Source organism: Bacillus sp. JJ1127, assembly GCF_036965845.1.
Taxonomy (GTDB): domain Bacteria; phylum Bacillota; class Bacilli; order Bacillales; family Bacillaceae_G; genus Bacillus_A.
In genome coordinates this window covers 1-51,589 of record NZ_JBALQK010000048.1, presented here as the reverse complement: position 1 = coordinate 51,589, position 51,589 = coordinate 1, and the positions used below count along the sequence as shown (strand labels likewise).

Here is a 51,589-nt window from a genome sequence, read left to right as displayed (position 1 = left end):
TCTGTGAACGCCTGCTTTATTTTGAAATAAATCTACTTCAAATACAAAGATTACCGCCAAATATAAGTCTACACTAAGATGTACTCATAGAAAAGTGAAACTTGTACCAATCCTAGTACGAATCGAAGAAATCTAAATATTTTTCATCAAATCAATCCCTACCCAAGAGAACGTACGTACTGTTTTTATATAAAAAAAGAAACAAAACTACTATTCTTCTATTTCTTTTCTTCACCATCTAAATACTTGACATATGTCCCAACTTCTAAATCAATTAGAACTTTCTTACCTGGTTCTATTTGTTTCAAAATTAATGGATAAGCTTCCATACGCTTTGCGAAATCCTGAATAGTTGTACTAACTTCATAGCCTTCATTCATATATAAAGTAAGATGGTCTTCATTTGAATTCGTTGGAGTATAACGAATTTCAGAAATAGATCTTAGAATAGTCGGTGTTAATTTTTTTAGTTCTGCAATTAACTCTTTCATTTTTTCTTCTTTAAATGGTTCGAAAATCGGAGCTGCAACAGGCAATTTTCCATTTGGAAGCACATCAAGTGTTTTGCCGTTTTCTAAAAGTGGTTGTAATTTCCCACCCTTATTTATATACCCTATCGTTACATATTCTTCGATATGGATATCGATTTTGTTTGGAAAACGTTTCTTGACATTTACTGCTTTAATTTCTTTTTGTTTCGTTAAATTTTCTTCCGCCTTATGCGCTGTTACCCGAAAATAACTTGTTTCATATGTAACTCCAGATTCTTTCAGGACTTGTTCATCTGTCATGTAATGATTTCCAAAAACACTTATCTTTTTTATATTACTAAGTGGAGACCGAAAATAAATTAAAAAAAGTACTAATAAAAATAAAATCGATATGTATAAAATTAATCGGTGATTGACAGTTTTTTTATTCCTTTTCTTTTGATCTTTTAATTTAGGTACACGATCTTGTAGTCTAATAACTTTACTATTTTTCATGTACGATCCCCCTATGTAACATAAAGAACGGCATGTTCTTCATGCCGTTCTTATCTTCTTATTATACCATAAATGATAATGAGCGGAACATATAACAGTTATCTTCCAATGATTTCTACTTCTGTATGCATATCTATATCAAATTGTTCTTTGATTGTTTTTTTGACAAATGCGATTAAATCTAAAACATCTTGTGCTGATGCAGATCCTGTATTGACAATAAAATTTCCATGCATTTCAGAAATTTTCGCACCGCCAATTTGATACCCACGAAGACCAGCCTTTTCTACTAAATCTCCAGCAAAATGCGGTAGCGGATTTCTAAATATACTACCCGCACAAGGGTGATTCCATGGCTGTGTTTCACGGCGATAGTCTTTATTTTTTTGCATGATACGAACAATTTCTTCACGCTCTCCTGTTTTCAGCTGAAATTCAGCTTCTAATACAATACCAGGGCGCTTTGTTTGTAAAACAGAAGTACGATAAGAGAATTCCATCTCTTCTTTTGTTAACCACTTAACTGTCCCATCTTCAAACATAATGCAAGCTCTCATTAAAATTTTCGAGATATCAGATTTATGAGCACCAGCATTCATATATACTGCACCGCCAACACTTCCTGGAATACCACTTGCAAACTCTAATCCAGCTAGCCCTTGGCGACTAAGTAATGTCGACAACTTAATAAGAGGATATCCTCCACCAACTCTTACAATAGCTTCTTCTACTTCTAAGTGATCTAATCCTTCTCCTAAACGAATTACAACACCCTCGATACCTTTATCAGAAACAAGAAGATTCGAACCACGCCCAATTGCCGTCCATTTTGTTTTGTGTTTTGTTACCAAATCCAAAATTTTCTCAACACCGGCAGCATTGCTTGGCACAATTAAAATATCAGCTGGTCCCCCTATTTTCATAGTTGTATAACGAGCTAATGATTCATTTACGAATACCTTCCCAACTTTTGCTTCTATAAGTTCATTTGCTAATTGTTCCATGATGATCTCCCCCCATATTAAGTCTCCTTACTACAGTAGTATGCAGGGCCTTCACCTAACGTTATTTTCAACAAGCTTGTTCATTACTTCAAATAACTTGTTGGCTGCATCTGGAATTCCTAGCTGCTTAGCAGCTAGTTTCATATTTTGTAATGTTTGTGTGTCTAATAAAATCTCATCAATATCACGAAGAAGCGTTTCAGCTGTTAAATCCTTTTCAAGAAGCATTTTTGCCGCTCCTTTATCAACAACTGATTGTGCATTTTTCTCTTGATGATTATTTGTCACATAAGGACTTGGAATCAAAATACTTGGTTTCCCTAACGCTGTCAACTCAGCAAGCGTTGTTGCACCAGCTCGTGAAACAACAAGATCTACACCAGTAAGTACCTCCGGCATATTATGAATGAACGGTTTAATAATCACATTACCTGGATTCCCTTTTTGTTTCACAGCTTCCATTACTTTATCATAATGCACTTCACCAGTAATATACAATACTTCATAATTTTTGTTACCAAATTGTTCAATTGCTTCTACAAAAGCATCATTAATTGGTCTTGCTCCGCGACTCCCACCAAAAATAAGAACAGACTTTTTAGAAAGCGATAATCCAACAGAGCGCTTTCCTTTCATTCCATTTTGGTTCATTACTTCTGATGCACGTGGATTTCCTGTCATAACAACTTTAGATTGTGGGAAATGCTCAGACGCTGCTTCAAAACAAACAGCAACTTTATCCACATAGCGACTCAAAAATTTATTCGTTACACCAGGTACACTATTTTGTTCATGTACAATAGTTGGAATCCCTAATTTCGCTGCCGCATATACGACCGGACCACATACATAGCCACCTGTACCAATCACAACATCAGGATTAAACCGACGAATATATCTTTTACTATCCTGGACACCTTTTAGAAAACGCATTACTGTTTTCACATTATCAAGGGAGATTTTTCGCTTAAATCCACTAATAACAATAGATTGAAACGGTATACCTGCTTTTGGAACAATTGTGCTTTCCAATCCATTTTCCGTACCAATGTATAAAAATCGTGCTTCAGGATGTAGTTTTTTTATTTCCCTAATTAAAGCAAGGGCTGGATATATATGACCACCTGTGCCACCACCACTAACTAATACTCGCACTACAAATTCCTCCGCTTCTCTGTTCTAATTTCAATTGTAATTATTCCTACATTCATACTATATTTTCCGTTTTCTACACACAAACGAAAAACCCTGTCTTATAAACAGGGTTTAGTAGCGAGAGTGACGACTTATATTCAATAATACGCCAACTGCCATTAGCATCAAAGTCAAACTTGATCCACCATAACTTAGAAATGGCAAAGTAATTCCTGTAACAGGCATCAATCCCGTTACAACACCAATATTAATCATCACTTGAATCGCAATCATCGCCACAATACCTACTGCTAAAAACGTACCATATAAATCAGGCGCTCCTAATGCTATACGAATCCCGCGCCATAATAACAGACTAAATAATAATAACACAAACGAACCACCAATAAAACCTAATTCTTCGGATAAAATCGCAAATATAAAATCTGTTTGGGGTTCCGGTAAATAAAGAAATTTTTGTCTACTTTGTCCAAGTCCAAGCCCAAATAAACCACCCGGACCAATCGCAAGTAACGATTGAATAATCTGAAATCCACTTCCAAGCGGATCCGACCATGGATCTAAATAGGATGTAATCCGTTTCATTCGATATGGTGCCGATGCAATTAATCCAACAAATCCCGCTGCTCCAACTAATCCTAACATTGCAAAATGAAAAACACGTGCTCCCGAAATGAAAATCATTATGATACATGTCCCAACCATTACTGTTCCTGTTCCAAGATCCGGTTGAAGCATAATCATTCCAAAGGCAACAAATACAAAACCAAGTGCTGGGAGTAAACCATGTTTAAACGATGTAATCAACTTTTGTCTTTCTGATAAAAATTTCGCCAAAAAAATAATCATCGCGAATTTCATAAATTCTGATGGTTGAATCGAAAATGCTCCGATTCCAATCCAGCTTCGCGCTCCCCCTCGAACAAGTCCCACTCCAGGAATTAAAACAAGAATGAGGAGAATAAAACAAACGAGCAAAATTACTTTTGAATAGGTACGCCACACCCAATAGTCGATTTTCATAATAAAAAACATCGCTGCTACTCCAATTCCCGCAAATAATAGTTGTCGTTTTGCAAAAAAGAATGAATCACCCATCTTATAGGAGGCCCAGACAGCACTTGCACTGTAAACCATAATCATCCCGATTGTTAGCAACAAGAGCGTAACGATAATGAGAATGAAATCAGGCGTTTTTTTCATTGGCAATGAACACCACCTCTTTGGACGAAGCATTTTGTCCTATGTAACAAAACATCAGTAGGTGTTAGCCTACTGATGTTTTGATTTACTTTATATAAGTTTATGCACGGCTTGTATAAAAATGTCTCCTCTTTCTTCAAATGTTTTAAATTGATCCCAGCTTGCACATGCTGGTGAAAGAAGGATAACATCTCCATCTGTAGAATGAACGTAAGCTCTTTCTACCGCCTCTTCCAAATTATCGACACTTTCAATGATATCTATCCCTGCTTTTTCTGCTGCCTTCACTAACTTTGGTGCAGTTTGTCCAAATGTTACAATCGCTTTTACATGTTCAAAATATGGAATTAAATTATCAAATTCATTACCGCGATCAAGTCCACCTGCTAGTAAAATAACAGGCCCTGTAAATGCTGATAACGCCTTTTCCGTCGCTAACATATTCGTTGCTTTTGAATCATTATAAAACTTACGATTCTTAATTGTTGTTACGTACTCTAGACGATGTTTTACACCCGTAAAACGTTTTAATACTGTAACAATAGCCTCATTTGCTACACCTAATAATTTAGCAATGCTCATTGCTGCTAAAATATTTTCTAAGTTATGTTTACCAGGTAAAACGATATCCTGAATTCCAACAACTTTCTCGCCTTTAAAATAAAGAGCGTTATCTTTTACACACGCACCATCTTCAATTTCTTTCGTAGCTGAAAATAGTACTTTTTGCCCTTTACTATTTGCTGCTAAAGACATCACATCTGCATCATCTGCATTAATTACACTATAATCCGTTTCAGTTTGGCTTTTAAAAATATTTGCTTTCGCTAAACCATACTCTTTCTTCGTACCATGATAATCTAAATGCGCTTCAAATAAATTTAAAAATGCTGCGATTTTAGGTCGGAATGTTTCTACTCCCATCAATTGGAAAGATGAAAGTTCTGTAACAACTACTTCACTTTCTTTTGCCCCTTGCGCCACTTCACATGCTACCGTACCTATATTTCCAGCGATAACAGGGTGCTTTTGTCCTTCTTTCAACATTTCAAATGTTAGCATTGTCGTTGTTGTTTTACCATTAGAACCCGTAATTCCAACAAACGGTGCCTCTGAGATACAATACGCTAACTCTACTTCTGTTACAATCGGAATTTGTTTTTCTTTCGCTGCAACAAGTAATGGATTAGAATATGGAATCCCAGGATTTTTCACGACAAGTGAGATATTTCTTTCTAATAACTCTAATGGATGACCTCCACATACAACATCCATTCCTTTTGCTTGCAATTCTGCAGCTAGCGCATTATCAGCTAATGGCTTTCCGTCATTTACAATCACATTTGCACCTAAATTTTTTAATAAAGTTGCAGCTGCATAACCGCTTTTTGCGATACCTAATACAAGAATATTTTTATTTTGATAGTCAGTCACAGTTTTCAATTACATCCACACTCCGATATAAATTCCTAATACCGCTAATAAAAATCCTACAGACCAGAACGTTACAACAACACGCCATTCTGACCAACCACATAATTCATAATGATGATGCAGTGGACTCATTTTAAAAACACGCTTTCCAGTCGTTTTAAATGAAATAACTTGAATGATAACAGATAAAGTTTCCATTACAAATACGCCGCCAATAACAACAAGTAATAATTCTTGTTTTAATAAAATCGCTACTGCAGCTATCGCGCCACCTAAAGCAAGGGAACCTGTATCTCCCATAAATACTTTAGCTGGATTCGCATTAAACACTAAAAATCCAAGTACAGCCCCTACAACTGCCATACAGAAAATCGCTACTGCATATTGCCCTTGAGCAACAGCAATGATACTAAATGCCCCAAATGCAATTGCAGCTGTCCCTGATAACAGTCCATCTAAACCGTCTGTCAAATTGACTGCATTGGATCCACCAATAAGCATAAATAGCACAAGAATAAAATACGCCCAGTGTAAATCAAATTTAACATCCGTTCCTGGAATCATTAAATGTGTATCGAATCCCTGTCCTTTTGCGATGACAAAAAACGCAATTGCAATGACAAGTTGACCGATTAATTTTTGTTTTGATGTTAAACCAAGATTTCTTTTCTTAACGACTTTTATGTAGTCATCCAAAAAGCCAATCAATCCATAACCAAAAGTAACTAATAATAGTAATGATACTTCTGCACCTAAATATTCAAATTTAATTGCCATGATTAGTGTCGTCACCATCATAGACACATAAATAACAATACCACCCATCGTTGGTGTTCCTGATTTCTTTTGATGCGATTTTGGACCTTCGTCACGAATGCTCTGTCCAAACTTTAATTTTCGTAAAAATGGAATAAACAATGGCGAAAGGGCAACAGAAATTAAGAATGCCACCCCTGCCGTTACTAATAAACCTTGTTCAAGCACATGTAGTCCCCCTCTCATGTTGTTATTCTTTGTTGTTTAAACAATTCGAAATTGCTTCTTTAGCAATTTCACGATCGTCAAAATGATGTACTTCTTTTCCAATAATTTGATACGTTTCATGCCCTTTCCCAGCAATAATAATGATATCTTCCGCTTTCGCTTCAGAAATCGCATGGAAAATCGCTTCTTTTCGATCCACAATTACTTCATAATTATTCCCTTTTGCACCAGTTATCATATCATCCAAAATAGCTTGTGGATCTTCACTCCTTGGGTTATCTGAAGTCAAGATGGCATGCGTTGCATATGCTGTAGCAACCCCCGCCATAATTGGTCTTTTCGTCCGGTCACGATCACCACCACATCCAACAATACAGTACACATTCCCTTTCGCAAATTGCTTCGCTGTTGTTAGTACATTTTCCAAACTATCTGGTGTATGAGCATAATCGACAATAACTGTATAATCCTGTCCGCCATCCACAACTTCAAAACGTCCTGGAACACCAGTTAAACTTTTCACAACATCAATAATTATTTGTAAAGCCACACCAGAAACAAGAGACGCTGCTGTTGCCGCTAAAACATTGTATACATTAAACTTTCCTATTAATTTCATCGTAATATTTTTACTCTCATAAGGTGTAACGAGAGTAAATGTTGTACCACCGCTCGTCATGACAATATCCTTTGCCATAACATCGCTACGTGTATCAATTCCATAAGTAATAACCGTAGCCGCTGTACTTCTTATATATTCTTCCGATGCTGGATCATCATTGTTTAACACAGCATACTTTTCACGATTATGATGATAGCTATTACCAAGCTGTGCAAAAAGCAAACCTTTTGCATGTTTATATTCTTCCATCGTCTTATGATAATCTAAATGATCTTGTGTTAAATTTGTAAATACTGCCACATCATAATCGCAGCCATGTACACGGCCAAGATCTAATGCATGTGAAGAAACTTCCATTACTGCGCTATTTACGTTTTGCTCAACCATACGGTGAAACGTTTGTTGAAGTGTCAGTGCATCTGGCGTTGTATTTTTCACCTCGAATGTTTCATCACCGATTTTCATATTAATTGTTCCAATTAGCCCTGTTTTATGACCGTGCGCTCGCATAATCTCATCCATAATGTGCGATGTTGTTGTCTTTCCATTTGTACCTGTAATCCCAATTAAGTGCAACTTGTGTGTTGGCTGCTCATAAAAATAATCAGCTAGCACTGCCAATGAACGATAAGTATTTTTCACAAGTACAACTGGAACGTCAACATCAATCGGTCTTTCCGCAACAATAGCAGCCGCACCTTGCGCGGCTGCTTGCTTAGCAAAATCATGGCTATCAACCGTATACCCTTTCATACATACAAATAAGCTTCCATTTGTCACTCTACGTGAATCAGCTTCAATAGATGTAATTTCTGGATTTTCTTTTGGAACAACTGGAAAATCATGCAAACATGATACAAGTGTGTGCAACTTCATTTCACTAAACCCTCTCTACATTGTTTATTTATCTCTTACTTAATAGGCAATACATATCTCCCGCCTTCAAAATTAAGACGGAAGATTGTTGCCTAACGATCTGAAAATAGACCTGTTTATCAATGAGACGTACAATCATCTCAACTGACCAACTTCATCTTAGCCCTTATTTTCAGAAGAAATATATCGCATTTTCATAGAAATTAAATTTCTATGAAAACAAGTCTTCTATATTGAACTAACTTCCACCAATTGTATCATAAAACACAATCTCTTACCTTTAATTACCGAAGTAAATTCTAATTTTTGAGCCCTCTTTTACTTTAGCACCCGCTTCTGGTGATTGTTTAATTACCTTTTCTCCTTCACCACTTACATCGAGTTGTAAATCTACAAGCTGTGTTTGTAAATCCTTCTTATTCATTCCAATTAAATCTGGAACTTCTACAGTAGGCGTATCGCCCCATTTATATTCTTTTTCAACTTGCTCTTTTCTCGGCTCTACTCCCATAGCAGGAAGCGCATCACGAAGTATATTTCCAACAATTGGTGCAGCAACCACCCCACCAAATTGAGTTACTCCTTTCGGATTATCAACTGCAACATATACTACAATTTGCGGATCATCTGCTGGAGCAAATCCAATAAAAGATACAATATAGTTATTGTCTAAGTATTTTCCGTCTTTTACCTTTTGGGCAGTCCCCGTCTTTCCACCAACACGATAACCATCAATATATGCACCTTTACCAGAACCTTTCGCTACAACATTCTCTAACGCATAGCGAACCTTCTCTGATGTTTCCTTGGAAATAACTTTTCTTTTTGCAACTGGCGTTTTCTTGCTTACAACCTGATTATTCGATGGATCAACAAATTCCTTTGCAATATATGGTTGATATAACGTTCCACCATTTACAGCTGCAGCTACCGCAGCAACTTGCTGAATTGGTGTAACAGAAACACCTTGACCAAAAGAAGTCGTCGCTTGTTCAACTGGACCAACCTTATCTAAGTTAAATAAAATCCCTTTTCCTTCTCCTTGCAGGTCAATCCCTGTCTTCTGTCCGAAACCAAAATCCCGAATGTATTGGAATAACTTCTCTTTTCCAAGCCGATCACCAAGCTCAATAAAACCTGGGTTACAAGAGTTTTGGACAACTTCTAAAAACGTTTGACTACCATGCCCACCAGCTTTCCAACAACGTAGCCTAGCACCACCAACTTCAGCTGCTCCATCATCATAAAACGTATCTTTCTCTAAGTCTACTAATTTTTCATTTAAAGCAGCTGCCAATGTAATGATTTTAAAAGTCGATCCTGGCTCATATGTACTCCATACAGGCAAGTTTCGATTAAACACCTCTGGTGAAACACTCTGAAAATCTGCCGGATCAAAACTTGGACGACTCGACATCCCTAAAATTTCACCATTCTTCGGATTCATAGCAATTGCAATCATACCGTCTGGATTATAAGTGGATTCTGCTATATTAAGCTCTCTTTCCATAATTGTTTCGATACGAGAATCGATTGTTAATTTCAAATCCAGACCAGCCTCTGGTTTTTTAAAATCATCACCAACATTTGGCATACGTTGCCCTTTTGCATCTGCAAAAAAGCGGACATGACCTTTATCACCATTTAATTCTTTATCATAATACGCCTCAAGTCCCATAAGCCCCTGATTATCACTACCAGCAAACCCTAATACGTGCGATAAGTATTTTCCGAATGGATAATACCGAATAGAATCTTCAGCAATATAAACACCTTTTAAGCTTAAACCACGTACTTCTTTCGCCTTATCATGCGAAATTTTCCTTCCACCTTTATCCAATCTTACAATAGATTCTTTTTTTGTAACCCTCTTGTAGATTTCCTCTTTGTCCACACCTAAAACTGCAGCTAACTTCTCTGCAGTCTCTGCTGGTTTTTCAATTTGCCTCGGTACAACAAAGACAGTTGGCGCACTTTTATTTGTTGCAAGCTCTACACCGTTTCGATCTAAGATCTTCCCGCGCTCAGGTTCAAAAGTAATATTACGACTCCACGAATCCTTCGCACGATCTGTCAACATATTTCCAAGAAAAAACTGCACATATCCAAGACGAATATCAATAATTGTAAAAATAAGTATCCCAGATACCAGTATAAAAATAAGTCGTTTCCTAACAGTTACATTTGATACACGCATATTGGAACAAGCCTCCCTTACGCCTAGCTTGTTCCAATATATGCTTGTACCTATTTGATTAGAACTTTCTACTTTCGTTTATATCCACTCTTTATTTTCATGTTAAGGTTTATCCGCCTCTTGCTGCGGTTCAAGTGGTGGTACAAGTGTTACAGCTAATTCTGTACCAGGTTGCAGCAATGTTCCTTCCGCTACACTTTGTTCTGTTACATACCCTGTACCAGATGGTTTCAAGTTAAGATTTAACGTTTTTGCTAAATTCATAACATCACGCAGTGCCCAGCCCTGTATATTTGGCATTGTCGGTTTATCCCCTACTAAGAAAATTCGATCACCCTTCAATGTTTTTTCAGTTGCTTTTGGCACTTGCTGTTTCACTTTACCTTCACCTAGTATAATGGGACGGAATTTTTCTTTCTCTAACGCTGTTTTCGCCTCTTCCATCGCTTTTCCAGTAACATCTGGAACAACAGCTTGCTGTTCTTTCACATATTTCTTCGGATCTTTTACTTCTTGTGGTTTAATCTTTAAATACTCTAAACTATCTTTTGTTACTGATTTAAATATTTCAGCAAGTGGTTGTGCCCCGTATTCATTATCTTTTAATTTCGGTTTCTTAATTGCCAAATAGACAATCAATTGAGGGTCGTCTATCGGTGCCATACCTAGGAATGAGAAAATATAATTCTCTCTTCCAGTCATATAACCACCTTTTCCATCAGGAATTTGTGCTGTTCCTGTTTTACCACCAACCGAATATCCATCTATCTTGTAGGCATTCCCTGTTCCTTTCGGTGATGTAACAACACGTTCTAGTAACTGTCTTACTTGTGCTGCTGTTTCTTTTGAAACTGGCTTCCCTACCTCTTCTGGCTTATGCTGTAATTCTGCCTTCTCTGTTATTGGATCTACAATTCGATCGATTACGTAAGGTTTCATCATTTCCCCATCATTTGCAATCGCTGTTGCAGCTTGTACAAGTTGGATTGGAGTGACAGTAGAACCTTGCCCAAACGCTGTTGTTACTTGCTGAATTTGCGAATCAAATACAATTTTATTCGCAACTTCTCCTTGCAAATCAATCCCCGTCTTTTCATCCAGTCCAAATTTATGAATATATTGACGGAAAAGGTCTGGTCCAAGTTTTTGATCTCCTAAAATAGCAAATGCAACGTTCGAAGAACGCTCAACCCCTTCATCGAACGTAATAGATCCCCAACCAGCACCATCATTATGATCTTTTATTTTACGATTTCCAACTGAATATGTACCAGACTGATAATATTCCTGACCGTTATATTTACCTTCATTAATCGCTGCTGCCAATGTGAAAATCTTCATCGTCGACCCTGGCTCAAACGCATTTGCGACTGGCACATTTAAATAATTTTTAACATCAGGTTTATTGGGATCAAAACTAGGACTACTAGACATCGCTAATATTTTCCCAGTTTTCGGATCTGCTACAACTGCAGTTAACATTTCAGGTTCATAATGCTTCTCCGCCGCTTTCATCGCATTTTCCAAAAAGCTTTGAATGCGCTGGTCAATTGTCAAATACACATTATCTCCATTTTTAGGCGGTTTTATATTTTGTTTTCCGCCTTCAAGAGGAACTCCATTACGTCCCCCTGTATATCCCACACTTCCATTAGAAGCACGTAAAAATTTGTCTAAACTCTGTTCTAACCCATATTCTCCTTTTGTAATACCATCTTTATCATCTGGTCTTGCATAACCTAATACATAAGACGCAAAGTCTCCATTCGGATACACTCTTGCTTTTTCGGTAACAAATGAAATCCCTTGTATGTTAAGAGCTTCTATTTGTTCTTTCTTCTCTTTCGTCAAGTTCTTTCCTATCGTTCCAAACTCTACTTGGTTCTTATCTTTTTTTAAAGTGGCTAAAATTTCACCTTCGCTCGCTCCGAGTACACCTGCAATCTTTTTAGCAGCATCCTCTTTATCTTTTACAGGCTTTTCGCCTTTCAACGTTGCGACAAGCTTATAGGAGTTCGCATCTTGTGCTAACACATGTCCATTTTGGTCATAAATCGTTCCACGGTTCGCTTCAAGTATACCTGTTTTACTATGTTTATCTTGGGCAAGTTTCTCTAAGTCCTGATTATGCACTGTTCCTGTTGCTTGAATATAAAAGAATCGGGCTAGCAACAGCAAAAAGAGCAGGAGGAAAAATATCATAAAGTAACCTGCTCCCTTATTCGTATGAAGTTTGTTCATATTCATCTTCATATTTGTTTCACACCTATTTATTGTAGGCCTTTTACATTATTCGCGTTAATTTCTAGCCCGTGTTTTTTTGCAATTTCAGCGATACGCTCATAGCGACTTAATTTTTCTACTTCAGCTTGTAATTCTTGATTTTCTTTTTGTTGTTTCACAATTGTATCCTCTATATTTGCTGCTTCTGCATCAACTTGGTATAATCCAGCCTTATTACCAATAAAAGCTACACAGGCATATAATAAAAAGCCAATAAAAGCTACATACAACAGTTTCTCAATTCTTGTAATCTTCGCTTTAGCTTTTGGTTGTACCATCTGCTGTGGAACTTGAGATTGTAACTGTACCTGTTCTTGCGCTTGTTGTTTGTACTTTACAGCTAAATTTGTCATACCTCTCTCTCCTTTTATCGTTTTTCGGCGATCCGTAACTTCGCAGAACGCGCACGATTATTTTCTTCTAACTCTACATCAGAAGGTAAAAGCGGCTTTCTTGTGATAAGCTTTAGTTTCGGCTTAAACTCATCAGGAATAATTGGTAATCCAGGAGGAAGCTGTGGTGTTGTACTATTTCGTTTAAATGTTGTTTTACAAATACGATCTTCTAACGAATGGAATGTAATCACACTAATTCTTCCGCCAGGCTTGACCATTTCAATTGCAGATTCCAATGCTTCCTCAAATACTTTCAATTCATCATTTACAGCAATACGAATCGCTTGAAATACTCGTTTTGCAGGATGTCCACCTGTTCTACGAGCTGGAGCAGGAATTCCTTCTTTAATTAACTCCACTAACTCCCCTGTCGTTTCAATTGCCTTACTCTCACGATACGCTTCAATTTTTCTTGCAATTTGTTTTGAAAATTTCTCTTCACCATATTGGAAGAAAATTCTTACGAGTTGTTCATATGACCAGCTGTTCACAACATCATATGCTGTTAACGGGGCATCTTGATCCATCCGCATATCTAACGGCGCATCATGATGGTAACTAAAACCACGCTCTGGTGTATCTAATTGAGGGGAAGAAACGCCTAAATCAAATAAAATCCCATCTACTTCTGTAATACCTAATTCATGTAGCTTTTCTGATAAATAACGAAAGTTACTCTTCACTGTTACAAATTGATCACCATAAGAAGAAAATTTTTCTTTTGCATTTTGAATCGCAATCTCATCTTGATCAAATGCAATTAACTTTCCCCCTTCCGTTAGCTGGGATAATAGATAAGAACTATGACCGCCGCCACCTAACGTACAATCTACATATGTACCATCTGGCTTTATATCTAAGCCATCTACTGTTTCTTTTAAAAGCACTGTTACGTGTTTAAACATCGTTGCACCTACTCTTTTTCCAAATAATTATGCTGAACGCACTTCTTTCTCCTAGCTAATATATATAAGCTGGAAAAATAAACAATGTTAAAGTGCGACTCATTCAACTCACCATTAGTGAAAAGGATTATCCACTGATCGCAGCTTTAATTTATTATATACTAAATTTTATCATTTTTTGCGGGAATTTAAATAAAAACATGTCGAAAAACATAATAATACGTTTACATTTTGTGCTATTTTGTCATATATGTTTATTTTATTTATTATGAGCACTATTCAGTCATCTAATCATATAATTCAGAAAATTATTATTTTACAGGTAATTCCACAGAACAAAAATAAAATCCTGCTCCGAAGAGCAAGATTTTATAGTTTTATAACGTGATGCTTTCCATCCCAAGAATAAGACTGCTCCATCACTCTTTGAACAAAATCAAGACCGAACTGATTTAAATAATAACATATATTCCATACTCGTTCTTGCGGCGCTCCTAGTGGACGAAGCGCAAATTGTAGACGGCGAAATTTATTCAACTCAACTTCATGTTTTTTCTCAACATTTCGTTTTAACATTCTTTCTAACAATTCAATTTGTTCTTTAATTTTCCGCTCATTTTCTCCAGCAAAATCATTTAAACCAGGATCTATCCTTTTTACAAACTGTTGTAAGGATGTGTGAATTTCCATCATTCCCTTTTTCGCTTCAAGGAATTGCTCTTCTATTGGCTCTTCTATTTGATTAGACAGCCAGTTTTCACGTATTTCACCTATATCTTTTACAAACGGATCACTTTCTTGTAAATGTAGATCATATAAATCTGTTATAATATTCCGTTCCATATAGCTAATTGTAAGACGCGGAACAACCGGAGGCATTTGGAAACCAAACACATGAAATACTTGCTGTAATTCACTCCAGTACGCAATCTCACCTGGCCCTCCAATAAACGCTAATGTTGGGAAAATATATTCCTGCATAAGCGGCCTAGTTACAACATTATTGCTAAATCGCTCTGGATTTCTTTCCATTTCCCCTATCAATTCTTCATACGAAAATGAATACGTACCATCTTGCCCAACAAATTTCCCATTCTCTTCTTCTAACAATACACGCTCTTCGTCAATTTGCATAAATACATGTATTGCATTTGATTTGGTTTCAATAATTGGCTTATACCCTTGTTCTCTAATGATCTGCTGTTGACTATGAAGAGCTTCCTGAACTGCTTTATATTGGCTTATAATTTGTTTAAAAAAGGAAACTTCTAATTTCCTAAGTGCTGGATGATGTGAATCGACAAGAATCAAGCCTGTATCTGTAAACAGCTTCATAATGAGGTGTGCGAAGAAATCTACATATGTCCGAGACTTCTGCAAGGCATCCTCAACGAATTGTAATACATCTTTTGTAAAATTTGTTTCTGGATACGTTTTAAAAATCTCATCGATCCACTTTCTGCAGTCTTCAATTGAAAGATCCGATTCAGAAGCACTTACCTTTTTAGGATGACGATCATGAAAAATCATCTTTTTTATTTTTTTATTTTTTGTTACAAATGTATGATTAATTTCATCAATGTCATGATCTTCACCAGCAATCCAAAAAACAGGAACAACTCGAACCCCTAGACTTGCTTCTTTCTCTTTCGCAAGCTGTAATATCGAAATAATTTTATGCACTGTATAGAGTGGTCCTGTTAATAGTCCAGCTTGTTGTCCTCCGATAACAACATATGTATTTTCATCTGCAAGCGCTTCTATATTACGAAGCGTATATTCTCCAGCATGTAACTGTGTATTATATTTTAATAAATGCTCCACCAAATCTTGACGGAAAAACTTTTTATCACGTAAATCATGCAGACGTTGTTTAAATCCATCTTCTGTTAACTGATAGTCAAAACATGCCTGTATCTCTTTTTCGCCCTTCCTATAGTCCGCCGCAACACCTTGTAGCGGAACAGAGATTTCTTTTATCTCCATATAATTCTTCCTTTCGTATCCTGTTCTCTCACCAATCCACATTGTAGTCAATGTTTGATGCAAAAGCAAAGAATATACCTTACCGCTCTAATCCTCTTATTGCGTTATACAAAAACTGAAGTGTAGGTACTTGTTTTTGCTGTTTCTTCGCTTCCCCCAACACATAACCAACAATAGCGTCAATTTCTGTTTTTCGCTTTCCCTTCACATCAGCTAACATGGAAGATGTATTACTAGACGTTTTTTCACACACACGACAAACCATTCGCCACAGCTCTTCTTTTTTTTCCTCTCTAATAAGAAATATAACTTCATTAAATACTTGCTTCATTGCTTGATAAAAAAATGGATTTGATAATAATTCTCCGTTTTGCACTCCAAACAGCGCTGTTAAAGGATTAATACATACATTCACTACCAATTTATTGTACATTGTCTGTTTCCAATCATTCTCTACTTGTAACGAAAACAATTGAGAAGAAAAACAATTGAATACCGCTTCAAATGGAACATGATTACCACGTACCAGACCAAACTTTGTAACACCTATCCCGGTATGATGTACTGTATGTTCATTCACCTTTTTTGCTCCATGTTCTACAATACCTACAGCTATATTGTCACACTGTAATTTTTGCATGACTTGAAGATGAGACATCCCATTTTGCAAAAAGATTAGTTGTTGTTGTTCAGTTATAAAAGGCAGTATATCAGTTAAATGATACTGTTTTACAGCAATGAATGTATAATCCAATCTCTCACCTAACACATTTTCTAATGGCAAAACATTCGGAAATACAGTTTCTCGTTTTCCATTTCGAATGCACGTTATCCCCGTCTGCATTATTCTTTCTGCTTGCTCGAATGTTCTTGTAAACAATGTAACATCTTGCCCATTTTTTTTAAAATAAAATGCATAAAGTAGACCAATGGCTCCCGGACCAACAATTCCAATCTTCATTTCTCTTCACGCAAGAGCCTCTCCTAAATCACTAGATATAAAAATATCTTGTAGTCCATTCAGAGCCCTTGACTCCCCCCATCTAATATGTATTGCTATAACATTGATTATATCCTATTTATCATTCACCAAACATAGCTTCTTCTCTTACATGTATATATTGATTACCAATACATTTCATATTCCAGTGTAGCAAATTTTCAAAAAATACCGAAAGAAATTTTCTATGTTCTTCATAAAAATGAAAAAATAAGTTATAATATTATTGAAAATATTTATACTTTTCTTTATTTATAAGACAAGAAAAGGACGTGGTGAAATGACATTCCCAAAAGTTGAGCGCTTGCTCATCAACTATAAAACATTAGATGAATTCAAAAAATTCAAAGGCTGTGGTGCTCAAGAACTCTCTATGTTTGAAGAATTACAAGCAAATATTATTGAAAACGATAGCGAATCCCCATTTTACGGCATTTATTACGGTGGATCTCTTATCGCACGTATGAGTTTGTACATGAGAAGACGTGGTGAGGCAAACCTTGAAATTACAGGATCTTACGTAGAGCTTTCCAAACTTGAAGTATTACCAAACTTCCAAAATCAAGGTTTCGGTCAAATGCTTGTTAATTATGTGAAACAACTGCAATTTCCTATTAAAACAACAGCACGCATTCAATCTGCCGCATTTTGGGATAAACTAAATTTCCAAAAAACAACAACGACTGATGGCGAATTTTATATTTGGTACCCAAAAACTAATTTGAATGCGGTTACAAACGAAGAATCTGCGTAAGGGGACACTTTAATCAGTGTTCATCGTCTACTGATTATTAACGAGCAGCAAGCTTACTGCTTGTTAATAGCAGGATAAAAATAAAAACAGCTGTTACTCAGCTGTTTTTATTTTTTTAACTTTTCTAATATTTCATGCTCATGAACAGCATCTTTTTCTTTTACCTCTAGTACCATTACACTTCTTTTTTGATCAATATAGTCAAGCAAAGTTCGATACTCTTCCTCATATACCGCTAAACGCTGAAGAAGCCATTCTTTCTCCTTTTGCAGTAATTCAATTTTCTGTTGCAATACTTTTGATTCTTTTTCATCTTTATATTTTTGTAAGAAATCAATAACATCATTCAATGTAATAGATATAGATGAATTTTCTACCACTTTCGGTTGCTTCACTTCATAATTCTCTACCTTGCGAATTTGTTTCGCTTCTTCAATACGTTCTTTATACTGCTTTCTAACGTAAGAATTCCATCTGAAGCCACAGGCTGCAGGTGTACGAGATAAATTCCTACCTACCTCTTTAAAGGCGGAAAGTTGCGTTCCTCCTTCTCGAATATGCCGGAGTACTACTTCTGCCAGAAGCAAATCTTCATCATCATTCCATGCATCTTGTCGTGTTGTCGCCATCTTTCTAGTCCTCCTTATGCATTTTTTATTAAACATATGCAGTTACTAGAAAAGATAGAATGCCAACATGCAAAGAATATCTTTTTCTATTTCTTTAAAGTTGTAACAATCGCTCGCCTATGCTCTTCCAATTCCCATAACCGTGCACATTCTGCACAAAATGACTACACACTTCAGCCCATCTTCTTATCTAATGTCTTGTATCACTTTTTCTAATGCATCCATCATTTCACCAGTAATTGCATCGTGATGTTTCGGCCGATTTAATGTAACCCATATTACCGCTTCTTTATGTTCTACTAAAAGGTTCACAATCCTCATCTCTCCCTTTCCTTCACAAAGTTATGTTTGAGAAAAATGGCAAAAAACTTTTCATTCTTCTTAATAGAAAAAGACAAAAAAAATAAACGTAGAAGATACTCTTCTACGTTTATTTTTTGCAATTACTTGCTGATTACTTCTTTACCTTTGTAAGTACCGCATGCTTTACATACACGGTGAGCTAATTTCGCTTCACCACAGCTTGGGCACTCTACCATACCAGGTACTGATAATTTGAAATGCGTGCGACGCTTTCTTTTTACTGTTTTAGAAGTTCTTCTAAAAGGTACAGCCATTCTTCCCACCTCCTTAAAAGAAATAGTTATTTTCATATGAAGGCCTGAACCAGTCTTCCGATTATTTGTCAAAAAACTTTGCAAGTCCTGCTAATCGTGGATCAACAGGCTTTTCTTTGCTTTCTTCCGAAATCACTTGCCAGTCTTGACCTTGCGTCGGTGCTCCACCGGAAACATCATCACTGAAAATTTGCATTGGAATCTCCAAAAGTATATTTTCCTTGATTATAGGGAGTAAGTCAAGTACTTCTCCTTCTAAACAATGGATTTCAGCTTCCGTTTCATACTCTTCTTCTGAAGTTTGGAACACCTCAGTTGTTTTAATGTCAAATGGTAATGTCACATCTACTAAAGAGCGAGAACATGGTAAAACCATGCTTCCAGTTATATGTAGATGAAACGTAAACTTACCGGAGCCAAAATCAACTCTACCTGTTACATGGACAGGGTGAATTTCACGAATTTCTTTCTCGACTTCTTTTAGCTCACTTACATCTACCATCTCATCTAATGTCAATCCTTTATGTCTCAATTTGTTTAATTGATGGATGGACCATTTCATATCATATCACCTCAAGGCAACAAACAAAATTATAGCTAGCCATTTTATATTTGTCAATGTTTTTTCTTTACACTATAATGGAGTCATTATAGTAAATAATATATAGAGTATCATGTTTTTAGAAAAGATGCTACACCGAAAGGAGAGATTATCATAAAGGCAAGCGGTATTGTTGTTGAATATAACCCCTTTCATAACGGTCATGCTTATCATGTGCAACAAACAAAAAACTTAACACAGTCTGATGTTACAATTGCCGTCATGAGTGGCCCTTTTTTACAACGCGGTGAGCCAGCTCTCATATCAAAATGGTATCGAACAAAGATGGCTTTAGCGGGTGGCGTTGATCTTGTTGTCGAACTTCCTTATGCGTTTGCAACTCAAAAAGCGGAAACATTTGCAAATGGAGCGATTTCCATTTTAGATGCTCTTGGCGTGTCTGAAATTTGCTTCGGCAGTGAAGATGGAAAAGCAGAACATTTCTATAACACCATCTCTTTACGAAAGAAAGAAAAGGATACTTTTGATCGCCTCATACAACAATTTATGAATGCAGGTAATAGTTACGCAAAAGCTACATCTGAAGCCTTTTTACATATTTCATCGCATGAAAACAATGTAGATATGTCACAGCCGAATAACATTTTAGGCTTACATTACATCGAGGCAATTCTTTCACAAAAAAGTTCCATATATGCACAAACTATAAAAAGGTTCGCATCCCATTATCACGACGAAACCTTTCAAGATCAACATATTGCAAGTGCAACAAGTATTCGTAAACAACTGTTTAGCGAAAGCAGTTCATTTACAGATATTGAGCCTTTCGTTCCGAATACGACTTCCTCACTTTTAGCAGACTACAAGCAAACATACGGTATGTTACATAACTGGGAAAAGTATTTTTCATTTTTCAAATACAAGCTCCTGACAATGTCTCTTCAGGAACTACAACATATATATGAAATCGAAGAAGGTTTAGAGCATCGTATTTTATCAAAAATACATAATTCTTCATCATTTCTTACGTTCATGGAAGCATTAAAAACAAAGCGGTATACGTGGACTAGATTACAACGAGCTTGTACACATATTTTAACCAATACAACAAAAAAAGACATGGCACGAGCGAGTATAGAGCAACATGCACCATATATTCGACTGCTTGGCATGTCACAAAAAGGACAATCTTATATTTCCAAAAATAAAAAGAAAATAGAACTTCCAATCCTTACTCATACAAAGACATTCCAGCATCCAATTTTAGATATAGAACGAAAAGCAAACGCTGTTTATCTTTCTGTGTTACAAGAACCTTTCCGTATGAAATGTATACAACAAGATATCATACAACATCCAATCCGATATGATGAAACAACTGTAAGGTTCCTATAAAGCCCCTAACATCGGGTAGTTCTTTTCTATCCAACTGCGTTGCTTGTGTTTGAAATTAGAGGAATTACACCCAAAAAAAGTAAACCTCTCTGAAGCGAGAGGTTTATTTTTTTTCTGGCATTTTTTCTAAATACGCTAATGCATCATCCAATGTATCTACCGGTACGATTTTCATTTTCGTCTTAATATCCTTCGCCGCTTCAAGAGCATCTTTATAATTCGATTTCTCTGCCCCTTTTTCATTTGGTGCAAAGAATATTTCGGCTCCTGCATCACTAGCAGCTACAACCTTTTGTTGAATCCCACCAATCGGACCAATTTCTCCTTTTTCATTAATGGTTCCCGTTCCAGCAATCTCATGACCTTTTGTCATATCCTTTTCAGTCAATTGATTATAAATTTCCAATGTAAACATTAATCCTGCTGATGGTCCCCCAATTTCATGTGAATCGATTTTCACCTTTGGATCTACTGCTAATTCCCTTTCAGTAACAATGGAAACGCCAATACCAACACGCCCCTTGCCATCAGGAATTTGTTTTAGCGTTAATTTTTCCGTAGAATGTTTTCCACCTCGAATGTACTCAACACTTACTACATCGCCTTCTTTTTTACCTGCCATATATTCCACAAATTGATCTATTGTTTCAAAAGGATGTCCATCAACACTTACAATGACATCACCTAGCTTTAACTTTCCTTCTGATGGCATATTTTTCGCAATCCCAGCAACTAAAACCCCCTTGTTTTGAAAGGAAACTGAACGATTCGCTCGCTTATACGCATTATAAATGGCTGCGTTTTGAGAATCTTTCATCGCATATTCTTGGCGAAATTGATATTCTTCATCACTTTCACCTTTTTGCAATATTTCTTCCGCTTTCGAAATATGATTATATTTATTAAATTGTGCAGCTATTAAATTCACCACATTTGCAGGCCCCATCGAAACGGTTACGAGCATAAAATCTCCAGACTCTTTCTTTCCTCCTTCAACTTGTACATATGGCGTTAATTTCGCTGCCATACCTGGTTTTGTTACATAATACGGAAGGCGTACGTACACAAGTAACATCGCCAATATAACCCCTATTAGGATTGCATATATAAACCGAAAACGCTTAAACATTATTTTTCTCCTTCCACTGTTCAATTAGTAAGTAAATATCTTGAATATGTTTTTCCGCTTCTTCTTCTCCTACTTGAATAATGTCTTCAATATTCGTAAAAGCACGTGAACTAAACCGCTCTACTGCTGGACGCATCATTAAATCCGATGCAATTTGTCGATTGACAATGAGCTCATGCTGCATAATTTCAATACTTTGCATAATCACATCATAGATAGAGGTCACTTCGCCATTGATCTTAATCGGAGATACATCTACAGCGATTACAATGTCAGCGCCTAACTCTTTGACAACGGATACAGGGATACGATCAATCACCCCACCATCCACTAATAAACGACCATCTATTTTCTCCGGTACAAACACTCCTGGCACAGAGATACTCGCTCTCACTGCGTCTGCAATAGAACCGCTTGTAAATACAACTTTTTCCCCCTTTAAAATGTCAGTGGCCACAACTGCAGTTGGGATATCTAACTCTTCTAATTTTTTATTGTATGTAAACATTTTAATCATATCTTTTACACGTTTTCCAGAAATAAATCCCATTTTCGGTACAGTAAAATCCAAATAATACTTTCTTTTAAATACAGTCGCCAATCGGTAGAGCCTCTCAACGTTGCAACTTGCCGCATAAAATGTCCCAATTAATGCTCCTATGCTACTTCCTGCAATCATATCAATAGGAATATTCGCTTCACGTAATACTTTAATAATCCCCACATGCGCAAAGCCTTTTGCACCTCCAGATCCAAGAGCCAAGCCTATTTTCGGTTCGTTCATTTCTCTCACCCTTAAATTTTTTTCACTCCCTTTTTCATACTTATGGTCTAAACTCGCCATGTATCCACGTATACTGAAATGAGCGTTTTTTGGGACAAAGGGGGATTTGGTAACATGTATGAAAAATGGAAAACAGTTTTTCTCACCATAATGATGATATTTCTAACACTTTCTCTTGTACTTCATCCCCAAGCCGCTTTGCAAGCTTCTATTCGCGGATTAAATATATGGTGGGAAGTTGTCTTTCCCTCACTACTACCTTTTTTTATCCTTGCAGAACTTTTAATTAGTATAGGTGTCGTAAAGTTTATCGGCGTCATTTTAGAGCCGCTTATGCGCCCTCTCTTTCGCGTTCCTGGTATCGGCGGATTTGTTTGGGCGATGGGAATGGCTTCCGGATTCCCTGCAGGCGCCAAACTAAGCGCTAGATTACGCCAAAGTAATCAACTAACGCAAATTGAGGCTGAACGCCTTGTATCTTTTACAAACTCTTCTAACCCATTATTTATTTTTGGAGCTGTTTCTATCGGTTTTTTTAACAATCCAAAATTAGGTTTTATCTTAGCTGCTGCACATTATATTAGCAATTTTACTGTCGGATTACTTATGCGGTTTTACGGTAATAACAAAACTTACATAAAAGACAAACACTCTATCCGGAAGCGCCCCTTACAAAACGCTTTTTCCGTTCTTCATGAGACGCGTTTACAAGAAAAAAGACCAATTGGAAAACTACTTGGCGATGCTATTATTTCCTCTATTCAAACTTTACTTATGATCGGCGGATTCATTGTTTTATTTTCAGTTCTAAATAAAATGATTACAGTCTTCCAACTAACAGCAGCGCTCGCTTTTATTATGCAACATATTTTATCTTGTTTCCAACTGTCACCTCATTTTAGTATTCCCATTTTATCAGGTCTTTTCGAAATGACACTAGGGAGTCAAATGATTAGTCAGATCACTGAAACTACGATACTTGAACAAGCAATGGTAACAAGTTTTATCTTGGCTTTTAGTGGTCTTTCAATTCAAGCACAAGTAGCGAGTATATTAGCAGATACCGACATTCGCTTTAAGCCGTACTTTTTCGCACGAATTATCCAAAGTATTCTCGCCCCCATCTATACCTTTATATTTTGGGGACCACTTTATGAAAAATCGCATTCTTTCTCACCTACCCAACAAGATATTCCTGTTTTCTTATCAAATCACTCTTCTATACTTGAAAAAATTTGGGGATTAACCCTTCACTATGGACCTATTTTTACACTGTTTTGTTTATATCTATATGTGATTTTATTATTCTTACGCACAATAAATAAAGAAAAACCCCGTTCATTTTAACGGGGTTTGAAACTTTTCTTTTAAAGCGTGCTCGACGACAGGGGGAACAAGACCCGCTACATTTCCTCCATAGCGAGCTACTTCCTTCACAATGCTTGAGCTTAAAAATGAATATTGATTATTTGTCATAATAAAAAAGGTTTCAATGTTTTCATCTAACTTTCGATTCATGGATGTAATTTGCATCTCATATTCAAAGTCAGAAACTGCTCGTAAACCACGCAAAATCGCATTAGCATTACGCATTTTTGCATATTCAACCAACAATCCACTGTGTGAATCAACTTTTACATTCGGAATATCTTGTGTTGCTTCTCGAATTAACTCTAAGCGCTCTTCTACTGAAAAGAATGGTTTCTTAGATGAATTATTTAAAACAACAACATATACTTCATCAAATACCTTTGCCCCTCTTTTAATAATATCCAAATGTCCAAGAGTTATCGGATCAAAGCTTCCTGAAGAAATCGCTATGCTTGTCATTCGGTTCCCTCACCTTCATACTTATAAATCGAAATTGCTGTAATACCATAATTTTCTTCTCTTACCTTTACAAGTCCCCCTATTGTCTCAGGTAAGACTACGTCATTCTCATGTTCTGCCATAATTAAGCCATCTTTGTTCAATAATCCATGTTGATCCATAATACTAATTAACGAAACAATTTTTTGATCTTTATACGGTGGATCAAGCAATATGAGATCAAATGATATTTCGCGTTTAATCAGCGCCTTCACAGCACGTTCTGCATCATTTCTATACACTTCAGCTTGATCATGTACTTTGCAGCTTTCTAAATTTTGATGAATCACCTTCACAGCTTTATTATCTCGATCAACAAAAATCGCTTTGTCAATCCCCCTGCTAAGCGCTTCAATCCCAAGACCTCCGCTACCACCAAATAAATCGAGGGCAAGTCCTCCCTCAAAATACGGACCTATCATATTAAAGATAGATTCTTTTACTTTATCTGTTGTTGGACGCGTTGTATTACCAGGCACAGCTTTAAGTGGATGCCCTTTACATTTTCCAGAAACTACTCTCATTTGTTGTCACTACCTTTATTTCAATCTATCGAGCGATTATCACAAACATATACTCGTTTGAGTAACCGCTATCAAACCATACTCTTTCAGTTATTTTCCAATTAAAGAATAACGGAATCCATTACCTATAAAAAGAAAAATCACTTTATTTCTTTGAAAAACCATCATTGTGTAATAATTTCCCAATATCTCATATGTATATTCATCTCGCGAGCCGCAAGTAAAATCCTCTTTATTAACACAAGGTTCACTTTATCTTTTTTTATCCTATCATAAAATAAAAGAAAGAAAAATAAAAAGCCTACGATAAATTTTAAATTCATTATGTATATCTTCATTTAGATTGGACATAAATAAATATAACAACATCACCTTCGATGTTGTTGCCAACCGCGGAGAAGACTTACGTTTCCCCATAAGTTCTTCCTCCGGTTTCTCCTCTCCCTTTGCCTTCTTACTAGTATATGCTAGTATAAGAAGGGCCCTGCTTTGCAGGGTTTTTTTCTTTGCCTGCTTTTCATTTAAAAAATGAAATGATACAGTAAAAGAAAGAGGAGGAAAATGATATGATTCAACGTTTTATTGAGCTCGGAGAAGGCTACTCTGATTTATATGAATTACTTGAAATTGCCAAAGCAAATAAAGACCGTGTAACACATATGCTACAATTTGAAACTGTAAAAAACGAGAAAAATGTATGTTCACTTGTTGTGGTTCTAAAACCAACAACTGTTGGTGATTTTCAACCGCTATACATATGCCGTGAAGGAATCCCTCTACTTGAAAATAAAAAAAGTAAACGGATGATTTTATTTGAAGAAACTGCTGCACAAATTGAAAAAAAAGTTACTTCTTTTACCGTAAAACCATCTACAACTTTTCCAGAAAAGGAATTATATTTTAATCACCTTATCGGTATTTTGCGAATGAATCATTTTATTCCACCAATGCAGTAAAGATATTACATCTACCATTTTTTTATTCTTATCGGTAGAAGTTTCACTTTATACTCACTAAAATCCCCCACACCAAAATTGGTGTGGGGGATTCAACTTAACTATAGTCGTATTCTTTCGCACGATCCGGACGTGAATTTTCAAATTCCGTTTTTAAGAATGGGCGATACGACTGATCAATTTTTTTTACAAAAGGAAGTTTATTTAACTTGTGCATCATATGCTCTATTTGTTCCATATCACAATATACAACCGCATATTTCAATCGTTTTGATATGTAATGAATATTACCATATTTTCTTAAAATTTTGGCATGTTTTAATGAATGTAAATAAACAATCATACTTTGTCGTTGCCCGAACATAATCTTCTCCTTCTATATACTTATATTCTTGTATCTTATAAACAGCAATCAGAAATTTGTGACATTATAGTACATTGTAGAACAAATTCCGTATACACTTTCTTCCATACTCTAAAAAACGGGGCACATCACCCCGTTTTTTTACAACCACAACTACCTCCAGAGCCACAACCGCCTCCACAGCCACCTGCATCAAAAAATGGATTCCCCGTAGGAACTTTAATCGCAGATGAAACTTCAGAGCCAATTGCTACACTGACTTCATCTAATAATTTCTGCAAAGTATTTTCCGCGTTTTTAAAAGCAGCAATCCTTTCATGCAAGTCTATAGAGCGCTTTAACTCTCGCATTTTTGTTGAAACAACAGTATAATCTGGATGATATTTACCAAAGCGTTGCACTTCTTCATATCGCTCTTTCATTGCTGTAAATTGATTAATTAATGTCTGGGCTTCCAAATCTTCTTGTAAGACCTTATAACATTTACGATAATTTTCTGCTATATCTGAACAGATAACCGCTTTTGCCAGCCGCTCTGCCTTATCTAAAATCATTACGCTTTCAAGCGTCGCTACAATCATGAGAGACACCTCCAAGTATCCATCATAACACATTTAGAACGGAACTACTAATTTGATTCTCCCATCTAAACATAAAACTAAGCATACGCATCCATCATCTCTTATACACAAATATGCTCCGCAATATTATATCTTAGTACGTCCCATTTTCCATGTTCCTCTTTTACATAATTAATACATGCATTTTTTAATGGGGTTTTAAATGTAATTTCTTCCGGTGAAATTGCGTGTAAAATTGCTTTTATGGCATGTGAATGCGCCACAATAATAATACGCTTACCCGCGTGCATTTGCGCAACATCTTGTAATGCTGTAAAACACCGGTTTACAATCTCCTCATCTGATTCCATTCCCTCTACATTTCCCTCTGCAATACGTTCTCGGACTGTAGGAACAGGTTTTCCTGAAGCCTCTCCGAAATTCCGTTCAACAAAACGCTCATCGAGAAAGATAGAATGTATTCCAACAGCTTCGCTAATTACCCTAGCTGTTTCCTGGGCTCGAATTAAAGGACTACTAATAATCACGTCCCATGCTTCTAACTGCAAAGCAGCCGCACTTTGACTCGCTTGCTTTTTCCCAACGTCATTAAGTGGAATGTCTTCACGTCCTTGAATAATCTCTTGAAAATTCCAATCAGTTTGTCCATGTCGTACTAAACAAATTTCCGTCATGCTGTAACTCCTTTTTTTTCAATAGTCCGCTTTTATTGTAACAAAAGTTTCGCATGACGGACATAGTTTTTCCTTCCTATTACGTTGCATTTTGCTGTTTCATATATTGAAACATGTCAATCATAATAGAAGCAACGGCCAATTGATTTTGAAACTTTTCGACTTTGTCTGGTATTGTCTTTTTGAAATGTTGTAATGCAGCCAATTCAAAGGCTTCTTTTTCCCCTGGATTACGTGACAATTTTCGGTACCAATATGGTTGTTCACGAATATAACGTTCTAAATCTTCATTAGCTTTTATAAATTCCATAAGTTCTGCCCTCATCCTCTTTTCCCCCTAATCTTTTTGAAAGAAAAATGGATTATTTTCAGAAGTTCGTTGCTCTGGTTGCGCGCGATTTCCTTGAAATTGTTGAATCACTCGCTGCACACTCCCAATTGCACTCGTAACATTTGCTAAATGTTGCTGCATTTGTTCCACATCTAACTTCTTGAAAAAAGAAAGCATTTGCCCCATCAAGTCAGCTGTTTGTTCATCTTTATTTTCTTGTACCGGCGAAGAGATTGCCTCATTGTCCGCTTTGTAAACTTTCCATACTTCATCTTTCTCTCCAAGTAAATACCATTCCTCGTAAAATTGTTGCCATGTTTTTTCACCACTTCGAACTTCATGAACCATTTTAGGGTGATGGTTTACAAATGCTTTAAATTGTTGAACAGAAGGATGTAACGCTCCTTTTGTTGTTGTCATAATCCTCACCTCTTCAGAAATATCTACTATATTGTAAGAAAAAAAAGGCGCATGGTTCGCCTATTTTTAGACGTTTCATGCACCTTTTCTTATTTTCGAATAAAATTTTGAGTATAAAATTTATCATATACTCCGACACCTAACTCAGTAAATTGTTCATTCAGTAAGTTGTTTCGATGTCCTTCACTGTTCAACCAACCTTGCAACGCAGCAATTCCATCAGTATGTTGCGCCGCTATATTTTCACCTGCAAGCTGGAAAGCAACTTGACCTCGTTGTAATCGATCTCCTAACGTTCCAAACTTTGGTGAATCATGTGAAAAATAATTATTCTCTTTCATGTCTTTACTATGTCCAAATGCAACATCCGCTGTTTGCTGATCCCACGTTAATAATGGTAATTGATGGTGACTTCGAATAATATTTGTCAAATCCAAAATTTGTTGCATATTTCCATGTTCTACTTGTGTCATTTTTTCTGGGGTCATCTGTTGTTCTGTCGTTAATTCACCAGAGTATACAAGCTGATATGGTCTTTGACGAAGCAATGTATCATCATCCATGTACCTGATTCCAACAAGTTCATGTGTGAAATGATCAAAATATAGCTGTGCCCAAACTCCTTCTTCTATTGAAACCAGTGGCTGTTCCATAGTTTCAGTATCAGACAATTCAAATTGATAACTATTTCGCCCTCTTTTCAAAGAAATTTCATGTGAGAATGCCTTTTTTTTATACGCATCTTCATATTTTTCATTTATGCGGAAAGGCTCTACATCGACTTGATCACCAGCAACATAAGCCGTTACAATTTTATGTTCAGCAACTCCAAACTGGACATATTGCGATAAATCTTGATTATACACCCACCATTCGTAACCGTACGCAGAGGGTTCAATTCGAGCTGGTTCCCCCCATTTTGCTAACAGATTTTCCGAATCTCCACCCATAACTTGTGAAATAGTTTCTGGAAAACCTTCATTTGTCGGCTTTTTTTTCTTTACAACTTTTTGTTCTTGCTTAGAATGAGAGGGAGTCAGTATATATTGCGAAACGAGTAATTTCCCGTATAAGTCAATGGCCAAAATAAAAACCGTAATCATTACGATACGCAATAATTTCTTCAAACGATATACCTCCTGGACAAACATAAAGTTGAGATATACACAAATTATTTTTTCTTCTTTCCTTTTGTGTGTACCGTACTCTTTTCACTATATCATATTTTTGTAAAAAAAGCCGTGTTTCTCTCTTTTCTCCCAATACGAATTGCGTTTTCTGATTTTTCGTACTATTATAAAATTAACAATTAGGAAATTTAATAAGGAGGGATTCTATGCAATTTCCAAATTCAAAACTCATCGGAACAGTAGTTGACTTTACACTTCTAACTGAAATCATGCAAAATCATCATTTCGTACTTGCTGGCCAATGGGACTATGAGCGAGTTACATACGACTATAAATTTGAAATATTGAAGGATGTATATTATTTACGAGTACAAGGCCTTGCAGTGGAAGGAGACATCGGCGGAAGACATGCACAAATCAAATTACTTTCACCACTGTTAGGAAAACATTATTATCCACATGGTGTTGAATATGGTGAAAATGAAATCTTCCCTACAAATGTACTCCAAAAAAGCGAACAACTCCTGCAAAATATCGAAAAAGAACTGAAGGAATTTCAAGTTATCGAATAAACAAAACAGGCGTATCCATATGGACACGCCTGTTTTGTTTATAACTTAAAAGTGAATCGTCTTTTTAACCGAATGAATGTACACCTTTTTATTACTTCGTTTGTAAATAAGGAGGAACAGCGTGTAATTGTTCCTCATCTTTTCTGCGCTCTTTACGAGCCCATTTAAAGAATACATAGCCAATAATTGTACCATACACTATTTCCTGGACAATTTTCATAATGATACCACCTGTTTGTTGATCCTGTACGACTGGAATCCAATGTAAAAAGTCTGGGCCAGCTATATTTAAATCTGTCAACGTTCCCGCAGGTACACAAAGTTCCATCGCTTTCATCCAAGAACTTGGATCTGTATATGTCGCAAATAATGGTTCACTCGCAAAAATGATTAATGCACAAGCTGGTGTTAATAAAATACCATTGGCAAACATGTAACCAAGTTTCTTTATATCACTTAATGATTGATACTCTGGTAACGGATTTAACATCGGCCACCACATCATTATCGATGTAAAAAACAATACAGCAAGAAAAATAGGGTGTGCCATTTGGCTTTGCTTTACCGTATCAAACACAACTGGCAAATGATAAAAAGAAAATAAGCCATTGAATACAAACAATGCAATAAGTGGTTTTGTAAATAGCTTTAAAATAACTTGAATAACTTTAAAAGATGTAATATATCGATATAACCAAACTGGTATTCCTAACAGTAATAGCGGTGGCACCACTATATACATCACTGCCATTTCAAGCATATGTGCACTGAAGATAATATGTCCAATTAAATCAATAGGTCCTCCCTTCACAATATATAGGAGGACTATTCCTGTCGTAAAATAAAATATCTGTTTTTTACTTACCTTTTCTGCATTTTCAAACCGCATTCTATATGGTCCAATAACGAGAAAGTAACAGATAAGGATTGAAATCATAAAAAGTAAAAAGATCGGGCTCCATAACGCTTGAAAACCAAATATCCATAAGTTGCTCATTTTTACACCCACCTTTTCAATAGAAATTCCTTACCTTAATAGGAAAAGAGGGCCAAGATACCTCCAAGCCCTCTACCTATTTAAACCCATACAATCGTCGTAAAAGCCAAAATTGTTAACAGTCCTACTAACAATCCAGAATATAAGAAAAACGATGCTGCTTCATGCCCTTTATGACTCATATGCATGAAATAATACAACTGAAATATAACTTGAACAACTGCTAACAATACAATAAATGGTACAGAGAAAACTGGACTAAAAGTTTTTGGATAAGCTACTGCCACAAAAGCAACAATCGTTAAGAAAATCATTAAACCGAATGTGATAACTTGATGCTTCATCTCCTCTGCACTTTTTCTCCTACGATAAATGAGATCTACCTTTGAATTGCTTGTATTTGTTTGCTTTGTCGCCATTGTTTATCCCACCATTCCCATCAAATATACTACAGTGAAAATAAACACCCAGACTACGTCGATGAAGTGCCAATAAATAGATGCAACGTAAAACTTTGGAGCGTTGTATAAATTCAAACCACGCTTTGCATTGCGAAAAATCAATGTTAAGATCCACAGTAATCCAAATAATACGTGTAGTCCATGTGTCCCAACAAGTGCATAAAACGCAGAACCAAATGCACTGCTTCTCATTGTATGTTTAAATTCATGCGCATAATGATTGAACTCATATATTTCAAATCCTAAGAACCCTATGCCAAGTACTACTGTTACAATGAGCCAAAGCTGCATTTGCTTAAAATTAAAGTTCTTCATATGATACATTGCATACACGCTCGTTAAACTACTTGTTAATAGAAGCATTGTCATAATAAACACAAGTGGCATTTGAAACATTTCTTGCGACGAGGGGCCACCGTTTGTAGAATTTCTTAATGCTAAATATGTGCCGAATAAGGAAGCGAATAATACAGTTTCGCCCCCAAGAAACAGCCAAAATCCAACAAATTTATTTTTCCCCTCAAGGGTTGCTTTTTCAGGCTCTGCTGGAAATGTTTCATTCGTTAATTTTTCCTCTACATGCATCACGCTGTGCCCCCCTTATCATCTAAATCTTCCTTATGAATATGATAACCATGATCATCGATTACCGAACGAAGGAACATTGTACCAAAAGTGATAATAAGTCCAATAATCGCAACCACTAGCCAAAACTTATCTTTTCCCCCTTGCATATACATAGCACCAAACGCTGCTATAAACAGTCCAAGTGAAATGATAAATGGTGAGAACGAAGAATTTGGCATATGGATGTCACTAACAGGCTCTGCAGCTGTCATTTCTTTATTTCCTTCACGTTTCTCAATCCAAAATGGATCTAATCCACGAACGAATGGTAATTGTTTGAAATTGTATTCTGGTGTAGGTGCTGGCAGTGTCCATTCTAATGTACGCCCATCCCATGGATCACGCCCCGCTTTTTCTTTAGATAATGTCGTTTTCACAATATTAAATAAAAGAACAATCGTTCCCAGTCCCATGAATACAGCACCAATCGAACTAATTAAGTTCCCCATTTCTAATCCTTGGCCTGGCAAATACGTATAGTATCGACGCGGCATACCAATTAAACCAAGGAAATGCTGAATGAAGAATGTTAAATGGAAACCGATAAAGAACAACCAAAATGTTATTTTCCCCAAGATTTCATTTAATACTTTATTAAACATAAGCGGCCAATAGTAATGTGCTCCTGCTAGTAATCCAAATACAACTCCACCAACGATTACGTAGTGAAAATGCGCCACAACGAAATAGTTATCATGGAATTGATAATCAGCTGGAGCTGAAGCGAGCATAACCCCTGTTACACCACCCATTACGAATGACGGTATAAAACCAACAGCCCACATCATTGGCGTTGTAAACCTGATACTCCCGCCCCACATTGTAAAGAGCCAATTGAATATTTTAATCCCCGTTGGAACTGCAATTGCCATTGTTGCAACTGAAAAAATGGCATTCGCAACAGGACCGAGACCAACTGTGAACATATGATGTGCCCACACCATGAAGCCTAAAAATCCAATTAATACTGTTGCAAATACCATAGATGAATAACCAAATAATCGTTTTTTAGAAAATGTAGCGAAAATCTCTGAAAATACCCCAAAAACTGGGAGTATGAGAATGTATACTTCTGGATGACCGAAAATCCAGAATAAATGCTCCCATATGATTGTATTCCCACCTAAAGCAGGATTAAAGAAACTTGTTCCAAATAATCGATCTAACATTAATAGTGCTAATCCCACTGTCAATGGTGGAAAAGCAAATAAAATAAGTGAAGAAGTTACAAATGTTGTCCATGTAAACATCGGCATACGCATATATGTCATTCCTGGTGCACGCATATTAATAATTGTAACAAGGAAATTAATACCACCAATCAATGTACCAATACCCGATATTTGTAATCCTAATACATAAAAGTCAATACCATGCCCTTTAGAAGCAAGGGATAGCGATGCATACGATGTCCATCCTGCATCGGGTGCTCCTCCTAAAAACCAACTTAAGTTTAAGAATACTCCGCCAAAGAAAAACAGCCAAAATCCAAGTGAATTTAAAAACGGAAACGCTACATCCCTTGCTCCAATTTGAAGTGGTACAGCAGCGTTCATAAATGCAAACACAAGCGGCATAGCTGCGAGGAAAATCATTGTTGTACCGTGCATCGTTAATACTTGGTTATAAGCATCTCCAACAAGAAAAGCGTTGTTTGGAATCGCTAGTTGAAGACGGATAAATAACGCTTCTATTCCGCCAATGATAAAAAACAATCCACCTGCAATTAAATAGAGAATGGCAATTTTTTTATGGTCTACTGTCGTTAAATAATCCCATATAACAGCACCCATCCCCTGTTTTTTTGCTACAGCACTCACGTTTTCAACCTCCCCTTCGCAAATAATCCCTCTTTATTTCTCAACTTTCAACGTTTTCAAATATGCATTTAATGCATCTATTTGGTCATCCGTTAAGTTGCCATACTTACCAGTCATTTTATTTCCTGGCTTCATATTCTCGGGATTCTTTAGCCATTTTTTTACGTTTTCATCATTGTTTTCGGCAATCCCGGCAACCATATCGCGATCAGCGAAGTTTGCTAGGTTTGGCGCGATACGTGCAGAAGGTGGTCTACTATCATTTGATCCAACTGCGTGACAGCCAATACAACTTTTACTGAATATTTCCTTACCTTCTTGTTCTTTTGTAGAAGCGACTTCCTTCTTACCATCAAGTTTTTTCATATCAGCAAGCCAAGTTTTGTACTCGCTTTCATCAACAGCTTTTACTTTAAATTGCATTAAAGAATGTGATGGACCACAAAACTCTGTACAAAAACCATTATAAGTGCCTGATTTATCTGCTTTTAGCCACATTTTATTGACATTATCTGTATTCGTATCCATTTTTCCAGCTAAAGATGGAACCCAAAACGAATGTTTAATGTCGGCACCCTTCAAATTCAAATATATTTTCTTACCTGTGGGGATGACTAAATCTTGCGAAGTTACTATATTTTCTGATTTATAAGAAAATTCCCACCAATAAAGATTCGCTGTTACATCAACAACGATTGTATCTTTATCAATATTCTTTTTCTCCATCGCACTTACATCAGCAAGTTTAAACGTGTATGTAACGGTAGGGACAGCCAATATCAGTAACAAGATAATTGGAATGACTGTCCATATAATTTCTAGTTTGTGATTTCCTTCAACTTGCTCTGGGATGTAATCCTCCTGGCCTTTCTTTTGCCGGAAGCGCACAATTACATACAAGAAAATAATAGTAACTACAAGTACGACACCTATCATAATTGCACTTGCTAACAAGAGTAAATCATATTGCATTTTTGCTACTTCACCTTGCGGAATTAAAGTAGATTGAAAGGCTTTACCGCATCCCCCTAACAGTAAAGCCAGCAGTGAAACGAACGAAAGCAGTCGCCACTGTTTCTTCATACAAACAACCCCCACTTTCTTTGTGAATTAGATTGTACTTTATAGTAAGTAAAGTAAATCTCAACATAAAGAAATCCACTCATGTCGTTGTCTTAGAAGAATGTAACTACAATCATTGACACAAATAAGATTGTCAAGTAATTCAGGGAGTAGACAAACATTTGTACGGACCATTTGATGTCATCTTTCTTACGGAAGCCATAGAATCCTAATACGATCCATCCGATGTTAAGCAATGTTGCTATTACCATAAATGTTACACCAAGTCCACTCATATAAAATGGTAATGGTAATAAACATACTGTCCAAATCATGATTTGACGCTTTGTAATATCAAATCCATGAACAACAGGAAGCATTGGGATCCCTGCATTTCGATATTCATCAACACGTTTCATCGCAAGTGCGAGGAAATGTGGGATTTGCCAAATGAACATAATCAAAAATAACATCCAAGCGATTGGATGATCTAAACTAGGATCAATAGCGGCCCAACCAATTAAAGGTGGAACTGCTCCAGATACACTACCTACTACTGTATTTAGTGTATATGTTCGCTTTGTCCATAATGAATATAAAACAACATATGTGAAAGCACCAATGAAACCAATAAATGCTGCCATAGGTGTTGTAAGTAACAAGAATACAAATCCAAGAAGTAATAATGCAATACCTAATGTTAACACAAACCCAGGTTTATATTTTCCAGTTACTGTCGGACGGTTTTTTGTCCGTTCCATTAAGTGATCAATATCTCGATCAATATAGTTATTTAAGCTACATGACCCTGCCATAATTAATGCAGAACCAACAATTGTAAAGAACATTTTATCCAAGTGTTCCAAAACATTTAATCCATTAAAATGTACAGCCAACCAAAATCCTGTAAATACAGTTAGCGTATTTGAGTTTACAATCCCCATCTTAACGAGCGCTAATAAATCTTGTACACGTGTTGTTTCCGGTACATTTGTTACAGCTGACTCATCATGCAGCTCACTTGTTGCATGGTTCATCATTTCAACCCCCTCTTAAAACTTTCATCCTTCTTCTGCGTCTTTACTTTATAAAAGTAGTACGCTTCTATATAGCAATATTATTACAGTAGAAATGATGTTAACTCATTCTACTACTAATCTACGCTCATACTCCAATATATTAAATCATATTTCCCGAACATTTTGTGAAGAAAACATGAACTTTTTGTGTCGAATAATAAAAAAGTTTCTCCTATTCATTCCTATCATACCATGATGCTACCTTTTATAATAAACTATTTTGTCATATTTAGCATGTATTCCTTCCATTTCTTTTCATAATAGGTGTAATCCTCCCTAAATTATGTAATTTTTATTCCGTTTTTTTCTTTTTGTAAACATTTTATTCCCCCTCTTCATTTCTTTGCTATTTTATTATTTTTTATATATCATAGGACTGTAGCACATTTTGTTCTATAAACGTAACGGAATGAAAATATTTCGCAATAACTTCATAGCAGAAAGATGGTGAAAGAGATTGCAACGCTTTATTAAATGGTTAGCAGTCATTACAAGCCTCGACTTATTAGGGGTTTTATTAGGAGGAGCCTTAGTTACAAAAACCGGTTCAGGTCAAGGTTGCGGTAAATCATGGCCACTCTGTAATGGTGAATTGATTCCGTCTCATTTATCAATGGAAACAATTATTGAGCTAAGTCACCGCTTAACATCAGGATCAGCAGGAATTCTTGTTACACTTCTTTGCATCTTATCCTGGAAATATTATAAGCATGTGCGTGAAACAAAAACGCTTGCTATTTTATCGTTCGTATTTTTAGTTGCACAAGCATTAATGGGAGCAGCTGCGGTTGTTTGGGGACAAATACCCGCTGTATTAGCTATCCATTTTGGCATTTCCTTAATTTCATTTGCTTCGGTCATTTTACTAACGTGTCTTATTTTTGAAATTGACAAGAAATTTGATGCACGATCTCTCATTATGGACAAAAAAATGAAATTCCATATTTACGGTGTAACAATTTACAGCTATATTGTCGTCTATACAGGGGCTTTAGTACGGCATGAACATGCAAGCTTAGCATGTCCGTCCTTTCCGCTTTGTAGTAAAAATAGACCATGGCCTACTCAGTTACACGAATGGGTTCAAATGGGGCATAGGTTTGCTGCAACATTAATATTTGTTTGGATACTATATGCAATGATTCTAGCTATTCGCCAATATAAACAACAACGCGTTGTATATTGGGGATGGATTACTTCATTTGTTCTCGTTACACTTCAAGCAGTTGTGGGGATGTTAGTTGTATATACAGGCGCTAGTCTATCAATGTCATTATTACACTCACTCTTTATTTCTTGCCTCTTTGCTGTACTATGTTATTTGGTTATGTTAGGCACAAGGAGTACAGCAAATGCTAAAAAAACACAACAATCAACCTCAGCGTAAAATAAACAATCGTTTTAATAACTTGCCACTATGGCAAGTTATTATTTTTATCCCGATTGGTGAGGACTAATAATCAGCGGGGGATGAAGCCCCCCACTGATTAAAGTTTCACTTTATTTCTCGCCTAACTTCTTTACTTCTGTTAAGTATTACCGTTCGCCAATAACGAGATAAAAAAAGAGCCGCTTTTTAGCAGCTCTTTTTTATTATTAATGATCTAATTCCATTAATAAATCACCTGTTTGAATGGCATCGCCATCTTTTACATATACTTTCTTCACTTTACCGTTGAACGGAGCTTGAACAGTTGTCTCCATTTTCATTGCTTCCGTAATGGCCATGGAATCACCTTTTTTCACTTCATCGCCTTCATTTACGACAACTTTAATAACAGTTCCTGGCATCGTTGCACTAATATGATTTGGATTCTCACGATTTCCTTTCACACGCTGTGCAACTGTCGCTTTAATACTTTCATCTTTCACAACAATTTCACGAGGTTGTCCATTAAATTCAAAGTAAAGCACACGCGTTCCATCTGGCTGCGATTCTCCAATTGATACTAATTTAACCATCAATGTTTTACCACGCTCAATTTCCACATCAATTTCTTCACCAAGGCTCATGCCATAGAAGAATGTAGGTGTATCGAGCACGGACACATTTCCATAAAGCCCAGCAACTTTTTCATAATCCATAAACACTTTTGGATATAATGCATATGCAACTACATCAAAAATTGTTACTTCACGTCCAAGTTTATGGAATAATTCTTCTTTTAAAGCGTTGAAATCTACTGGTTCTAATAATTCACCTGGTCTTACTGTTATTGGTTCTTTCCCTTTTAAAATAATTTTTTGCAATTCTTTCGGGAAGCCACCATATGGTTGTCCAAGATCACCAGAGAACATTTCAATAACAGAACCTGGGAAATCTAAGGAATGTCCACGCTCAAAAATATCTTGTTCTGTAAGGTGATTTTGTACCATAAACAATGCCATATCCCCAACAACTTTTGACGATGGCGTTACTTTTACAATATCACCAAACATATCATTTACACGGCGGTACATCACTTTTACTTCGTCAAAGCGATCTCCTAATCCAACCGCCTTCGCTTGTTGCTGAAGATTACTATATTGCCCACCTGGCATTTCATGCATATATATCTCTGTATGAGGAGCATTCATACCACTTTCAAATGGTGCATAGTATTTACGAACATCTTCCCAGTAATGAGAAAGTTTTTCTAATGAATTCACATCAACATCTGGTTGTCTTTCATTTCCACCTAACGCATAGTATAACGTGTTCGCACTTGGCTGTGATGTTAAACCTGCCATTGAGCTTACTGCTACATCGACAATATCAACACCTGCTTCAATTGCTTTCGTGTACATTAAAACACCATTTCCACTTGTATCATGCGTATGAAGGTGAATCGGAATCGATATTGTTTCTTTTAGCGTAGAAACTAGATCGTACGCCGCATTTGGTTTTAATAATCCAGCCATATCTTTAATACCTAAAATATGTGCGCCTGATGCCTCTAATTCTTTCGCTAAGTTTTTATAATAATTCAAGTCATATTTACTGCGCATTGGGTCATGAATATCCCCTGTATAACACATTGTTGCTTCTGCAATCTTACCGCTATCTCTTACAGCATCAATTGCAACTCTCATACCTTCCACCCAGTTTAAGCTATCAAAAATACGGAATACATCAATTCCAGCTTGCGCTGAACATTCCACAAACTTTTGAATTAAATTATCTGGATAATTTTTATAACCAACTGCATTTGAAGAACGAAGAAGCATTTGGAATAATACATTCGGCATTCTTTCACGAAGTTCTAGTAATCGCTCCCACGGATCCTCTTTTAAGAAACGATACGCAACATCAAATGTAGCACCGCCCCACATCTCAGCCGAGAATAAATTCGGTAACATTCTAGCTGTTGGCTCAGCGATTTGATTTAAATCTTTTGTACGAATACGTGTTGCAAGTAGAGATTGATGTGCATCACGGAATGTTGTATCCGTTAAAAGTACACGTTTTTGATCTTGTACCCATTTTACTAAACCATCCGCACCGCGTTCATTTAGAATTTGTTTCGTTCCGTTTTGAATTGGTTCAGAATGTTTCGTGTTTGGTATACGTGCATCTGGGAAAATTGGTTTTTCTTTCTTACCTACCCCAGGGAAACCATTTACCGTTACCGTACCAATATAACTTAACATTTTTGTACCGCGGTCTTTACGTTTTGGGAATACGAACAGTTCAGGTGATGCATCAATAAATGATGTATCATACTCTCCTGACAAGAAGTTTTTATGTTTTACCACATTCTCTAAGAATGGAATATTTGTTTTAATACCACGAATACGAAATTCTTTTAAATTACGTTCCATTTTCGCAGCAGCTTGTTCAAATGTAAGTGCCCAAGTTGTCACTTTTACAAGTAAAGAATCATAGTACGGTGTAATAACTGCTCCTTGGAAACTATTACCTGTATCAAGACGAACCCCAAAACCACCACCGGAGCGATACGCCATAATTTTTCCTGTATCAGGCATGAAATTATTAAGTGGATCTTCTGTTGTTACACGAGATTGAATCGCATAACCGTGTACAATAATGTCTTCTTGTTGTGGCACACTCACTATCGAACTATGTAAAGCATGTCCATCTGCAATTAAAATTTGTGACTGAACAATATCAATTCCTGTAATCATCTCTGTAATTGTATGTTCTACTTGAACACGTGGGTTTACTTCAATGAAATAAAAGTCATCCCCTTTTACAAGGAATTCAACTGTACCAGCATTCAAATAATTCACATTTTTCGTTAAGTGTACTGCCGCTTCACAAATGCGATGACGAAGATCGTCGGCAAGTGATACACTAGGTGCAATTTCAACTACTTTTTGATGACGACGTTGTACAGAGCAATCACGCTCATATAAATGTACAACATTTCCTTCTTCATCCGCTAATATTTGCACTTCTATATGTTTAGGTTTTTCAACAAATTTCTCAACATATACTTCATCATTACCAAAAGCCGCTTTCGCCTCTGATTTTGCACGAGTATAAGATTCTTTTAATTCATCACTATTACGTACAATACGCATACCTCGACCGCCACCGCCAAGGGAAGCTTTAATAATTATCGGATAATCATACTTTTCAGCAAATTCTTCAACTTCTTTTAGTGAATTAACAGGTCCATCACTACCAGGGATAACTGGAATATTTGCTAATTGTGCTTGCGTTCTTGCTTTTACTTTATCTCCAAACATATCTAAATGTTTGCTCTTTGGTCCGATAAAGATAATCCCTTCTTCTTCACAACGTCTTGCAAATTGAATATTTTCTGACAAGAAACCATATCCAGGGTGGATTGCATCTACATGATTGCTCTTTGCAATCTCAATGATACCTTCAATATCAAGATAGGCATCGATCGGTTTTTTTCCTTCCCCTACCAAATAAGATTCATCTGCTTTATAACGATGGTAAGAACCGCTATCCTCTTTTGAATAAATTGCAACTGTACTTAACCCAAGTTCTGAACAAGCTCGGAATACACGAATTGCAATTTCTCCGCGGTTAGCTACTAATACTTTTTGAATACGTTGCAGCTTTGTCATGATTTTCCCCCTCTATTTTCCTACCACTCTAGAGATTAAATAAGCACATGTTCTAAAGAGCGTGAAGTTCTTCACTTTCTTTTCAAAATTCCACTTAGAAAGCTTCACCTTATTTTTATTCATCATACCTTATTTTTTAACAAATGATAAGTTTTCTAATCAATTTGTTTCACAAAAATAGTATAGCATACCTCTTCCTTTTCTAACAGACTTATTGTATATCACATTCAAATAAATATGTTACACTTTTGTTTTTTGGACAAAAAAAGTATAACATATTAAAAAATCAATATAATAAAAAGGCTCTGTGTTCGAAAACACAAAGCCTTTTTATTCCACTATTTGCTAGCAGTAATAATCAGCAGAGGATACAGCCCCGCTAGTTAAAGTTTTACTTTATTTCACGACAACAAGATGTCGTTCACCGTGTTCTTTTTTCTGATTTATTCTTTCTTGCTGCTTCTCTTGTTTTTTTACGTAACTGGCTATATTTAACAATATGCCCATTGCAAATAAATTAGCCATTAAAGAACTACCACCATAACTGATAAATGGTAAAGGTACACCAGTAAGAGGTAATAACCCAGACATACCACCAACATTAACCAATGTTTGTACTCCAATCAGACTAGCGATACCAATTGCTATTAAACTCCCAAATGGGTCTTTACACTTTTGAGCAATCCTAAATGAACGAATAATGATGAGTAACAAACAAATTAAAACAATCGCTACACCGATAAAACCAAGTTCTTCAGATATGATTGTCATAATAAAGTCTGTATGTGGTTCAGGTAAATACCCATACTTTTGTATGCTATTTCCAATCCCTCTACCATTTAGTCCCCCTGAAGCAATTCCAATAAAAGAGTTCACTAGCTGAAATCCCGTACCTTGTGGATCGTCAAATGGATTAAAAAACGCTGTAAAACGTGCTTTTTGGTAGGGTTTCAATGCATAGTTACCAACTAAGTATAAAAGCGGAATCCATACAATTGAGCTTAACAACAGACGCTTTATCCACTTGTTAATCGGAACTCCTGAACAAAGAAACATAATCCCGACAGTGCCTATAATCAACAATACCGTCCCTAAGTCATTTTGTTTCAGAATTAAAAATACCACTAACCCTATAAACAAAATTGTGCCTGCTGATCCTTTCCATACTGAAGTGTCTGTTTCTTGTCTTCTTGCAAAGAAACGTGCAAGTATGATAATGATAGCTATTTTAACAAATTCCGCCGGCTGTATACCAAACACCCACGCTTGCGCACCATTCGCTGTCGTTCCAAGCAATAATGATAAAGATAACAATCCAATGCTTCCTAGTATCATTAGTAACAAAACAATTCGTTTTCTCCAAAACTGATATGGAATCGCAGCGATCACTCCTAATCCCAATACTGTCCCTATACCTAATGCTACTAATTGCTTACGAAAAAAGTAATCACTCGGCAAATTCAGTTTAGCATACTTTGTAATAGCCAAAATAGAGCTAGCACTGTATACCATTATCACTCCCAGTACACATAAAATGACAAGAGGAAGCAATAATGAATAATCCATTGACTTCCATACTTTTTTCATGCAATATCCTCTTTCTGTTTTCATTTTAATTGTTGTATTCCATATGTATCAATATTCTTCCTGCTTTATTATACAAATAAAAAGCTCAAACTGAATCAGTTTGAGCCCCCTTATTTGAACCCGTTATTGTTGTTTATTTGTAAATGCTTCATGAAGTGCTGATAATTCCCGTTCAAGCTCTCCTAACATCTCTTTCCCTTGCTCTTCTGTAATAAGACCAAGACGAACCGCAAAGTCAACCTCACGGGATAGCCCAAACATTTGTGTGTCCAACACTTCTTCATATAATGGACATTGCGGCATCGTAAGGTGATCCATCTGCACCTTAATAAGTCTTAAAATCTTCTCCGCATCCGCTTGTAGAAGGGCAAGTGCCTTTTCCTGATGATTTGCTATTGTCTCAGACGCCAAATTGATTCCCTCCGTTTCCGTCCTACTATCCTATCTATTAATATTAGCGATAGTTTTAATAAATTGCAATAGAAACATTTTTTGTGACAACCGTGTCTAATCCTATTATACTGAAAAGTGGGAGCATAATACAAATGGGGGAACAACAATGAGTGAAATTTTGTTTATAAACGGAAAAGTACGCTTTCCAATTACCATCGATCCAAGCGTTTGGATTTTTGATGATCGAAAAGTAGATTTAACAACTTATTTTAGTGAAACTAGAGAAGAAACATCTGAATTAGAAACCTATCTGAAACACACTTCTGAACATTGGGACCGTGAGATTCGTGATGGTGCAATTTTCCCACCGATTCAAAAGAGCGTAAAGAAATTCAAAAAAGAGCAACTTATTACCGGAACATTCGGTATACCACTTCATCCCTTTTTCAAAAATGCCGAAATTATAGATAGTGCAACACATGTTGAAATTGAAACGCTGCATGATACAATCACATTTCCATTAGAAAAAGTCCAAAATGCTATTCTCGGCTTTTCAAAAGACGGGAAACCATTACGAGAGGACGGACCTGTTCACCTTTACTTTGATGACGGTTCTAATAAAAATAATCCGATTCGAAATATCCGTAAATTTACAGTTATTTAACCAGATGCTTCCTATCTAATAACAGAATAAAAAGGAGTGGGCTTTTGCCCACTCCTTTTTATAATAAATCTGCTGCTAATTGTGCTAAATTAGAACGTTCTCCTTTTACAAACTTTACATGCCCACTAATTCTTTGTTCTTTAAACTTCTCTACAACATATGTTAGGCCATTATTATATTCATCTAAATAAGGATGATCGATTTGCTGAGGATCCCCCATTAACACAATCTTACTTTTCTCTCCCACCCTTGTTAATATTGTCTTCACTTCATGTTTCGTTAAATTTTGTGCTTCATCAATAATAATAAATTGATCTGGAATACTCCTTCCTCGTATATACGTAAGTGCTTCGACCTCAATCGAACCCATACCTGCTAAAATAGCATCTAATTCACCAGGCTTTTTGGTATTAAATAAATACTCTAGGTTGTCAAAAATCGGTTGCATCCACGGCCTTAATTTTTCTTCTTTCTCTCCAGGTAAATAACCAATATCTTTTCCAACAGGGACGATAGGTCTTGCGACAAGAAGCTTTTTATACAAACCTAAATCCTCCGTTTGCATAAGTCCAGAAGCTAGTGCAAGCAACGTTTTACCAGTGCCCGCTTTACCTGTTAAAGTTACAAGCGGAATGTCTTCACGGAGCAATAATTCTAATCCCATAATTTGCTGTACATTTCGCGGACGTATTCCCCAAACTTGCTCATTATGAAAAATGAGTTTTTTTACTTTTTTCCCTAAGTTATCAACGATTCCAAGCGCAGAACTTGATCCCCCTAACGCATCTTTCATTACAATAAACTGATTTGGATAAAACGGGTGATTTGCAATTTCGGATAAAGGAAGCTCTCCTTTTTCATAAAAATAATTCAACTGTTCTTTTGATATGTAGCTTTCTAAAAATCCTGAATATATATTTTCCACTTCAATTACACGATCACTTAAGTAATCTTCGGCTTGTAAGCCTAATGCATCTGCTTTTACTCTTACAAGGACATCTTTACTTACTAAAATAACAGACTTCCCATCTTCTTTATCCTGCTCTTCTAAGGATAAATTTTTTGCGACCGCTAAAATACGATTATCATTTGTTTTTTCTACAAAAATATCTTGCAGTTGAACAAACGAGCGATGATTTAATTCAATACGAAATGTCCCTCCATTTTCCAGAGGAATACTTTCATGCAGCTTTCCAAGTTCACGAAATTTATCTATTAGCTTAGATACATAACGGGCATTTCGTCCAACTTCATCCATATAACGTTTTTTCGAATCAACCTCTTCTAATACAACTGCTGGAATCACTACTTCATTTGTTTCAAAAGAAAAAATAGATAAAGGATCCTGCAAAAGTACATTCGTATCTAACACATAAATTTTATCCAACCTGTTACCCCCTGACTCCACTTTTAAATTTGTAGAACAAGGGTTTCATCCATCACATAATATGGACGAACCATTGTTATAATTATATGTACCGTATAAACGAGGTAGAATCGAAATTCATATAAATTAAAACTTTTCTTCAATCTTTCTGCGTTCTCTCCTATTCAAAAGCACTTCATTATTAACATTTATAATTTACCAGGAAGTAGAAAAAGGATGAACCACCTCAGTTGTTCATCCACTTTCACAATTCTTTCATCCCTGTTAACACTTGATGATCAAGTTTTTTAGCAGCTCGAATATCGTATGTCTTTTCATATGTTGGTTCTGCAACAAGCCTTGCTCCGTAAAACATAACATCACGGACCTCTTTTACAGCTACTTCTACTACAGTTAACTTAAGGGAAACACCCTCCATTCTATCAGTTAAAACCTTTGCTTCACCGCTAATGGAAAATACGGATTCATTTGCCATTATAGTTAATACAAGTTCTGCATGATGTCTTAAATTTTCCACAATACGTGAACGTTGATCCACAGCAAATCGAATACTAGTCTCACTCATTGCATATACCCATGAAATAGCACTGACATTAGGAATATTTTTTTCAAAATCAGTAGTTGCTATTGTAACAATATTCTCCTTACGTAAAGATTGTACTAAGGAATCTGTCAATGTAGGTTCTACCACATTCGCCATATTTCCACCTCCAAATTTTTCTTATCTTTATGATAACTTATTTTTCGAATTGCGAAAATATTATTTTTTTCCTCTACAGTTCAAAAACATCAAACTTACATGATATACTTATAACGATAGAATTTGTATTGAGGTGACGAAATGAGAGTCAAATGCATGATTTGTGATAAAAAAGATGAGCTAGATGACGAAAACCCTATGGCCAAAAAGCTTCGTAACCGTCCAATTCATACATATATGTGCATGAAATGTACAGAGCGTATTACAGAACGTACAATGGAACGCCATGCAAGCGGCAAGTTTCATTTATATCGTGATAAAACAGTAGAAGATGAATGGTAACCTATAAAATAAGTCCTTAATCATTTAGATGAGGACTTATTTATATTTTTCTGGTTCTCGGTTCATCTGCTCTAAAAAACAATCAATCGATTCTAATGGAAATCTTGCAGACCGTATTTCTCCATCTTTTTCGTATGTAATTACATACATCTCCTCGTTCTTTTCAACCGTTATATTCTTTAATTGATAGTCCTCATATAGCATGTTATGAAATAACCCATATGTTTCTTGGGCAGCCATATCATGCGGGCGTGCTTCCATAACCGTTTTAATTGTTAACCAATTATATAGCGCATCTTGTACGGAACGCATGAAAACTTCCCCCTTTAACTTGCTTTCTGTTGCCTCGCTTGACGTAAGCGTAATCTATACATACCGAGCACAATTGCAGCCACAACAAGCCCCTCCCCAACTGGTAAAAAAACCGCAAAGAAAGTTAAAACAGTACACCCGATTGCTAAAGACACATAAATTACAATATTTTTTAGTAAAGATAACTTCCGAGCAAATCCTAAATTATATACAAGCGCACTTAATATGATGATTGTACCGTAAAGCAACCACATCCCCACTTCTGGATTGACATCTACATTGTACAACTTCGCAAAAAATGACATTTTTTCAAGCACTACACTTCTCCCCCTTACTCACGCAGATGAATAACAACTCCTTCTCTTTCATTTTCAATGTACTTACTATAAGAGTACCCTGCAAAAAAAGTACTGTCCACACAAAAGAGTAAATTTTCAAAAAATATTTACAATAAAAAAGCTGCCTTTTATCAAAAGGCAGCCCTACATTACTTAAGCTTCGACAGATTTCTTTTTCTTAGCAGCTCTTTCGCGCTCACTCTTATCAAGAATCTTTTTACGAAGACGAATTGATTCTGGAGTTACTTCACAGAACTCATCATCGTTTAAGTACTCTAATGACTCTTCTAAAGTCATTAAGCGTGGTTTTTTCATTGTTGAAGTTTGATCTTTCGTCGCAGAACGAATGTTAGTTTGTTGTTTCATTTTTACAACGTTAACTGTTAAATCATTCTCACGTGTATGTTCTCCAACAATCATACCAGCATATACTTCTGTACCTGGTTCAACGAAGATTACACCACGATCTTCAACTTGCATAATACCGTATTGTGATGCTTTTCCTGTTTCAAGTGAAACAAGAACACCTTGGCGACGTCCACCAACTTGTCCAGCATGTACTGGTTGGTAGCAATCGAATGTATGGTTTAAAATACCATAACCACGAGTTAATGTTAGGAATTCTGTCGTGTAACCAATTAAACCACGTGCCGGAACCATGAAAGTAAGGCGAACTTGACCGTTTCCGTTATTCACCATGTCTAACATTTCACCTTTACGTGCACCCATTGATTCCATAATAGAACCAGTGTATTCTTCAGGCACATCGATTTGTACGCGCTCTACAGGCTCACATCTTACGCCATCAACCTCTTTAATAATTACTTCAGGCTTAGATACTTGAAGTTCATAACCTTCACGACGCATGTTTTCAATTAAGATAGATAAGTGTAACTCTCCACGTCCAGATACAATCCATGCATCAGGAGATTCTGTATTATCTACACGTAAGCTCACATCTGTTTCTAATTGTGAACGAAGACGCTCTTCAATTTTACGAGATGTAATATATTTACCTTCACGACCTGCAAATGGGCTGTTATTTACAAGGAATGTCATTTGTAGTGTCGGCTCATCAATACGTAATAATGGTAATGCTTCTTGATGTTCAACTGGACATACCGTTTCACCAACGTTAATGTCTTCCATACCAGAAACAGCTACTAGGTCTCCAGCTTTTGCTTCTTCAATTTCTTGACGTTTTAATCCCATGTAACCAAATAATTTTGTTACACGGAATTGTTTTACACTTCCATCAACCTTCATTAGTGCAACTTGTTGTCCTACTTTCATTGTACCGCGGAATACACGACCAACTCCGATACGACCTACATAATCATTATAATCAAGAAGTGCTACTTGGAATTGAAGTGGCTCTTCACTGTTATCAATTGGTGCTGGAATATGATCAACAATTGTATCAAATAATGATTTCATATTCTCTTCTTGGTTTGCTGGATTTGAATCTAAGCTCGCTGTTCCGTTCATTGCTGAAGCAAATACAACTGGGAACTCTAATTGATCTTCGTTTGCACCAAGTTCAATGAATAAATCGATTACTTCATCAACTACTTCATCAGGGCGAGCAAAGTCACGATCAATTTTGTTTACTACAACGATTGGAGTTAAATTTTGCTCAAGAGCTTTCTTTAAAACAAATCGTGTTTGTGGCATACAACCTTCATATGCATCAACAACAAGTAAAACACCATCTACCATTTTCATGATACGTTCTACTTCTCCACCGAAGTCAGCGTGACCAGGTGTATCTAAAATGTTAATTCGTTTATCTTCATAGTGAATCGCAGTATTTTTCGCTAAAATCGTAATACCGCGCTCTCTTTCTAGATCATTTGAATCCATTGCGCGTTCTTCAACGTGTTCATTCGCACGGAAAGTCCCCGCTTGACGTAATAATTGGTCAACAAGTGTTGTTTTACCATGGTCAACGTGGGCAATAATTGCTATATTTCGTAAATCTTGTCGTTTTTTCAACATGTCCAACTCCTAGTGTCTTTTTAATCCTTCTCTATTATAAGAGCGAAGGGGATACAATGGCAATCAAAATAAAATCAAGAATGAAAATATAGTTGTATTCTTACTTTTGTGAAAGTAAAATGAGATTGGAGGGTGAAGATATGGAACACATTCAATATCGCTTTTTATTAATAGCTATTATCGGTGTTATTTTCTTAATTGGCATTGGAATTATGATTGCTGAAAATAGTCCCATCGGTGTTATTATTTGCATTATCGGAACATTTGTTACAGTTGGATACGGATTTGTAACAAAACGAAAAATGCGTAAATCACAGTAACAGTAAAAAGTAAGAAGCTTTTCGTAGCCTCTTACTTTTTTTGTTACTGTGATACAAATGGTAATAACTCTTCATATACTCCCGGCTTCGCAACTAATACACTACTTTTTTCTACAATAGAAATTGCTTTACCAGCAAATGTCGTTACTTTGCCATCAACTTCTTCTACAATGATTAGCCCTCCACCAAAATCCCAAGGAGATAATCGCGGCGTCACGTAAGCATCTAATCTCCCTGTTGCAACATATACCATTTCTAGTGCTGCGCAACCATATGAGCGTGTTCCTCGTGCTTTTTTCACGAGCTTCATCATTTTTTCCATATTAAGTAATGGATTATCAGTAAGCCACGTAGCATTTAAAGCGATAATTCCGTTTTCTACTGTACCTTTCTCTAAAGTAGGAATGGTTATACCGTTACAAAATGCTCCTTCCCCCTTTATAGCATGATACAGTTCGTCATGAACCGGATCATAGATGAGGCCAATTTTTCCGATACCGTTCTCATAAATGCCAATCGAAATTGCGAAATTTCTTTTTTGATGAACAAAATTCATCGTACCATCAATTGGATCAATTAACCAAACAACCCCATTCGGAGAAGTGATTTTGTCTCCATATCCTTCTTCTCCTAAAATATAATGATCCGGGAATGTTTCTTTAATTTTCCCAATTAAAAACTGTTCTATTTCTCGGTCCATATTTGTTACTAGATCAGTGACATTTGACTTCGTTTCTACAATAAGTGATTTTTTCAACGATGCCATTAAACGTTCCCCAGCTTCTCGAATCCACTGTTTTGCATGTGTATCGATTTCTTTCCATACCTCTTGCATATTTTAAACACCTCGATCTATACTGTTCACAGAAAAAACGAACCCTTTATAAGGTTCGCACCAACTAAATTTTTATACATATACTATTATTACGCTTCTAAACGAATCATTTCAAGTCTTAGCACTTCTAATTTTTGTACGCACTCTTCTTTTTTCTGATTATCATTCTCCATCATAGCATCATATAAAGTCGCTAATTCATAATCTAATTCCAATCTTAATACCGGAATTCTCTTTTCAGCATCTGTTCTCTTTAACGCATTAATCACCTGTCTCATTTTTATTTGCCTCCTCCCAATATTCGTCTGCCCTCGGACTAGAATTAACTTAATTTTCTGATTTTTTGTTTTATACTATACTATGTTGGATAAATCATCTATGCAACAAAATTATATTTTTTTTACTGAAATTTTTTTGTGCTGTTTTTTTATGAATCGTACAAGCTATGCTAAAATAAAAAAACAAACTAGGAGTTGGAGGAACTGTCATGACATTACAAACATTTAAATCAACTGACTTTGCTGTTTTTTCTGTTGATGGTCTTGAAGAACGAATGAATGCTATTAAAACAAATATTCATCCAAAATTAGAAGCTTTAGGCGAACAATTTTCCCATTATTTATCCGAGCAAACTGGGGAAACTTTTTTCTACCATGTAGCGAAACACGCACGCCGCAAAGTCAATCCACCAAACGATACTTGGGTTGCTTTTTCAACAAATAAACGCGGGTATAAGATGTTACCACATTTTCAAATTGGCTTATGGGGTACCCATGCCTTCATATACTTTGGTTTAATCTATGAGTGTCCGCAAAAAGTGGAAGCGGCTCATGCCTTCTTAGAACATTTAAATGATTTAAAAACAAATATACCAAATGACTTCGTTTGGTCCATTGACCATACTAAACCAAGTGTAAAATCACATAACATATTAGAATCGAAAGATTTACAAAAAATGATCGAACGCTTAGCCACTGTAAAGAAAGCAGAGCTATTAGTCGGTATTCATATCTCGCCAGAAGAATTTTCAGAAATGACCAATGAACAATTTCTTGCCAAGATTGAATCTACGATGCAATCACTCCTTCCTTTATATAAAATTTGTAATCGATAGTAGAAAACGGACAATATATATTGTCCGTTTTTAGTTGTTATCACATTATAGCACTTCAATTTTTATTTTTCAAAATCTTTTTTATATTTTAACAATCTTTTGTTCTTCTACTTCTTTCGCTTTTTGCATGGCACGATATATAGAATATCCACTTACCTCTTGAAACTCTTTATCAATTTTCTTCTCTTC

The 51,589-nt window shown here is 36.2% G+C and carries 54 protein-coding genes; 10 read left to right on the top strand and 44 right to left on the bottom strand.

The annotated features are described in order from the left end of the window. Positions 1-218 precede the first annotated feature (218 nt). The 13 genes from V7183_RS06155 to panE form a co-directional block, all read right to left on the bottom strand. On the bottom strand, positions 219-986 hold the full coding sequence (locus V7183_RS06155) for a cell division protein FtsQ/DivIB (protein ID WP_335358986.1): 768 nt from the start codon (positions 984-986) through the stop codon (positions 219-221). 98 nt (positions 987-1,084) lie between these two features. Beyond that, on the bottom strand, positions 1,085-1,990 hold the full coding sequence (murB, locus tag V7183_RS06150) for a UDP-N-acetylmuramate dehydrogenase (RefSeq protein WP_335358985.1): 906 nt from the start codon (positions 1,988-1,990) through the stop codon (positions 1,085-1,087). A gap of 51 nt (positions 1,991-2,041) precedes the next feature. Continuing rightward, positions 2,042-3,145 (bottom strand): undecaprenyldiphospho-muramoylpentapeptide beta-N-acetylglucosaminyltransferase, encoded by a 1,104-nt coding sequence (gene murG, locus V7183_RS06145; RefSeq protein WP_335358984.1) that lies wholly within the window; start codon positions 3,143-3,145, stop codon positions 2,042-2,044. 111 nt (positions 3,146-3,256) lie between these two features. After that, positions 3,257-4,348: a stage V sporulation protein E gene (gene spoVE, locus V7183_RS06140; RefSeq protein WP_335359022.1), complete on the bottom strand. Its 1,092-nt coding sequence runs from the start codon at positions 4,346-4,348 to the stop codon at positions 3,257-3,259. Positions 4,349-4,438: 90 nt separating this feature from the next. Continuing rightward, positions 4,439-5,791: a UDP-N-acetylmuramoyl-L-alanine--D-glutamate ligase gene (gene murD, locus V7183_RS06135; protein ID WP_335358983.1), complete on the bottom strand. Its 1,353-nt coding sequence runs from the start codon at positions 5,789-5,791 to the stop codon at positions 4,439-4,441. Beyond that, the gene (gene mraY, locus V7183_RS06130) at positions 5,792-6,766 is read right to left on the bottom strand and encodes a phospho-N-acetylmuramoyl-pentapeptide-transferase (RefSeq protein WP_097895079.1); all 975 of its coding nucleotides are present in this window, start codon (positions 6,764-6,766) and stop codon (positions 5,792-5,794) included. It lies immediately after the preceding gene. 22 nt (positions 6,767-6,788) lie between these two features. Beyond that, positions 6,789-8,264: a UDP-N-acetylmuramoyl-L-alanyl-D-glutamate--2,6-diaminopimelate ligase gene (locus tag V7183_RS06125; protein WP_335358982.1), complete on the bottom strand. Its 1,476-nt coding sequence runs from the start codon at positions 8,262-8,264 to the stop codon at positions 6,789-6,791. Positions 8,265-8,544: 280 nt separating this feature from the next. Next, positions 8,545-10,461, bottom strand: a complete 1,917-nt coding sequence (locus V7183_RS06120) for a stage V sporulation protein D (protein WP_097895075.1) — start codon at positions 10,459-10,461, stop codon at positions 8,545-8,547. 102 nt (positions 10,462-10,563) lie between these two features. Next, a complete protein-coding gene (locus V7183_RS06115; protein ID WP_335358981.1) occupies positions 10,564-12,714 on the bottom strand; it encodes a penicillin-binding protein in 2,151 nt (716 codons plus the stop codon). Positions 12,715-12,731: 17 nt separating this feature from the next. Beyond that, the gene (ftsL, locus tag V7183_RS06110; RefSeq protein ID WP_097895071.1) at positions 12,732-13,097 is read right to left on the bottom strand and encodes a cell division protein FtsL; all 366 of its coding nucleotides are present in this window, start codon (positions 13,095-13,097) and stop codon (positions 12,732-12,734) included. A gap of 14 nt (positions 13,098-13,111) precedes the next feature. After that, positions 13,112-14,044, bottom strand: a complete 933-nt coding sequence (gene rsmH / locus V7183_RS06105; RefSeq protein ID WP_097895070.1) for a 16S rRNA (cytosine(1402)-N(4))-methyltransferase RsmH — start codon at positions 14,042-14,044, stop codon at positions 13,112-13,114. Positions 14,045-14,413: 369 nt separating this feature from the next. Next, complete coding sequence (bshC, locus tag V7183_RS06100) at positions 14,414-16,030, bottom strand: bacillithiol biosynthesis cysteine-adding enzyme BshC (RefSeq protein WP_097895068.1); 1,617 nt, start codon at positions 16,028-16,030, stop codon at positions 14,414-14,416. A 79-nt stretch (positions 16,031-16,109) separates the two neighbouring features. Next, entirely contained in the window at positions 16,110-16,991 is an 882-nt protein-coding gene (panE, locus tag V7183_RS06095; RefSeq protein ID WP_097895067.1) for a 2-dehydropantoate 2-reductase, read from the bottom strand. A 319-nt stretch (positions 16,992-17,310) separates the two neighbouring features. Here panE and V7183_RS06090 point away from each other — a divergent pair, with 319 nt between their 5' ends. Next, on the top strand, positions 17,311-17,784 hold the full coding sequence (locus V7183_RS06090; RefSeq protein ID WP_335358980.1) for an N-acetyltransferase: 474 nt from the start codon (positions 17,311-17,313) through the stop codon (positions 17,782-17,784). 107 nt (positions 17,785-17,891) lie between these two features. Here the strand turns inward: V7183_RS06090 and V7183_RS06085 are convergent, their stop codons facing one another. The 4 genes from V7183_RS06085 to V7183_RS06070 all read right to left on the bottom strand — a co-directional run bounded on the left by V7183_RS06085 (position 17,892) and on the right by V7183_RS06070 (position 19,592). Further along, a complete protein-coding gene (locus tag V7183_RS06085) occupies positions 17,892-18,413 on the bottom strand; it encodes an RsfA family transcriptional regulator (RefSeq protein WP_335358979.1) in 522 nt (173 codons plus the stop codon). A gap of 186 nt (positions 18,414-18,599) precedes the next feature. Next, positions 18,600-18,725, bottom strand: coding sequence for a hypothetical protein (locus tag V7183_RS06080; RefSeq protein ID WP_335358978.1), 126 nt, complete (start codon positions 18,723-18,725; stop codon positions 18,600-18,602). Between the two features lie 131 nt (positions 18,726-18,856). Beyond that, complete coding sequence (rpmF, locus tag V7183_RS06075; RefSeq protein WP_001984764.1) at positions 18,857-19,030, bottom strand: 50S ribosomal protein L32; 174 nt, start codon at positions 19,028-19,030, stop codon at positions 18,857-18,859. A 61-nt stretch (positions 19,031-19,091) separates the two neighbouring features. Next, on the bottom strand, positions 19,092-19,592 hold the full coding sequence (locus tag V7183_RS06070) for a YceD family protein (protein WP_097895059.1): 501 nt from the start codon (positions 19,590-19,592) through the stop codon (positions 19,092-19,094). A 153-nt stretch (positions 19,593-19,745) separates the two neighbouring features. On the opposite strand from V7183_RS06070, the gene V7183_RS06065 reads away from it, so the two are divergent. Further along, positions 19,746-20,987 carry a nucleotidyltransferase gene (locus V7183_RS06065; RefSeq protein ID WP_335359021.1) on the top strand — a complete coding sequence of 414 codons (1,242 nt, stop codon included), beginning with the start codon at positions 19,746-19,748 and terminating at the stop codon, positions 20,985-20,987. A gap of 103 nt (positions 20,988-21,090) precedes the next feature. On the opposite strand, the gene V7183_RS06060 is transcribed toward V7183_RS06065, so the two are convergent. Further along, complete coding sequence (locus tag V7183_RS06060; RefSeq protein WP_097895055.1) at positions 21,091-22,116, bottom strand: SepM family pheromone-processing serine protease; 1,026 nt, start codon at positions 22,114-22,116, stop codon at positions 21,091-21,093. Next, entirely contained in the window at positions 22,109-22,900 is a 792-nt protein-coding gene (locus V7183_RS06055; RefSeq protein WP_141523160.1) for a patatin-like phospholipase family protein, read from the bottom strand. Before V7183_RS06055 ends, V7183_RS06060 begins: the two co-directional genes overlap by 8 nt. Positions 22,901-23,014: 114 nt before the next feature. Here V7183_RS06055 and ylbJ point away from each other — a divergent pair, with 114 nt between their 5' ends. Beyond that, positions 23,015-24,247 carry a sporulation integral membrane protein YlbJ gene (gene ylbJ / locus V7183_RS06050; protein WP_335358977.1) on the top strand — a complete coding sequence of 411 codons (1,233 nt, stop codon included), beginning with the start codon at positions 23,015-23,017 and terminating at the stop codon, positions 24,245-24,247. On the opposite strand, the gene coaD is transcribed toward ylbJ, so the two are convergent. After that, positions 24,239-24,730, bottom strand: coding sequence for a pantetheine-phosphate adenylyltransferase (gene coaD / locus V7183_RS06045; protein WP_097895050.1), 492 nt, complete (start codon positions 24,728-24,730; stop codon positions 24,239-24,241). The genes ylbJ and coaD overlap by 9 nt on opposite strands. Then, entirely contained in the window at positions 24,727-25,293 is a 567-nt protein-coding gene (rsmD, locus tag V7183_RS06040; RefSeq protein ID WP_097895047.1) for a 16S rRNA (guanine(966)-N(2))-methyltransferase RsmD, read from the bottom strand. Before rsmD ends, coaD begins: the two co-directional genes overlap by 4 nt. Positions 25,294-25,859: 566 nt before the next feature. On the opposite strand from rsmD, the gene V7183_RS06035 reads away from it, so the two are divergent. Continuing rightward, positions 25,860-26,249 carry a DUF7147 family protein gene (locus V7183_RS06035; protein WP_335358976.1) on the top strand — a complete coding sequence of 130 codons (390 nt, stop codon included), beginning with the start codon at positions 25,860-25,862 and terminating at the stop codon, positions 26,247-26,249. A gap of 97 nt (positions 26,250-26,346) precedes the next feature. On the opposite strand, the gene V7183_RS06030 is transcribed toward V7183_RS06035, so the two are convergent. From V7183_RS06030 to V7183_RS06005, 6 genes are all read right to left on the bottom strand, one after another. After that, a complete protein-coding gene (locus tag V7183_RS06030; protein WP_097895043.1) occupies positions 26,347-26,613 on the bottom strand; it encodes a YlbG family protein in 267 nt (88 codons plus the stop codon). 128 nt (positions 26,614-26,741) lie between these two features. Then, entirely contained in the window at positions 26,742-27,194 is a 453-nt protein-coding gene (locus V7183_RS06025; RefSeq protein ID WP_335358975.1) for a YlbF family regulator, read from the bottom strand. A gap of 101 nt (positions 27,195-27,295) precedes the next feature. Further along, on the bottom strand, positions 27,296-27,868 hold the full coding sequence (locus V7183_RS06020) for a histidine phosphatase family protein (RefSeq protein WP_097895040.1): 573 nt from the start codon (positions 27,866-27,868) through the stop codon (positions 27,296-27,298). Between the two features lie 79 nt (positions 27,869-27,947). Next, a complete protein-coding gene (locus V7183_RS06015; protein WP_097895039.1) occupies positions 27,948-28,193 on the bottom strand; it encodes a YlbE-like family protein in 246 nt (81 codons plus the stop codon). Between the two features lie 12 nt (positions 28,194-28,205). Beyond that, positions 28,206-28,619: a YlbD family protein gene (locus V7183_RS06010; protein WP_097895038.1), complete on the bottom strand. Its 414-nt coding sequence runs from the start codon at positions 28,617-28,619 to the stop codon at positions 28,206-28,208. A gap of 89 nt (positions 28,620-28,708) precedes the next feature. After that, positions 28,709-29,746, bottom strand: coding sequence for a CAP domain-containing protein (locus tag V7183_RS06005; protein ID WP_335358974.1), 1,038 nt, complete (start codon positions 29,744-29,746; stop codon positions 28,709-28,711). Positions 29,747-29,955: 209 nt separating this feature from the next. On the opposite strand from V7183_RS06005, the gene V7183_RS06000 reads away from it, so the two are divergent. Continuing rightward, positions 29,956-30,321 (top strand): YugN family protein, encoded by a 366-nt coding sequence (locus tag V7183_RS06000; protein ID WP_097895036.1) that lies wholly within the window; start codon positions 29,956-29,958, stop codon positions 30,319-30,321. A gap of 91 nt (positions 30,322-30,412) precedes the next feature. Here the strand turns inward: V7183_RS06000 and ctaG are convergent, their stop codons facing one another. From ctaG to cyoE, 6 genes are all read right to left on the bottom strand, one after another. Beyond that, entirely contained in the window at positions 30,413-31,318 is a 906-nt protein-coding gene (ctaG, locus tag V7183_RS05995) for a cytochrome c oxidase assembly factor CtaG (protein ID WP_097895035.1), read from the bottom strand. An 80-nt stretch (positions 31,319-31,398) separates the two neighbouring features. After that, positions 31,399-31,737 (bottom strand): cytochrome c oxidase subunit IVB, encoded by a 339-nt coding sequence (ctaF, locus tag V7183_RS05990; protein ID WP_097895034.1) that lies wholly within the window; start codon positions 31,735-31,737, stop codon positions 31,399-31,401. Between the two features lie 3 nt (positions 31,738-31,740). After that, positions 31,741-32,364, bottom strand: coding sequence for a cytochrome c oxidase subunit III (gene ctaE / locus V7183_RS05985; protein ID WP_097895033.1), 624 nt, complete (start codon positions 32,362-32,364; stop codon positions 31,741-31,743). Then, positions 32,364-34,199, bottom strand: a complete 1,836-nt coding sequence (gene ctaD / locus V7183_RS05980) for a cytochrome c oxidase subunit I (RefSeq protein ID WP_335359020.1) — start codon at positions 34,197-34,199, stop codon at positions 32,364-32,366. The genes ctaE and ctaD overlap by 1 nt, the downstream gene beginning before the upstream one ends. Before the next feature lie 60 nt (positions 34,200-34,259). Then, positions 34,260-35,309 carry a cytochrome c oxidase subunit II gene (coxB, locus tag V7183_RS05975; protein WP_097895031.1) on the bottom strand — a complete coding sequence of 350 codons (1,050 nt, stop codon included), beginning with the start codon at positions 35,307-35,309 and terminating at the stop codon, positions 34,260-34,262. 92 nt (positions 35,310-35,401) lie between these two features. After that, positions 35,402-36,325, bottom strand: a complete 924-nt coding sequence (cyoE, locus tag V7183_RS05970) for a heme o synthase (protein ID WP_097895030.1) — start codon at positions 36,323-36,325, stop codon at positions 35,402-35,404. 499 nt (positions 36,326-36,824) lie between these two features. Between cyoE and V7183_RS05965 the strand changes: the two genes are divergently transcribed. Continuing rightward, the gene (locus V7183_RS05965) at positions 36,825-37,754 is read left to right on the top strand and encodes a COX15/CtaA family protein (protein WP_097895029.1); all 930 of its coding nucleotides are present in this window, start codon (positions 36,825-36,827) and stop codon (positions 37,752-37,754) included. A 209-nt stretch (positions 37,755-37,963) separates the two neighbouring features. Here the strand turns inward: V7183_RS05965 and pyc are convergent, their stop codons facing one another. From pyc to V7183_RS05950, 3 genes are all read right to left on the bottom strand, one after another. Continuing rightward, positions 37,964-41,410: a pyruvate carboxylase gene (gene pyc, locus V7183_RS05960; RefSeq protein WP_335358973.1), complete on the bottom strand. Its 3,447-nt coding sequence runs from the start codon at positions 41,408-41,410 to the stop codon at positions 37,964-37,966. A 396-nt stretch (positions 41,411-41,806) separates the two neighbouring features. Next, the gene (locus tag V7183_RS05955; protein ID WP_097895026.1) at positions 41,807-42,997 is read right to left on the bottom strand and encodes an FtsW/RodA/SpoVE family cell cycle protein; all 1,191 of its coding nucleotides are present in this window, start codon (positions 42,995-42,997) and stop codon (positions 41,807-41,809) included. Between the two features lie 123 nt (positions 42,998-43,120). After that, a complete protein-coding gene (locus V7183_RS05950) occupies positions 43,121-43,408 on the bottom strand; it encodes a YlaN family protein (protein WP_097895025.1) in 288 nt (95 codons plus the stop codon). A 148-nt stretch (positions 43,409-43,556) separates the two neighbouring features. On the opposite strand from V7183_RS05950, the gene V7183_RS05945 reads away from it, so the two are divergent. After that, positions 43,557-44,054 carry a hypothetical protein gene (locus V7183_RS05945; RefSeq protein ID WP_097895024.1) on the top strand — a complete coding sequence of 166 codons (498 nt, stop codon included), beginning with the start codon at positions 43,557-43,559 and terminating at the stop codon, positions 44,052-44,054. 58 nt (positions 44,055-44,112) lie between these two features. Here the strand turns inward: V7183_RS05945 and V7183_RS05940 are convergent, their stop codons facing one another. Then, complete coding sequence (locus V7183_RS05940) at positions 44,113-45,441, bottom strand: PhoH family protein (RefSeq protein ID WP_097895023.1); 1,329 nt, start codon at positions 45,439-45,441, stop codon at positions 44,113-44,115. A gap of 244 nt (positions 45,442-45,685) precedes the next feature. After that, a complete protein-coding gene (locus V7183_RS05935; RefSeq protein ID WP_097895022.1) occupies positions 45,686-46,141 on the bottom strand; it encodes a pyridoxamine 5'-phosphate oxidase family protein in 456 nt (151 codons plus the stop codon). 141 nt (positions 46,142-46,282) lie between these two features. Here V7183_RS05935 and V7183_RS05930 point away from each other — a divergent pair, with 141 nt between their 5' ends. After that, complete coding sequence (locus V7183_RS05930) at positions 46,283-46,483, top strand: YlaI family protein (RefSeq protein WP_097895021.1); 201 nt, start codon at positions 46,283-46,285, stop codon at positions 46,481-46,483. Between the two features lie 36 nt (positions 46,484-46,519). Here V7183_RS05930 and V7183_RS05925 read toward each other — a convergent pair whose 3' ends face one another. From V7183_RS05925 to typA, 3 genes are all read right to left on the bottom strand, one after another. After that, positions 46,520-46,795: a hypothetical protein gene (locus tag V7183_RS05925; protein ID WP_335358972.1), complete on the bottom strand. Its 276-nt coding sequence runs from the start codon at positions 46,793-46,795 to the stop codon at positions 46,520-46,522. A gap of 14 nt (positions 46,796-46,809) precedes the next feature. Continuing rightward, a complete protein-coding gene (locus V7183_RS05920) occupies positions 46,810-47,112 on the bottom strand; it encodes a YlaH-like family protein (protein ID WP_097895019.1) in 303 nt (100 codons plus the stop codon). Between the two features lie 174 nt (positions 47,113-47,286). Next, a complete protein-coding gene (typA, locus tag V7183_RS05915; protein ID WP_097895018.1) occupies positions 47,287-49,131 on the bottom strand; it encodes a translational GTPase TypA in 1,845 nt (614 codons plus the stop codon). A 140-nt stretch (positions 49,132-49,271) separates the two neighbouring features. Here typA and V7183_RS05910 point away from each other — a divergent pair, with 140 nt between their 5' ends. Further along, the gene (locus V7183_RS05910) at positions 49,272-49,451 is read left to right on the top strand and encodes a DUF5325 family protein (RefSeq protein ID WP_141523161.1); all 180 of its coding nucleotides are present in this window, start codon (positions 49,272-49,274) and stop codon (positions 49,449-49,451) included. Between the two features lie 43 nt (positions 49,452-49,494). On the opposite strand, the gene V7183_RS05905 is transcribed toward V7183_RS05910, so the two are convergent. After that, positions 49,495-50,286, bottom strand: coding sequence for an inositol monophosphatase family protein (locus V7183_RS05905; RefSeq protein ID WP_097895016.1), 792 nt, complete (start codon positions 50,284-50,286; stop codon positions 49,495-49,497). Between the two features lie 89 nt (positions 50,287-50,375). Continuing rightward, entirely contained in the window at positions 50,376-50,564 is a 189-nt protein-coding gene (locus V7183_RS05900) for a hypothetical protein (RefSeq protein WP_001250169.1), read from the bottom strand. Between the two features lie 209 nt (positions 50,565-50,773). Between V7183_RS05900 and V7183_RS05895 the strand changes: the two genes are divergently transcribed. Further along, complete coding sequence (locus tag V7183_RS05895) at positions 50,774-51,400, top strand: YktB family protein (protein ID WP_335358971.1); 627 nt, start codon at positions 50,774-50,776, stop codon at positions 51,398-51,400. An 81-nt stretch (positions 51,401-51,481) separates the two neighbouring features. On the opposite strand, the gene V7183_RS05890 is transcribed toward V7183_RS05895, so the two are convergent. Further along, the coding region (locus V7183_RS05890) for a UPF0223 family protein (RefSeq protein WP_335359019.1) at positions 51,482-51,589 on the bottom strand (108 nt) is incomplete at its 5' end.

Coding starts and splice junctions, on each gene's coding strand:
- V7183_RS06155 (WP_335358986.1), bottom strand. CDS start 986: ATGAAAAATAGTAAAGTTATTAGACTACAAGATCGTGTACCTAAATTA.
- murB (WP_335358985.1), bottom strand. CDS start 1,990: ATGGAACAATTAGCAAATGAACTTATAGAAGCAAAAGTTGGGAAGGTA.
- spoVE (WP_335359022.1), bottom strand. CDS start 4,348: ATGAAAAAAACGCCTGATTTCATTCTCATTATCGTTACGCTCTTGTTG.
- V7183_RS06125 (WP_335358982.1), bottom strand. CDS start 8,264: ATGAAGTTGCACACACTTGTATCATGTTTGCATGATTTTCCAGTTGTT.
- V7183_RS06120 (WP_097895075.1), bottom strand. CDS start 10,461: ATGCGTGTATCAAATGTAACTGTTAGGAAACGACTTATTTTTATACTG.
- V7183_RS06115 (WP_335358981.1), bottom strand. CDS start 12,714: ATGAAGATGAATATGAACAAACTTCATACGAATAAGGGAGCAGGTTAC.
- ftsL (WP_097895071.1), bottom strand. CDS start 13,097: ATGACAAATTTAGCTGTAAAGTACAAACAACAAGCGCAAGAACAGGTA.
- rsmH (WP_097895070.1), bottom strand. CDS start 14,044: ATGTTTAAACACGTAACAGTGCTTTTAAAAGAAACAGTAGATGGCTTA.
- bshC (WP_097895068.1), bottom strand. CDS start 16,030: ATGGAGATAAAAGAAATCTCTGTTCCGCTACAAGGTGTTGCGGCGGAC.
- panE (WP_097895067.1), bottom strand. CDS start 16,991: ATGAAGATTGGAATTGTTGGTCCGGGAGCCATTGGTCTACTTTATGCA.
- V7183_RS06090 (WP_335358980.1), top strand. CDS start 17,311: ATGACATTCCCAAAAGTTGAGCGCTTGCTCATCAACTATAAAACATTA.
- V7183_RS06085 (WP_335358979.1), bottom strand. CDS start 18,413: ATGGCGACAACACGACAAGATGCATGGAATGATGATGAAGATTTGCTT.
- rpmF (WP_001984764.1), bottom strand. CDS start 19,030: ATGGCTGTACCTTTTAGAAGAACTTCTAAAACAGTAAAAAGAAAGCGT.
- V7183_RS06070 (WP_097895059.1), bottom strand. CDS start 19,592: ATGAAATGGTCCATCCATCAATTAAACAAATTGAGACATAAAGGATTG.
- V7183_RS06060 (WP_097895055.1), bottom strand. CDS start 22,116: ATGTTTAAGCGTTTTCGGTTTATATATGCAATCCTAATAGGGGTTATA.
- V7183_RS06055 (WP_141523160.1), bottom strand. CDS start 22,900: ATGAACGAACCGAAAATAGGCTTGGCTCTTGGATCTGGAGGTGCAAAA.
- ylbJ (WP_335358977.1), top strand. CDS start 23,015: ATGTATGAAAAATGGAAAACAGTTTTTCTCACCATAATGATGATATTT.
- coaD (WP_097895050.1), bottom strand. CDS start 24,730: ATGACAAGCATAGCGATTTCTTCAGGAAGCTTTGATCCGATAACTCTT.
- rsmD (WP_097895047.1), bottom strand. CDS start 25,293: ATGAGAGTAGTTTCTGGAAAATGTAAAGGGCATCCACTTAAAGCTGTG.
- V7183_RS06035 (WP_335358976.1), top strand. CDS start 25,860: ATGATTCAACGTTTTATTGAGCTCGGAGAAGGCTACTCTGATTTATAT.
- V7183_RS06030 (WP_097895043.1), bottom strand. CDS start 26,613: ATGTTCGGGCAACGACAAAGTATGATTGTTTATTTACATTCATTAAAA.
- V7183_RS06025 (WP_335358975.1), bottom strand. CDS start 27,194: ATGATTGTAGCGACGCTTGAAAGCGTAATGATTTTAGATAAGGCAGAG.
- V7183_RS06020 (WP_097895040.1), bottom strand. CDS start 27,868: ATGACGGAAATTTGTTTAGTACGACATGGACAAACTGATTGGAATTTT.
- V7183_RS06015 (WP_097895039.1), bottom strand. CDS start 28,193: ATGAGGGCAGAACTTATGGAATTTATAAAAGCTAATGAAGATTTAGAA.
- V7183_RS06010 (WP_097895038.1), bottom strand. CDS start 28,619: ATGACAACAACAAAAGGAGCGTTACATCCTTCTGTTCAACAATTTAAA.
- V7183_RS06000 (WP_097895036.1), top strand. CDS start 29,956: ATGCAATTTCCAAATTCAAAACTCATCGGAACAGTAGTTGACTTTACA.
- ctaG (WP_097895035.1), bottom strand. CDS start 31,318: ATGAGCAACTTATGGATATTTGGTTTTCAAGCGTTATGGAGCCCGATC.
- ctaF (WP_097895034.1), bottom strand. CDS start 31,737: ATGGCGACAAAGCAAACAAATACAAGCAATTCAAAGGTAGATCTCATT.
- ctaE (WP_097895033.1), bottom strand. CDS start 32,364: ATGCATGTAGAGGAAAAATTAACGAATGAAACATTTCCAGCAGAGCCT.
- ctaD (WP_335359020.1), bottom strand. CDS start 34,199: ATGGGTGCTGTTATATGGGATTATTTAACGACAGTAGACCATAAAAAA.
- coxB (WP_097895031.1), bottom strand. CDS start 35,309: ATGAAGAAACAGTGGCGACTGCTTTCGTTCGTTTCACTGCTGGCTTTA.
- cyoE (WP_097895030.1), bottom strand. CDS start 36,325: ATGAACCATGCAACAAGTGAGCTGCATGATGAGTCAGCTGTAACAAAT.
- pyc (WP_335358973.1), bottom strand. CDS start 41,410: ATGACAAAGCTGCAACGTATTCAAAAAGTATTAGTAGCTAACCGCGGA.
- V7183_RS05955 (WP_097895026.1), bottom strand. CDS start 42,997: ATGAAAAAAGTATGGAAGTCAATGGATTATTCATTATTGCTTCCTCTT.
- V7183_RS05945 (WP_097895024.1), top strand. CDS start 43,557: ATGAGTGAAATTTTGTTTATAAACGGAAAAGTACGCTTTCCAATTACC.
- V7183_RS05935 (WP_097895022.1), bottom strand. CDS start 46,141: ATGGCGAATGTGGTAGAACCTACATTGACAGATTCCTTAGTACAATCT.
- V7183_RS05930 (WP_097895021.1), top strand. CDS start 46,283: ATGAGAGTCAAATGCATGATTTGTGATAAAAAAGATGAGCTAGATGAC.
- V7183_RS05925 (WP_335358972.1), bottom strand. CDS start 46,795: ATGCGTTCCGTACAAGATGCGCTATATAATTGGTTAACAATTAAAACG.
- typA (WP_097895018.1), bottom strand. CDS start 49,131: ATGTTGAAAAAACGACAAGATTTACGAAATATAGCAATTATTGCCCAC.
- V7183_RS05910 (WP_141523161.1), top strand. CDS start 49,272: ATGGAACACATTCAATATCGCTTTTTATTAATAGCTATTATCGGTGTT.
- V7183_RS05905 (WP_097895016.1), bottom strand. CDS start 50,286: ATGCAAGAGGTATGGAAAGAAATCGATACACATGCAAAACAGTGGATT.
- V7183_RS05900 (WP_001250169.1), bottom strand. CDS start 50,564: ATGAGACAGGTGATTAATGCGTTAAAGAGAACAGATGCTGAAAAGAGA.
- V7183_RS05895 (WP_335358971.1), top strand. CDS start 50,774: ATGACATTACAAACATTTAAATCAACTGACTTTGCTGTTTTTTCTGTT.